General features: G+C 64.8%; 39 protein-coding genes and 3 pseudogenes. 24 read left to right on the forward strand and 18 right to left on the reverse strand.

Annotated features, from left to right (window positions below; genetic code table 11):
* Positions 1-734: 734 nt before the first annotated feature.
* Entirely contained in the window at positions 735-1,964 is a 1,230-nt protein-coding gene (locus WS68_RS00245) for a dicarboxylate/amino acid:cation symporter (RefSeq protein WP_082709721.1), read from the reverse strand.
* Positions 1,954-2,616, reverse strand: a complete 663-nt coding sequence (locus WS68_RS00250; RefSeq protein ID WP_059568940.1) for a GntR family transcriptional regulator — start codon at positions 2,614-2,616, stop codon at positions 1,954-1,956. The genes WS68_RS00245 and WS68_RS00250 overlap by 11 nt, the downstream gene beginning before the upstream one ends.
* Positions 2,617-2,776: 160 nt before the next feature.
* Between WS68_RS00250 and WS68_RS00255 the strand changes: the two genes are divergently transcribed.
* The 6 genes from WS68_RS00255 (at position 2,777) to WS68_RS00280 (ending at position 9,046) form a co-directional block, all read left to right on the forward strand.
* A complete protein-coding gene (locus tag WS68_RS00255; RefSeq protein WP_059568942.1) occupies positions 2,777-3,265 on the forward strand; it encodes a GNAT family N-acetyltransferase in 489 nt (162 codons plus the stop codon).
* A 237-nt stretch (positions 3,266-3,502) separates the two neighbouring features.
* Positions 3,503-4,273, forward strand: a complete 771-nt coding sequence (locus tag WS68_RS00260; protein ID WP_231752916.1) for a MetQ/NlpA family ABC transporter substrate-binding protein — start codon at positions 3,503-3,505, stop codon at positions 4,271-4,273.
* Positions 4,274-4,287: 14 nt separating this feature from the next.
* Positions 4,288-5,682 (forward strand): LLM class flavin-dependent oxidoreductase, encoded by a 1,395-nt coding sequence (locus tag WS68_RS00265; RefSeq protein WP_059568907.1) that lies wholly within the window; start codon positions 4,288-4,290, stop codon positions 5,680-5,682.
* Positions 5,683-5,702: 20 nt separating this feature from the next.
* On the forward strand, positions 5,703-6,893 hold the full coding sequence (locus tag WS68_RS00270; RefSeq protein WP_059568908.1) for a methionine ABC transporter ATP-binding protein: 1,191 nt from the start codon (positions 5,703-5,705) through the stop codon (positions 6,891-6,893).
* Positions 6,886-7,542: a methionine ABC transporter permease gene (locus WS68_RS00275; RefSeq protein WP_059568909.1), complete on the forward strand. Its 657-nt coding sequence runs from the start codon at positions 6,886-6,888 to the stop codon at positions 7,540-7,542. Before WS68_RS00270 ends, WS68_RS00275 begins: the two co-directional genes overlap by 8 nt.
* 301 nt (positions 7,543-7,843) lie before the next feature.
* Positions 7,844-9,046 (forward strand): acyl-CoA dehydrogenase family protein, encoded by a 1,203-nt coding sequence (locus WS68_RS00280; protein ID WP_059568910.1) that lies wholly within the window; start codon positions 7,844-7,846, stop codon positions 9,044-9,046.
* 149 nt (positions 9,047-9,195) lie between these two features.
* Here the strand turns inward: WS68_RS00280 and WS68_RS00285 are convergent, their stop codons facing one another.
* Positions 9,196-9,939 (reverse strand): hypothetical protein, encoded by a 744-nt coding sequence (locus WS68_RS00285; RefSeq protein ID WP_059568911.1) that lies wholly within the window; start codon positions 9,937-9,939, stop codon positions 9,196-9,198.
* Positions 9,940-10,175: 236 nt separating this feature from the next.
* Positions 10,176-10,745: a hypothetical protein gene (locus WS68_RS00290; RefSeq protein ID WP_059568912.1), complete on the reverse strand. Its 570-nt coding sequence runs from the start codon at positions 10,743-10,745 to the stop codon at positions 10,176-10,178.
* Between the two features lie 335 nt (positions 10,746-11,080).
* On the opposite strand from WS68_RS00290, the gene WS68_RS00295 reads away from it, so the two are divergent.
* The 3 genes from WS68_RS00295 (at position 11,081) to WS68_RS00305 (ending at position 12,726) form a co-directional block, all read left to right on the forward strand.
* The gene (locus WS68_RS00295) at positions 11,081-11,680 is read left to right on the forward strand and encodes a TetR/AcrR family transcriptional regulator (protein WP_082709723.1); all 600 of its coding nucleotides are present in this window, start codon (positions 11,081-11,083) and stop codon (positions 11,678-11,680) included.
* 181 nt (positions 11,681-11,861) lie between these two features.
* Positions 11,862-12,050 (forward strand): hypothetical protein, encoded by a 189-nt coding sequence (locus WS68_RS00300; RefSeq protein WP_059568914.1) that lies wholly within the window; start codon positions 11,862-11,864, stop codon positions 12,048-12,050.
* Between the two features lie 238 nt (positions 12,051-12,288).
* Entirely contained in the window at positions 12,289-12,726 is a 438-nt protein-coding gene (locus WS68_RS00305; RefSeq protein ID WP_059568915.1) for a DoxX family protein, read from the forward strand.
* Between the two features lie 40 nt (positions 12,727-12,766).
* Here WS68_RS00305 and WS68_RS29490 read toward each other — a convergent pair.
* Together WS68_RS29490 and WS68_RS00310 are read right to left on the reverse strand one after the other, a co-directional pair.
* Positions 12,767-12,940, reverse strand: a pseudogene (locus WS68_RS29490) (iron ABC transporter permease); the annotation flags it as partial.
* Between the two features lie 56 nt (positions 12,941-12,996).
* Positions 12,997-14,463 (reverse strand): carbohydrate porin, encoded by a 1,467-nt coding sequence (locus WS68_RS00310; RefSeq protein ID WP_059568916.1) that lies wholly within the window; start codon positions 14,461-14,463, stop codon positions 12,997-12,999.
* 616 nt (positions 14,464-15,079) lie between these two features.
* Between WS68_RS00310 and WS68_RS00315 the strand changes: the two genes are divergently transcribed.
* The gene (locus WS68_RS00315) at positions 15,080-16,468 is read left to right on the forward strand and encodes a protein kinase (RefSeq protein ID WP_082709724.1); all 1,389 of its coding nucleotides are present in this window, start codon (positions 15,080-15,082) and stop codon (positions 16,466-16,468) included.
* A 49-nt stretch (positions 16,469-16,517) separates the two neighbouring features.
* On the opposite strand, the gene WS68_RS00320 is transcribed toward WS68_RS00315, so the two are convergent.
* The gene (locus WS68_RS00320; protein ID WP_059568918.1) at positions 16,518-16,916 is read right to left on the reverse strand and encodes a hypothetical protein; all 399 of its coding nucleotides are present in this window, start codon (positions 16,914-16,916) and stop codon (positions 16,518-16,520) included.
* A 310-nt stretch (positions 16,917-17,226) separates the two neighbouring features.
* Between WS68_RS00320 and WS68_RS00325 the strand changes: the two genes are divergently transcribed.
* Entirely contained in the window at positions 17,227-18,258 is a 1,032-nt protein-coding gene (locus WS68_RS00325; RefSeq protein WP_197419504.1) for a DUF4917 family protein, read from the forward strand.
* A gap of 177 nt (positions 18,259-18,435) precedes the next feature.
* Here the strand turns inward: WS68_RS00325 and WS68_RS00330 are convergent, their stop codons facing one another.
* Both WS68_RS00330 and WS68_RS00335 read right to left on the reverse strand, forming a co-directional pair.
* Entirely contained in the window at positions 18,436-19,728 is a 1,293-nt protein-coding gene (locus WS68_RS00330; RefSeq protein WP_059568920.1) for an MFS transporter, read from the reverse strand.
* Positions 19,729-20,166: 438 nt separating this feature from the next.
* Entirely contained in the window at positions 20,167-21,195 is a 1,029-nt protein-coding gene (locus tag WS68_RS00335; RefSeq protein WP_059568921.1) for a zinc-dependent alcohol dehydrogenase family protein, read from the reverse strand.
* A 126-nt stretch (positions 21,196-21,321) separates the two neighbouring features.
* Here WS68_RS00335 and WS68_RS29495 point away from each other — a divergent pair, with 126 nt between their 5' ends.
* Complete coding sequence (locus WS68_RS29495; RefSeq protein ID WP_156429291.1) at positions 21,322-21,438, forward strand: helix-turn-helix domain-containing protein; 117 nt, start codon at positions 21,322-21,324, stop codon at positions 21,436-21,438.
* A gap of 163 nt (positions 21,439-21,601) precedes the next feature.
* Here the strand turns inward: WS68_RS29495 and WS68_RS00340 are convergent, their stop codons facing one another.
* The 4 genes from WS68_RS00340 to WS68_RS00355 form a co-directional block, all read right to left on the reverse strand.
* Positions 21,602-22,192, reverse strand: a complete 591-nt coding sequence (locus WS68_RS00340; RefSeq protein WP_059568922.1) for a class I SAM-dependent methyltransferase — start codon at positions 22,190-22,192, stop codon at positions 21,602-21,604.
* A 483-nt stretch (positions 22,193-22,675) separates the two neighbouring features.
* Positions 22,676-24,280, reverse strand: coding sequence for an aldehyde dehydrogenase (NADP(+)) (locus WS68_RS00345; RefSeq protein WP_059568923.1), 1,605 nt, complete (start codon positions 24,278-24,280; stop codon positions 22,676-22,678).
* An 84-nt stretch (positions 24,281-24,364) separates the two neighbouring features.
* Positions 24,365-25,990: an APC family permease gene (locus WS68_RS00350; protein WP_059568943.1), complete on the reverse strand. Its 1,626-nt coding sequence runs from the start codon at positions 25,988-25,990 to the stop codon at positions 24,365-24,367.
* Between the two features lie 288 nt (positions 25,991-26,278).
* A complete protein-coding gene (locus WS68_RS00355; protein ID WP_059568924.1) occupies positions 26,279-27,199 on the reverse strand; it encodes a dihydrodipicolinate synthase family protein in 921 nt (306 codons plus the stop codon).
* A gap of 228 nt (positions 27,200-27,427) precedes the next feature.
* On the opposite strand from WS68_RS00355, the gene WS68_RS00360 reads away from it, so the two are divergent.
* The 5 genes from WS68_RS00360 to WS68_RS00380 all read left to right on the forward strand — a co-directional run bounded on the left by WS68_RS00360 (position 27,428) and on the right by WS68_RS00380 (position 31,969).
* On the forward strand, positions 27,428-28,360 hold the full coding sequence (locus WS68_RS00360) for a 4-hydroxyproline epimerase (protein WP_059568944.1): 933 nt from the start codon (positions 27,428-27,430) through the stop codon (positions 28,358-28,360).
* The gene (locus WS68_RS00365) at positions 28,357-29,499 is read left to right on the forward strand and encodes an NAD(P)/FAD-dependent oxidoreductase (protein WP_059568925.1); all 1,143 of its coding nucleotides are present in this window, start codon (positions 28,357-28,359) and stop codon (positions 29,497-29,499) included. Before WS68_RS00360 ends, WS68_RS00365 begins: the two co-directional genes overlap by 4 nt.
* Entirely contained in the window at positions 29,496-29,729 is a 234-nt protein-coding gene (locus tag WS68_RS00370; RefSeq protein ID WP_059568926.1) for a 2Fe-2S iron-sulfur cluster-binding protein, read from the forward strand. The genes WS68_RS00365 and WS68_RS00370 overlap by 4 nt, the downstream gene beginning before the upstream one ends.
* Positions 29,726-31,018: an NAD(P)/FAD-dependent oxidoreductase gene (locus WS68_RS00375; RefSeq protein WP_059568927.1), complete on the forward strand. Its 1,293-nt coding sequence runs from the start codon at positions 29,726-29,728 to the stop codon at positions 31,016-31,018. The genes WS68_RS00370 and WS68_RS00375 overlap by 4 nt, the downstream gene beginning before the upstream one ends.
* 162 nt (positions 31,019-31,180) lie before the next feature.
* The gene (locus WS68_RS00380; RefSeq protein WP_442857138.1) at positions 31,181-31,969 is read left to right on the forward strand and encodes a helix-turn-helix domain-containing protein; all 789 of its coding nucleotides are present in this window, start codon (positions 31,181-31,183) and stop codon (positions 31,967-31,969) included.
* A gap of 94 nt (positions 31,970-32,063) precedes the next feature.
* Here the strand turns inward: WS68_RS00380 and WS68_RS00385 are convergent, their stop codons facing one another.
* The 3 genes and pseudogenes from WS68_RS00385 to WS68_RS29505 form a co-directional block, all read right to left on the reverse strand.
* Positions 32,064-32,336, reverse strand: a complete 273-nt coding sequence (locus WS68_RS00385) for a hypothetical protein (RefSeq protein ID WP_059568929.1) — start codon at positions 32,334-32,336, stop codon at positions 32,064-32,066.
* A gap of 438 nt (positions 32,337-32,774) precedes the next feature.
* Positions 32,775-33,824: pseudogene (locus tag WS68_RS29500) on the reverse strand (4-hydroxyphenylpyruvate dioxygenase family protein); the annotation flags it as partial.
* Positions 33,825-33,976: 152 nt separating this feature from the next.
* Positions 33,977-34,793, reverse strand: a pseudogene (locus tag WS68_RS29505) (sugar phosphate isomerase/epimerase family protein); the annotation flags it as partial.
* Positions 34,794-35,006: 213 nt separating this feature from the next.
* Between WS68_RS29505 and aroQ the strand changes: the two are divergent.
* The 3 genes from aroQ (at position 35,007) to WS68_RS00405 (ending at position 37,808) form a co-directional block, all read left to right on the forward strand.
* Complete coding sequence (gene aroQ, locus WS68_RS00395) at positions 35,007-35,462, forward strand: type II 3-dehydroquinate dehydratase (RefSeq protein WP_059568931.1); 456 nt, start codon at positions 35,007-35,009, stop codon at positions 35,460-35,462.
* Positions 35,459-36,313, forward strand: a complete 855-nt coding sequence (locus tag WS68_RS00400; RefSeq protein ID WP_059568932.1) for a shikimate dehydrogenase — start codon at positions 35,459-35,461, stop codon at positions 36,311-36,313. The genes aroQ and WS68_RS00400 overlap by 4 nt, the downstream gene beginning before the upstream one ends.
* 157 nt (positions 36,314-36,470) lie before the next feature.
* A complete protein-coding gene (locus WS68_RS00405) occupies positions 36,471-37,808 on the forward strand; it encodes an MFS transporter (protein ID WP_059568933.1) in 1,338 nt (445 codons plus the stop codon).
* Positions 37,809-38,007: 199 nt separating this feature from the next.
* Here the strand turns inward: WS68_RS00405 and WS68_RS00410 are convergent, their stop codons facing one another.
* Positions 38,008-39,117: a 2-aminoethylphosphonate--pyruvate transaminase gene (locus tag WS68_RS00410; protein ID WP_059568934.1), complete on the reverse strand. Its 1,110-nt coding sequence runs from the start codon at positions 39,115-39,117 to the stop codon at positions 38,008-38,010.
* Between the two features lie 197 nt (positions 39,118-39,314).
* Between WS68_RS00410 and phnS the strand changes: the two genes are divergently transcribed.
* The 4 genes from phnS to phnV all read left to right on the forward strand — a co-directional run bounded on the left by phnS (position 39,315) and on the right by phnV (position 43,555).
* On the forward strand, positions 39,315-40,397 hold the full coding sequence (gene phnS / locus WS68_RS00415) for a 2-aminoethylphosphonate ABC transporter substrate-binding protein (RefSeq protein WP_059568935.1): 1,083 nt from the start codon (positions 39,315-39,317) through the stop codon (positions 40,395-40,397).
* Positions 40,398-40,426: 29 nt separating this feature from the next.
* Positions 40,427-41,524: a 2-aminoethylphosphonate ABC transport system ATP-binding subunit PhnT gene (phnT, locus tag WS68_RS00420; protein ID WP_059568936.1), complete on the forward strand. Its 1,098-nt coding sequence runs from the start codon at positions 40,427-40,429 to the stop codon at positions 41,522-41,524.
* Complete coding sequence (phnU, locus tag WS68_RS00425) at positions 41,502-42,455, forward strand: 2-aminoethylphosphonate ABC transporter permease subunit (RefSeq protein WP_059568937.1); 954 nt, start codon at positions 41,502-41,504, stop codon at positions 42,453-42,455. Before phnT ends, phnU begins: the two co-directional genes overlap by 23 nt.
* Before the next feature lie 245 nt (positions 42,456-42,700).
* Entirely contained in the window at positions 42,701-43,555 is an 855-nt protein-coding gene (gene phnV, locus WS68_RS00430; RefSeq protein WP_059568938.1) for a 2-aminoethylphosphonate ABC transport system, membrane component PhnV, read from the forward strand.
* A gap of 502 nt (positions 43,556-44,057) precedes the next feature.
* On the opposite strand, the gene WS68_RS00435 is transcribed toward phnV, so the two are convergent.
* Complete coding sequence (locus tag WS68_RS00435; RefSeq protein WP_059568939.1) at positions 44,058-45,275, reverse strand: DUF2863 family protein; 1,218 nt, start codon at positions 45,273-45,275, stop codon at positions 44,058-44,060.
* Between the last annotated feature and the right edge of the window lie 238 nt (positions 45,276-45,513).

Consider the following 45,513-nt stretch of genomic DNA (forward strand, 5'->3'; position numbering starts at 1 on the left):
AGTTGCAGGCCAATCAGTTGACGGGCGCGCAGGCCGTCTCGACGGTCAATTTGATTCGCGCGTTGGGCGGCGGGTGGAGTGAACCGGCTAAGATCGGCGCCGACGGCGTGAAGCAGCCGCAGGTAGCGGCACGCTGAACCCGTAACGACGGGGCGCGTTCAGCCGATATCGAATACGCCAGGCGCGGCGCGCGATGATGGGTTTTGCCATCGCGCGCCCGAAGCAAAGATAAAAGCGCGGCAAACGTAGCTGGAAACCGCGATCCTCGGATTGGCGAGCGGGGAAGTGCGGCAGAGGAAGGCGGCAGTTTCGTCGAAGACAAAACCGTCGAGCGGAGAGCCTGATCGCCGCTACCTGCAGAACCGGGGCCGATTCAGCCCGGCTCGGGTAGGGACGATCGAATAAAAAAAGCAGTCCCCGCGTGGGGCACGGAGACTGCTTAACCGTCTGCATCCGAGGGCCAAAAAACTTCGCAGACGGGATTGCAACCGCGCGAGCGATGCTTGAATGTACGATTGCCGCAGCCGTTGAACCTGCGCGACACATGCATCTATCAAGCAATGACGGCAACGCTCGCAAGAATTTCACCACCTGAGCCGTGCCCGGCAAACTTGCGCCGGGCACGGCTCATTTCAGGCATTTCACGCATCCTGTAACGCGCTGCATCTTGTCGAAGCGGTTTTGATCCGCATACGATATCTTGCTGCAGTATGCACCGTTTTGTACAGCTTAGTTCATGCGCGTGATGCGTGCGCCGTATCGGAAAGTACGGATGTTTCGCCGGCCACACGGCTCGCAAGCGTCGTGGCGGCCGTGCTTGCATAGACGTTCAGCGCCGTTCTGCCCATATCGAAGAACGCGTCGACGCCGAGAATCAGCAACACCGCGTCGGCCGGAAGCCCGATTGCCGCCAGGATCGCCGTGATCGCGACGATCGCGCCCGACGGGACGTTCGCCGCACCGTCGATCGTGATGATCGTCAGGACTGCGATCGTGATCATCAGCGGCCAGCTCCATGCGAGATGATACGCGTCGGCGAGGTAGCAGACCGCGAGCACGGTATAGAGCACCGCGCCGTCCCGGTTGAAGATATAGGACAGCGGCAATACGGTCGATGCGACCGCCGGGGGCACGCCCATTTCCGTCAGCTTTTTCAAATGCACCGGAAACGTGATTTCGGACGAGCGCGTCGTAAACGCCAGAATCAATGGTTCGCTGACCTGACGGATTACGGCGCGCGGCGACCGTCCGCCGAGCTTGATGACGGCCGTGAGCCCGATCGCGAGCAGCGCCATTCCCAAATACGCGATGCCGAGCAGCTTCGCGAGCGGCGCCATCGCTGAGAGCCCTTTCGATGCGAGCAGCCCGGCGATCGCGGCGAAGATAGCGATCGGCGATAACGACACGACCCATTCCGTCAGCTTGAAGAATGCGGCGAGCATCGATTCACAGACGGCGACGAACGGTCCCGCGCGATCTTCGACGGCTGCGAGCGCGGAGCCGAGCAGCACGCCGAACACGAGCACCGGCAGCGAGTTGCCGGCCGCGAGCGCGCCGACGATATTTTGCGGGATCAGATCGGTCAGGAACTTCATCCAGTCGATGCCGGAGGCGAGATTTGCCGGCATCGACGCCGTTTGCGCGAGGCTTGCGCCCAGGCCGGGCCTGAACGCCGCGTTGAGCGCGACGCCCAGCGCGGCGGCGAGTGCCGTCATCGCGATGAAGAACACGAGGCTGAGCGCGGTGGTTCGGCCGAGCCGGCCGCGCTGCGTACCCGCGCGAAACGCGCCGAGCGTCACCGACAGCAGGATCAACGGCAGCACGACCATCTTGATTGCATGGCCGAACAGCGTCGAGAGAAACGAGAGATCCTTGCTGGCGGCCGGTGCGAGCAGGCCGAAAACGGCGCCGAGCACAAGGCCCAGGATCATTTGCAGCGGCAGCGGAACGATTTTACTGGGCATTGTTGTCGTTTTGAGCGCGTATCAGTCGGATTCTATCTGGCGTGCCGTCGATCACGTGTTGCCACATCAGGCGCCGAGCGGCTTCGGCATCGCGTGCATGGATGGCGATGTAGATCTCCAGATGCTCGCGCGTGCCGCGCCGCACGGTTGTCGAATCGTCGCGCGGCAGTTCGTTGAGCGCATGGGTTTGTGCGCGCAGCAGGCGGTAAGTCCACCACAGCCGGTCGTTGCGTGCGGCCTTGAAGATCTCGTCGTGAAAGACCCAGCCGACCTTCTGCTCGGTCATGATATCGGTGTTGTTTTCGTCGATGAAGCGCCGCATCTGTTCGGATGCGCGCGTCATTCGCTCGGTCGGCCCGTTCTGTGCGGCGAGATACGTGGCCGTGCTTTCGAGCGCGAGACGGAATTCGTAAATTTCGCGAAGATCGTCGCGCGTCGGCTCGTTGATGTACGTGCCGCTCTTATCGATGATATTGACGAGCCCCTCCGACGCGAGCAATTGCAACGCACTGCGTACCGGCATTTGGCCGACGCCAAGTTCGTGCGCGAGACCGCGGTGGGAGATTTTCTGCCCCGGCGAGAGCCGGCCGTCGAATATTCTCGACCGGATTGCATCGTAGGCGCTGCCCGTATCAGAAGAAATTTTCTCCATCATCATTATCTGTGATCGCAGTTTATATGGTTGGATTCAAAACGCGAGCTACATGGAGTTAGATTAGCTGTATCCTCAGAAGTGAACAACAACTATTTTTTTGCGGACAAAACCTTTTGCCGAATTAAAATGAGCGCGTTCTATTTTTTAGATGTTGCTGATGTCCGCTGACCTATCTCGCCATTCTCTCGCCGCAGTATCCGCCGAATCGGTATGGCCGCTCAGGGCCAAGGTTCTTTTGGATGGGGACGAGAACGCGAGCCGCTTCGCCGCCGATAGCGACAAGGCGACGTTGCATCTTGCAATCAGCGTGTCCGATGAAATTGTCGCGGTTTCGACGATCTGCCGCGAAGCTTTCCACGACATTGGCGCAGACCGTGCATGGCGGCTGCGGGGCGTGGCAGTCGAGCCCGCCTGGCAAGGGCACGGTTTCGGCAAACGCTTGATGAACGCATGCATCGATCATGTTCGCCGGAATGACGGCAAGGTCGTCTGGTGTACCGCTCGTGAATCCGCACGCGGGTTTTATGAATCGCTCGGTTTTGTTGCGTCGGAACAATCGCTGATGATCGCGGCGCGGCCGGATATGGCGTTTTACGAAATGCGCTTGCTGTTGCCCGCGGCCGGGCACATCGACGCCGACCGATAGACTTTTTTCCGCCTTCTATATCGTCTGCCGCGATTTACTTTGCGAAATCGCTTCGTAGACCGTCCCCGCATGCGGTTCTATTATCGACCGCAGTTCATCTCCGCATGAAGCCGCCGCACCGGCGCGCGTTCCCCGGCACCGTTCGTTTGCGATTCCCGAAAGAGAGCACTCCATACCATGCTGTTTTGCCCTTCATTTGCGCGTGCTGCCCGGCGCGCTTCGCGTGTTTTCGCGGCTATGTTCGCGACCGTCGTGTTTGCCGCACCGCTTGCGCATGGCGAGGCCGCGGCGCTGAAAGTCGGCACCGCGACGAGCCCGCAGATCGAGGCGCTGAAGATCGCCGCGCGGGAAGCGAAAGCGCAGGGGCTCGACGTGAAAATCATCGAATTCACCGATTGGAATACACCGAACGCCGCGCTCGCGAACGGGGACATCGACGTCAATTACTTCCAGCACATCCCATTTCTCGAGAATGCGAAGAAGCAAGGCGGCTATGACTTCGTCGCGATCGCGCCGGGCACGATCATGAAAATCGGCCTCTATTCGAAGAAAGTCAAAAGCTTCGATCAGCTAAAGGATGGTGCGGCGGTTGCGATTGCGAACGATCCCGTCAACGGCGGGCGCGGCCTGTTGCTGCTGCAACGCGCGGGTCTTATCAAGCTGACGCCGGGCGTTGATTATCGTGCAACGACGCGCGATATCGTTTCTAATCCGAAACATCTGAAAATTGTTCAGCTCGAGGCGTCGCAGCTTGCGCGCTCGCTTGACGACGTCGATCTCGCGCAAGGCTATCCGAGCTTCATCAAACTCGCGGGCACCGCCGATCCGAACAGCGCACTATTGTTCGACGGCCTGGAGAACAAACTGTTTGCGCTCCAGTGGGTCGTGCGGGCGCAGAGTGTCAACGATCCGCGCATCCGCAAGTTCATCTCCATCTATCAACATTCGCAAGCAGTCCGCAAGGCACTCGACAATGCATTCGGCACGCTATACGCGATTGCGTGGTGACGCTGGAGCGTGCAATGACGAAGAAAATTCTGCTGAACGCGTTCAATATGAATTGCGTCGGCCATATCAATCACGGCTTGTGGACGCATCCCCGCGACCGCTCCGCGCACTATACCGATCTCGATTACTGGGCCGATCTCGCGCGCACGCTCGAGCGGGGTAAGTTCGACGGGATCTTTCTTGCGGATATCGTTGGTGTGTACGACGTGTACGGAGGCAGCCCCGATATTTCGTTGCGCGAATCGATCCAGGTGCCTGTCAATGATCCGATGCTGCTTGTGCCGGCGATGGCGCAGGTCACGCAACATCTCGGCTTCGGCGTGACCGCGAATCTCACTTATGAGCCGCCGTACCTGTTCGCGCGGCGCATGTCGACACTCGATCATCTGACGAAAGGGCGCGTCGGCTGGAACATTGTCACCGGCTATCTCGACAGCGCCGCGCGCGGGATGGGGCTCGCGAAGCAGATCGGGCACGACGATCGTTATGCACGCGCCGACGACTACATGGATGTCGTCTATAAGCTATGGGAGCAGAGCTGGGACGACGATGCGGTGATCCGCGATGCGCGCGCGCGCGTGTTCGCGCGGCCGGACAAGGTGCGGCGTGTGCGTCACGACGGACCGTACTATTCGATCGACGCGATCCATCTGAGCGAGCCGTCGTTGCAGCGCACGCCGGTGCTGTATCAGGCGGGCGCGTCGGCGCGCGGCGTCGAGTTTGCCGCAAAGCATGCCGAATGCGTATTCGTGAACGGGCAGAGCAAGGCCACCGCGCGCTCGGCCGTGGCAGACATTCGCGCGGCAGCCGAGCGAATCGGCCGGGACCCGGCATCGATCAAGATCTTCGCGGGGATTTCCGTCGTCACGGCCGAGAACGAGCGGCTCGCCCGCGAGAAATTGGATGATTATCGACGCTATGCGAATCCGGAAGCGGGGCTCGCGCATTTCGCCAGTTCGACCGGCATCGATTTTGCGCGCTACGGCCTCGATGAGCCGATCGCGCATATGAAGACCGATTCGATTCAATCGGCGCTCGACGCGATCTCGAAGAAGAGCGCCACAGGGGCGTGGACCGTGCGGCGCATGCTCGATCAAATGTCGATCGGCGGACGCTATCACCCGGTCGTCGGCTCGCCATCGCAGGTTGCGGACGAACTGGCTGCATGGATCGACGAAACGGGTATCGACGGCTTTAATCTGACGCGCACGGTGATGCCCGAATCGTTCGAGGATTTCGTCAATTGGGTTGTGCCGGAGCTGCAGAATCGCGGACTGTATAAAGAGGACTACGACGCTTCGGTGCCGACGCTGCGCGGCAAGCTGTTCGGCTCGGGTGCACGGCTGCCGGACTGGCATGCGGGTGCACGGCATCGACCCGGCCGCGCGTATGCGGCCGAAAGAGCGTAACGCACCCAGGAGGTGAGCCGATGCCACAACTGATCGATTCGCTAGGCTTCATCGAACGCTCGGCGGCTGGGCGATACGATGCGGCCGCCGATGTGGCGCCTGCCACAGTGGGGGCGGGCACGTTGCTGCCGGGTGCGGCCGTGTCGTTCGAACACGCGAGCAAAGTATTCCAGGGCGCGCGAGGGCCGGCGGCGGCGCTGCGCGACGTCACGCTCGAGGTCGCGCGAGGCAGCGTGTTCGGGGTGATTGGCCGAAGCGGGGCGGGTAAATCGACGCTGCTGCGTCTGGTCAACGGCCTCGAGCGGCCGTCGTCGGGTGCGGTGCGCGTGAACGGCATCGATGTCGGCGCGCTCAACGAGCGCGGGCTCGTCGCGTTGCGGCGCCGGATTGGCATGGTGTTTCAGCACTTCAACTTGTTGTCCGCGAAAACAGTTGCCGAGAACATCGGATTGCCGCTGAAGATCGCAGGCGTGCCGAAGGTGCAGCGGGCGCGCAAGGTCGATGCGCTGCTCGACCTGGTCGGCCTCGCGGCGAAGCGCGACGCTTATCCGGCGAGCCTGTCGGGCGGCCAGAAGCAGCGCGTGGGGATTGCGCGCGCGCTCGTGCATGATCCGGATCTGCTGTTGTGCGATGAGGCGACGTCCGCGCTCGATCCCGAGACCACGCAGTCGATTCTCGCGCTGCTGGCAAGCATCAATCGCCGGCTCGGGCTTACGATCGTGTTGATCACGCACGAGATGGAAGTGATTCGCGCGGTGTGCGACACGGTCGCGGTGATCGAGCACGGCGAACTGGTTGAGACGGGGCCGGTATGGCGCGTGTTCGGTGATCCTCAACATGGCGCGACGCACGCGCTGCTGCGCACGGTCGTACACGATCTGCCGGCCGATCTTGCCGCGCGCGTGCGTCCGCTCGCGCTTGGTGCGGCGCTGCCGCAGGGCGCGCAGCTTCTGTTCGACGTCCGTTACACGGGCGCGGACGGCGGCGAGCCGGATCTCGGCGCACTGACTAGCGCACTGGCCGCCGGCGCGCAACAGGCCGTGCGTTTCGTGCATGGCGGGCTCGATCGGATTCAGGGGCGCGCGCAAGGACGGCTCGTGATCGCCGCATCGCTGGCCGCGCATGGTGCGGTGGGGCCGGAGCGGATCGCGGCCGCGTTGGCCTGTGCACGGCGACATGCGAGCCGCGTGGAGGTGCTGGGCTATGTCTGAACTTTGGTTTCCTGAGCTTGGAGATGCGATTCGCGACACGCTCTGGATGGTCGGAGCCTCGGCATTTGTCGCCGTGCTGATTGGCGTGCCGCTCGCGCTCGTGCTGGTCACAAGCGCGCCGGGTGGTATCTACGAGCGGCGTGCGTTGAACGCAGCGCTCGGTTCGCTTGTCAACGCATTCCGTTCAACTCCGTTCATCATCCTGCTCGTTGCGCTGCTGCCTTTCACGCGTTGGGTGATCGGCACGACGATCGGTGTTTGGGCGGCGATCGTCCCCTTGTCGATCGCGGCAATTCCTTTTTTCGCGCGGATTGCCGAAGTGAGCCTGCGCGAAGTCGACAAAGGGCTGGTCGAGGCCGCGCAGGCGATGGGCGCCGAGCGGCGCCATATCGTTTGGCACGTATTGTTGCCGGAAGCGTTGCCGGGGATCGTCGGCGGCTTCACGATCACGGTCGTCGCGCTGATCGGCTCGACGGCGATGGCGGGCGCGGTTGGTGCGGGTGGGCTCGGCGATTTGGCGATCCGCTATGGCTATCAGCGTTTCGATACGACCGTGATGACAACGGTAATCGTCATCTTGATCGCGCTTGTCACCGTTGTGCAATTCACGGGCGACCGGATCGTGCGGCGGCTGACCACGCGCAGGTGAGTGCGAGGCCAAGTGGAGACGTTGCGTGCCGCCGGCGTTTGCGAGGATGCGTAGGGCCAAGTTGGGCGACACTGGAGAGATCCCGAAAAAGCTCACCATCGGGGAGGGTGGATTGCATCGAACCCGCGAGAATGGCCGCGGGTTCGCGCCAGCTCCAGCCTGCCGGATGTATCCGGATTCGGCCGTGTGCGCATCGTGCGTCGCATGGCGCAGCAGGTAGCAGGTTCGCGCCGCCGTGCCGTTCGTTGGCGCTGCGTTTCGTAACAGGCGACAGCCTGTTCCTTACCACGGAAACTTCCGTATGAATGACCCAAGAATTCTGCCCGCCCTTTCCACCGGAACGCAAACCGCGCCGCGCACGGTGGCCGAATTGGCCGGCATGCTGCGCGCAAGCGCGCCCGAACGCGATCGCGCAGGCGGCCATGCGGCGCGCGAAAAGCGCTGGATTGCCGATGCAGGTTTGCTCACGCTCGCGGTGCCGCGCGAATTCGGTGGTCAGGAGGCCGAATGGCCGCTGATCTATCAAACGATTCGTGCGCTCGCGCGCGCGGACAGCGCGCTTGCCCACCTGCTCGGCTTTCAATATCTGCAGACCGTCAGCGTCGATGTCTGGGGCAATGCCGCACAGCGCGAGCGCTATTTGCGCGGCACGGTCGAACAGAACTGGTGGTGGGGCAATGCGGTCAATCCTCTCGATACGCGGCTTGCCGCGCGCGCAGCGGGCGACGGCGGCTATTGGCTCGATGGCGTCAAAGGCTTTTGCTCCGGCACGCGCGGCTCGCAGCGGATGACGGTGTCCGCGCACGATCCGGCAACGGGCAAGCCGATTTTCGCGGTCGTGCCGACCGATCGGGACGGAATTGTGGTGCACGACGATTGGGATCCGATCGGCCAGCGGCAGACCGATAGCGGCAGTGTGTCGTTCGAGCGGGTGCGGGTCGAGCCGCAAGAAGTGTTGCATCGCTCCGAAATGCCGCCGACGCCGCGTGCGACGTTGCGCACGCTCATATCGCAACTCGTGTTGACGAATCTTTTCGTCGGCATCGCGCAGGGCGCGCTTGCCGAGGCGCGCGATTACGTGCAGCGGGCCGGCCGGCCGTGGGTGCAGTCCGGTGTGGAAAGAGCGGTCGATGATCCTTACACGCTGCAGCGTTTTGGCGATATGCGGGTGCAGGCGGTGAGCGCCGAAGTATTGGCTGATCGCGCTGCGCAGGCATTACAGGCCGCATGGGCGCTCAAGGATGCATTGACGGCCGAAGGCCGCGCGCAAACGGCGTTGGCGATATCGGAGGCGAAGATCGTCGCCCAGCGTGCCGCGCTCGAGGTCGGCGAGGCTTTGTTCGATGCGTGCGGCGCGCGCGCGAGCGCCGCGTCACTTGCGTTCGATCGTTTCTGGCGCAATGCGCGCACGCATACGTTGCATGATCCGCTCGACTACCGGCTGCGCGACGTCGGTCGTTATGCGTTGACGGGGGCGCTGCCGGAGGCCTCGCTTTATACGTGAGCGTAACCGTAATCAAGGCCGGTGAGCCACGTGCCGTGGTTCGAGGCAAGCGGGCTGGGGCAGCGTGCCGACGCGTCAGGTACGCGCCTGTGCGCTGTCCTGCCGGAGCGGGTGCCCGGCTCGACGCCAGCTGACGTATGGGCTCGGGGTCATTCGCTCGAGCGGCTCGTGACGAAGCGCGATGCGAACGCTTCGAACGCATCGATGTCCGCGCCCGGTATGGAGGCCGGTGTGTCGTTTGGGCTGGCGTTGCTCATCTGAACCGGTTGGCAGTCGATCAGATGCCGTGCACTCGGAAACTTAGACATCCTGGGCATGCGGTAGCGCAGCCTGAACAGCCTGGGCAGCACGCCGGGCGGTTTGCGCAGATCGTCGATCTTCTGTACCGTCGCATCGAACCAGAAACGTGACCACGCCGCTTGCTTGTCGCTGCGCGGCGCGGCGATGAACTCCGCCAGCACGAGCAGGATGTATGGAATGTCGCGCTGCGCGAGTGTCGGCCATGCCCACAGCTTCAATACGTCCGCATGCTCGATCGTGTGCGTGAAGCGCGCGATACCGAAAGCCGAGGCTGTTTGCCGGATCGTGTGCAGATGCCGTTGCCACGACTGGAGAAAGGTTTCGCGCTGGCGCCGGCCGCGCTCGTCGAGCGGCGGGCCGACCTGGGCGGCAAGCGGGTTCGGCAGCGTGACATTGACGAGCGGGCAGCGCGCATGGTTGCCGGTCAGGTGCGCGAAGCGGCGTGTGTGTGAACGGCCGCGCAATTGCACGATGTAGACTGCCTCCAGGCAGAGCGGACAGCGCGCCCACCCATACGGGACAGGATCCATCCGACAGAAATCGTCGATATGGATCAAGCGATCCTCGACCGGGTGCAGCGCATATTCGAGCATCGGCCGTGCTTTCATATCGGTGCCGGTTGGGTCGGTTGGGTCGGTTGGGCCGGTGCGCGGCGCGGCGCATCAACGCCCGCGCCGCCGATCGGCCGCGACGATCAACTCAACGAGTCAACGGGATCGACCAAGGTCGGTAGTATCCCTAATCAGACACGCGCTATATGACAGCTTGATGTGCATGTTCTGACGTTTCGTTTTCGCGGCATGGCGCACCGCCGGCGGATGCCGCCCATTCAGCGATCGGCGCCGAGCGACGCGCGCAGCGCATCCATGAGCCGCTGATAACGCGCTCGGATTTCGTCGCACGATGCGATGTTCGTGCTCGAGAATCGCTCGGACCATGCGGGCTGCCACGGATGTGCGCCGTGGCTGATCCGGTCGCCGTCGGCGCTCGTGATCGTCGATTTGATCCGCGCGTCGCGGCCCGCGCCGGAATGCGTGTCGAACAGCGCGTCGAGGTAGGCTTGATACGCGCGGTAGACGTCGTCGCCAAACAGATGACGGTAGACGTGGACCGTTTGATCCAGTTCGCGCTTCGTGCGGATCACTTCGTCGGGCGTGATGTCTTTCCACGGGCCGACCCACGTGTAGAAACATAGCAGGCGATTGAGGCGCGGCGCGATAGTATCGTAGATCGCGAGCCGTTTTTCGATCAGCTTTTGATTCGTCCACTGAACGAATTCGAGCTGTTTGAGCCGGCGGCTGATGAACCAGCCGAGCGCGGTGACGGACAACGGCGTCAGGATCTCGACGCCCAGCTTGAGGACTTCCAGCGAATTCCATGGATTGTCCGGTGGCGGCATGCGTGCTCCTGGTCGAAAGGCCCACTATAGTCGATTCGGATTGACCGTTGCGCTGCGGTTTTTAGGGCGGCTGAGTCTTGCGCATCTTCTGCGCCTTTAGCGATCAGCGGGCCGTGGCGCCCGCCATGTTTGAGGCCGCGGGCTCACGTGCGTCTGCTGTTCAAGGGTCCTTTGCGGCAAGTGGACGCGCCCGCCCATCGTAAGATCGACTGTTCAATCGATCGATATAGCTGTCTGGACGTTAAATCTGCTGGCCGAAAAGTTAACTGTCGGATTGTGTCGGCTGCGCGCGCGTATGGGAAAATCCCGAGCCGTGCCTTTTTTATGGTTCCACCATGCTGACCCGTGCCCGTACACCCGCTAGGAAGAGAGCCTCGCGCGGCACGCTCGGCAAGGAAGACTGGATTGCCGCCGCGACCGATCTGCTGATCGATGGGAGTGTGGAGGCGATACGGGTCGAATCCTTGGCCAAGCGGCTGCGCATTACCACCGGCAGCTTCTACTACCATTTCAAGGATCGTGACGACCTGCTGATACAAGTGCTCGAGAATTGGCGCGAATGGGCGACTGCCCAGACCATTCGTCAACTGCAAATGGGGCAAGCCGATCCTTGCCGGGTCATCGAGAACATGCTCGAATTGCCGTTTCATGGTTTGTCCGCGCGGCGTGCATCGATGATCGAACTTTCGGTGCGGGTTTGGGCGAGGCAGGACGAAAACGTTCAGCGCGTCGTCGACGATGTCGACAAACAGCGCTTGGCTTACGCGCAGCGGTGTTTCATGGCATTGGGATTGACGCCGTCGAAGGCGCGAGGCAAGGCATTCGCAACGTACAGTTATTTGATTTCACAGTCGATGCTGTGGCATATCGGCGACGCGGCATACAAGAAAAAGATGCGCGAGTATATGCGTGAGGTCCTGCTCGGTGACATTTGACGGCCGAACCCGAGAGGGCGGGCGCGACGCTGTCTGTTGCGAGACGATGAGAAACTTGTCGAGATGAGCAACGGCGGCATCTGCCGCACCTCGCGCGAGGGCGAGTATCAGTTGATCGAGGCCGGGCAGCTCACGTTCGCAAATCAAGTCGAACAATTCGCACCCGCTGAAGCAGGGCAACATGATCGTGATGGCGCGCAATCCGTTCGAGGCTGCGCCGAGCGCCCAGCCGCGTCACGGCTTTGATGCATGCAACCGGCACATTGACCTGAAGAATTTCGAATTCACCGGCGATCGCTGGCTGGCTGCGCTGTTCGTGAACATCGCGCGGCGCGAGTACGAGCAGCCGCTTCTTTTTGCCATGCGTTGACCCATCGGCGGCAGAGCTTGCCGAGCCACGTCCGCCAGCGTGCACGATACCCGGCGCATTTTAGCGTGAGCGCGAATGTAACGCGTTGATATGAAAGGGGTTTGGCTCCGGGTGCAAAGTTTTGCTACAACCTTTTGCTTGGAGTGGCCGCCAAGACCTCCTATTCTGGCGCATTTACGAGATAACGGGTCGCCACGCCAGTGCGCGGCTGCATCGATTGGCTACGAGGAGGTCACGCATGACGCGTTCCGTCGATTCCGGCGTCATTTTTGTCGCGCGGTTGTTGCTTGCGTTGCTGTTTCTATGGGGCGGCGCGACGAAACTCCTGGGCTATGGCGAGTTCGCTGGTTATCTGCGGGGGCTTGGCGTGCCGTATGGGCAGATCGTTGCGCCTGCGGTCGTCGTGCTCGAGGGGCTGTCCGGGCTGCTGCTCGTCGTGGGTTACAGGGTGAAGCCGCTGGCGCTGGTACTGGCGTTCTACACGATTGCGACCGCGTTGGTTGCGCACAATTTCTGGGATGCGACCGATCCTGCGCTGCAACACGACATGGTCATCCACTTCTGGAAGAACGTCGCGATTGCCGGCGGCTTCCTGCTGCTGTTCGTGACGGGCGCGGGCGTTGCGAGTATCGACGGCTTGCGGCGGCCGCCGTCGCCCTATGGCCATTTGAGGTAATGCGCCGGATCTGGGAGGCGGGCGGTTGAAGATGGGCGGCGAGCGTGCGCAAGCGTTCCTCGAGTGCGGGATCGAGGCCGCGCAGCGCTGCTGCAACCGGCAGGTAGACGAGCGGAAAATGCGATGACACGAGCACGATCAGCGCGCCGAGAAAATCCTGTAGATCGAGGCTGATCAATATCCGCGCGTAGCTGGTGACGAACGTCGGCCTCGCGCGCCGCCGCATCAAGCGTCAATCTTCAAATCGGAAAATAGCCGGCGCACTCGCGCTTAGAACGCGATGTTGGTGCGCAGCCCGACGACGAACGTGTTGCGCAGCGGCTGCGCGGGATCGGCCGGGTTCTGGCCCGCGCCCGCGTTGAATGTGTATTGCGCATCCGCCTGCAATTGCCACCACGGCGTGAGCTGATACTGATACGTCGCCTCGAGCGCCGTTTCGCTCGTGCGCCCGCCGTAAGGGCCGCCGGTGAAGCGCCGGAAATCCTGATCGAGCGCGTTCGCATGCGAGCCGACCTTGATATACGTGACCGCGAGCCCGACGCTGTCGTTATCGTGGCCTTCGAACGGCGCTTTCAGCACGATGCCCGCGTTCGCGGCCACGCTGACGAGGTTGCGCTCACCGGGCGCGGCCATCACGCGCGCGAATACGCCGAGGCTTTTCGCGCCGGTCGGATCGGGGCGCCATACCATCTGGTCGGCGACTACGTAGACGCTGTAATTGCCGTGATGCGAGCGCGCGACGCCTGTCGATGCCGGGTCCGCGAGCGACAGGCCAGTGTTGTCGGTTTGCTGGTCGGCGAAGCGGCCGTTGTGATACCAAACCCCGAGCTTGTACGTGCCCGGCAGCCCGCTCGGCTTGCCGGTATCCATTTCGCCGTCGGCCGGCTGGTTCAGCGCATATTGCAACTCGCCGATGAACAGCGTGCCGTTGCGCAGGTTGAAGTTCGTGCCGCTCAGGTTGTTCGGGTTGTTGCCGAGCGGATCGCCGTCGAACACGCCCGCGAGCGCGGTGAGCGACGGCGTGATCTTGCCGCGCAAGCGCACGCCGAGCGCCGACAGCGGATACGCGGGGCCGCCGTTGAGCATGTCGTATGACGGCAGCGCAGGCCAGCCGAACATCGTGTTGACGAACGTTTGCGCGTACTGGCTGACGATGAATTCCTGATCGAGACTTTGCTGGCCGATCCTCACGTCGACGCGCTGGTCGAGAAACGATTGCTGATACCACAGCTCCCAGAGGCGCGTCGTGTCCTGCGCCTCGATGCCGCTCGCGGTATTCAGTGTGCCGAGGTTGGACTGGCTGAGGTTGCGGCCGTGAATCTGCAGCGCGCTCGCGTTGAACGTGCCGCCGGGCAGGCCGAACGCCTTTTGCGTATCCACGGTGAAGGTCGCGGTCGTGAGGCCGTCGTAGGTCCCGCCGCGGTTCAGGCCGCCACGCAGGTTCACCAGATATTCGCTGGTTTCCTGCAGGCCCAGGGTGATCCCGTATTTGCCGAGCCACGGGCGCAGCCCGCCGATGTCGCCGAGCAGCGTCTGGCGCATCCATACGCCTGTCCATTGCGTCGCCGGCTTCGCGCTGATCGCCTGATCGGCCTCGGGCGCTTCGGGCTGCGCGTCCGGCGACGCGGCGGCAAACGCGGCCGAGCTGAACAGCCATGCGCACGCGACGGTCGCGCGGCGAGCGGTTGAGCGGGGGCGATGGTGCGTGAAGCGCCCGGCGGGCAACACGAATAGCATGACGTTTCTTCCTCTTTGTCCTCTTGATCGTGCGAGCGGAGCGCGGCCGCGCGATGCGCGGCGCAGGACTGGCAACACACGGAAAACGGCCGTGGTGCGCGCGCATCGTATGCATGGCCGATATTGATGTCAATACAAATGAGAATGATTCTCGTATAAGTTACGTTCGGCAATGTGATTTCTTACGAGTCAAATTCTTGCTGGTCGAAAACGAAAGGCAAATGCAATGCGCCGAGTAAGGAAGGGGGGATTCTGCGAGGCGGGATGACGCGCGCGACGAAGCAAGCGCGGCCGGTTCAGCGGTGACGCGAATCGTCTCGAATGCGGTGCTAGCTGTGCCGCCATGCGCCGCGCGCCACGGCGGCACCGGGGCACCGGGGCGGATGCCGGCCCGCGCCGATGCTCGCCGGCCGGGCGCGCATCCGGTCTGCGGATGGCGCTGCGATGTTGCCCGCCCGTCGCCGCGATTCGGCGGCGAGCGGGTGCTCTGAGGCCGCTTCAGGCGCCGGCCATGGCAGTACTTGAGAAAATGAGCGGTTGGTTGTCCGAAAGTGATCCCAGTAGAATCGGCGCGATGGGTTTAACCCGCGTTGGCAACCGAATACGGCTTTTCACTGTGATCACCACTCTCGAGCAACTGCAGGCTGGGCAACTGTCGGGCACGAGGCGGCTCAAGCTCGCTTGCGGCCTTACCGAATTTCCGCGCGAGATATTTGGTCTTGCCGACACGCTGGAGATCCTTGATCTATCCGGCAATGCCCTGTCGGCCCTGCCCGACGATCTGCCCCGGCTGCGCAAATTGCGCATCCTTTTTGCGTCCGACAATCAGTTCACGGCGTTGCCCGACGTACTCGGTGCGTGCACGCAGTTGAGCATGATCGGATTCAAGGCGAATCGCATCCGCGAAGTTTCTGGCCGAGCGCTTGCGCGCCAGCTTCGCTGGCTGATCCTCACGGACAACGAACTGGAAGCGCTGCCGGCGGAAATCGGCCACTGCGCGTTGCTGCAGAAATTGATGCTCGCAGGTAACCGGTTGCGCGAATTACCGGACGAAATGTCCGCGTGCGCGCGGCTCGAACTTGTGCGCCTGTCGGCTAACCGGCTAAACGCACTGCCTGAATGGCTGATGCGCTTGCCGCGTCTCGCGTGGCTCGCGTATGCGGGCAATCCGCTTGGCCAGACGCTGGAAACGGCGGTCTCGCGCGATGCGTCGATTGCCGATATCGATTGGAATGCGCTAGCGCTGGAGCAGAAGCTGGGTGAAGGCGCGTCGGGCGTCATTTACCGGGCGACGCTGCTACATGGCGGCGGCCCCGCGCCGCGGCCGGTCGCGGTCAAGCTCTTCAAGGGCGCGGTGACGAGTGACGGCCTGCCGGCTTGCGAAATGGCCGCTTGCATGCGCGCCGGCAGTCATCCGCATCTGATTCCGGTGATCGGCAAGGTAAAAGGCCACCCGGCCGATGCGCACGGCTTGGTGATGGAGCTGATCGATCCGGCGTTCGCCAATCTTGCCGCGCCGCCGAGCCTGGAATCCTGCACGCGCGATCTCTATGCGGCCGACATGCGATTCGATCCGGCCACGGTGTTCGAGATCGCGCATGGCATCGCTTCGGCCGCTTGCCATCTGCATCGGCGAGGCATCATGCATGGCGACTTGTATGCGCACAACATCCTGCATGGCGGCGCGGGGCGTGCGCTATTGGGCGACTTCGGCGCGGCGTCTTTTTATGACGCCGATGACCGGGAACTCGGGCTTGCGCTGCAACGGTTGGAGGTTCGGGCATTCGGCTGTCTGCTTGAGGAACTGATCGAGCGGTGCGATGCCGCCCATGCGTGCGACATGGGCGAACTCGGCGCACTCGCTGCAGCGTGCGTGAACGAAGACGCGCAGCGCCGGCCACCGTTCGATGCGATCGTGCGCGCGTTGCTGGGTGGGAAGAATGCGCGGTTGCCGGCGCGCGGCAACGGCCGCGCTGACGCAGCCGTGCGCGCGCAGCCGCGATGAAGTAACGGCGCGATGGCGTTTGCTTGGCCGCACTTACTTCGATTTCATCTCATTTCTCGCACTGCACGTCCTGTTTGCGCACAGCGATGATCGCCGGGTAGGTGCCATGGTCGAGATCGACACGCGCGACCACGGCGAGCGTGTCGTTGTCGATCACGTCGTACACGCTGACGCGTTCGCGCCGAAAGGTCGTGATGCCGGTGCAGGCCGACGCGCGGCCTTCGTCGGAAACCCGGCATTGGAGCGGATTGTCCGCCAGGTAGCGATATTGATCCCTGAAGCGGCTCGCGAAGTATTCGTGCACGCTTCGCGCGGCGCCGCCGACGCCAGTGACATAACCAATCGCGCACGGCAGCTCGGCGGTGTTGTCGCCGGAAGTATCGGCCAGCGCGGCTGCGCTGGTGGTTGCGATGGCGGTGGCGAATATCGAAACGAGGAAAGATTTCATGACGCAATTACGGTTGTCGTGGCGCAGTGCTGGATTGTAGGGGATCTGGCGGATCGACGAGAGCCGCATTGGGCGAGACCGGGCGCTTGCCGCGGTTCGTCGGTGGGCTTGCGGCACACCATATCGGCATTGCTTGCCGGCGTCGGATCAAGCATCAATACTGGCGCTGTATTCAAACAGACGGCTATTTTTGTCGAATGAACGATTCGACCGGATTGAATAAGCCGCACACATCAGCGTGAGTTATGATCCATTTTGCTTGAGCAATGAGCGGAGCCGGGCTCGGGATCTGCGGTGAAATGTTCTATGTTTGCGTCCAATCATTTTGCATGCGATGAAAAATAAAATATACGAATGGGCCGATATCCGTGACGATTTCAAGGAAATTTTGATCGTCGGGAATGGGGGAAGCATTGCCGTTCATGAGGGGTTTCGTTATTCGTCGCTATTCGAGGCGGCAAAAAAACATGGGTATATATCGGAAGGCGTGCGTGATGTATTTAATCATTTCGAAACGGACGATTTCGAATTTGTGCTCAGGCGTCTTTGGCATGCGAAGCTCGTCAGCGATGCGCTCAAATTGGAGAGTGAAAGAATATCGGAGGCTTATGAACTCGTTCGCGGCGCACTGATCAAGACGATCGCGCATGTGCATGTCGCTTACGAGGATGCCGAACCTCATCTCAGCGTCATAGCGCGCTTCCTGTCCGGCTTCCGGACTGTCGCGTCGTTGAATTACGATCTAATCGTATATTGGGCTGCGATGGTCGGAAATGACGAGATCGCCGGGCATCAATTCAAGGATGGCTTTGTAGAACTCGATGGCACTGCGTTCACGTCGAAGTGGCGGCGCTTGCAAGCGCCGCGCGGCGGGCGGAATCCAACGATGTTCTTTTATCCGCATGGAAATCTCGTTTTGAGCAGGCGATCGCGCGACGAGGAACGGAAGATTCGCGCCCGAGTCGGGAAAGATCTTCTCAGTTCGATATTGACCGCATGGGAGACGGGGCAGGGCACGCCTCTTTTCGTTTGCGAAGGCGTAAGCGAGCACAAGGAGCGCGCCATTTCCGCTTCGGTCTATCTCCAACAAGTATTCCGCGAAGTGCTACATCAGCCGGGGGCCGTGGTGGCCATTTACGGCTGGAGTATGAATAAGCAAGAGGAACACATCATCAGGCAACTGGACGCGTGCAAGCCGGCCAGGGTCGCGATTTCGGTGCGCAACGGCAATCAACGCTACATGCAACACGCGTATGGGATCTTCTCGAAAATGGGCGTGGCCGATATTCGATTTTTTGATTCAGCCAGCGCCGGCGCGTGGAATGTTCCCGAGAAATCCTAGGGTAACGATGGCCGGGCGTGCTCGGCGGGTGTGCTGTGCCGTTCCGGCGGGCGGCGCAACGGAATAAGCGGGCGCCGCGCGGCGCGGCTGGCCGGGGCCGAAACCGAAGATGGCGGCGTGAGCGGCGCGCGCGTGGCGCAGCGCCGGCGCGCAACCGCTTTCTGCCATTTCACGCGTCTATTGCGCGTCTTTCGCGAACAACACGGCCGCCGCGCCGAGCACGCAGATCGCCGCGACATACCACGCGGGCGCGATCGGATTCGACTTTATCAGCAGCGACACGATGACGGGCGTCAAGCCGCCGAACACCGCATACGAAACGTTGTACGAGAACGAGATGCCCGAGAACCGCACGACAGCCGGGAAACTCTTCACCATCACGAACGGCACCGCGCCGATCGTGCCGACGACAAAGCCCACGAGCGCATAGAACGGCACGAGCCGCGTTGCATCGGCCGCGAGCTGGCCGAACAGCGCGTAATAGCAGACGGCGAGCGCGAGACCGCCGATCGACAGCACCGCCTTCGCGCCGAACCGGTCGGCGAGCGAGCCCGCGATAACGCAGCCGGCCACCAGACACAGCGTCGCGACGCTGCTTGCGAACAGCGCATCCGCGGGCGCAATGTGAAACTGCTTTTGAATGAGCGTCGGCGTCATCAGAATCACGACGACGATCGCCGCGGACAGCATCCACGTCAGCAGCATCGACACGATCACCGCGCGGCCGTGATCGCGCAGCACCGCCTTCAGCGGAATCTCGGCCGCCAGCGATTTTCTGGCCTTCATCTCGGCGAACACCGGTGTTTCGTGCAGCCAGCGGCGCAGGTAGACGGAGAAGAGGCCGAACACGCCGCCGAGCAGGAACGGCACACGCCATGCGAACGCGCTGACTTCGGCGGGCGAGAAGTGGCGGTTGATGGCGGTGGCAACGAGCGAGCCGAGCAGGATGCCGGCGGTCAGGCCGGAAGTGAGCGTGCCGCACGCGTAGCCGATCCGCTGCGGCGGCACATGTTCGGAGACGAACACCCACGCGCCTGGCACTTCGCCGCCGACGGCCGCGCCTTGCAACAAGCGGAACAACAGCAGCGCGAGCGGCGCGGCCAGGCCGATGCTGTCGTAGGTCGGCAGCAGGCCCATCAGCAGTGTCGGCACCGACATTAGCAGCACGCTCAGCGTGAACATCCGCTTGCGGCCGACGAGATCGCCGAAGTGCGCCATCACGACGCCGCCGAGCGGCCGCGCGAGATAGCCTGCGGCGAAGATGCCGAACGTCTGCAACTGGCGCAGCCAATCGGGGATGTCGTGCGGAAAGAAGAGCTGGCCGATCGCGGGCGCGAAGAATACGAAGATGATGAAATCGTAGAATTCGAGTGCGCCGCCCAGTGCGGCGAGGCTGAGGGTTTTATAGTCGCTGCGCGTGAGGGCGCGCGGGGCGGCGCTCGAAACGGCACTCAGGTCGGATGCAGGCATGGTTGAGCGATCAGGTTCAAATGATTGTGTATCGTGCGGACCGGGGCCCGGCGGGTCTTGTCGTCAGACAGACAGTGCAACGCGCGGGATGGCGCACGGGACACGAACCGCGCGAGGCCAGATGGGCATCGCGCGGAGACGAACTGACGCAATGCCGGCGATTCTACAGGACGGCGGCGCGCGCGAATGCGGCGGTGCGGCAAACGCGGCGGGGCTGCGTACCTACCACTTCAATTCGTCATTGGACCCGGCGCTGGCGCAATAACAGCCGGCCAACATTGCGCCGGCGCACGAGCGCTAACGGAACGTCAACGCGCGGCGGGCAGCGCTGCGAACCCGCCGTCCGGATGCGCGGCGAACGCGGCCTGGACGCCGGTATTCTTGTCGTGCGGCGCAGGACGACACGGAGTCATATCACGGTGAGCAGGTCATCGCGGCTCACGCAATCGAAATAACAACTTTTCCGAATGGTCCGCGCTCAAGATGCCTGAACGCAGCACGCACCTCGTCGAACGAATAGACGTGCTCGATGACAGGTTTGATGCGTTGTCTGTCAAACGCTTCGCACATGGTTTCGAACGCACGCCGATGCCCGACAGAGATGCCTTGAACCGTTGCGCGCCGTAGCATCAACGCAAGGGCGGGAAGCGTGATGTTCGGACTTTCCAGGAACCCGATCTGCGCAATGCGCGCTGCCGGTGCGAGCGCCGCTACGGACTGTTCCAGGTTGGCTCCGCCAACGAGTTCCAGCACATGATGGACGCCATTTCCGTCAGTGAGCTTTTGCACTGCATCCGCCCAGTCCGGTGTTGCCTGCGTGTCGATCGTGGCGAAGGCGCCCAACGCTTTGACTCGCTCTAGTTTTTCCGCATGGCGCGATGTAACGATCGCTTTTGCGCCTAACGTCTGGGCAATTTGAAGTCCGAATAGCGCAACGCCTCCCGTGCCTTGCACGAGCACCGTTTGGTCAGGTTGTAGCCGACCCGTCTCGATCAGCGCGAACCAGGCGGTCAGCGCCGCGATCGGTAATGTAGATGCCTCGTTAGCATCCAGCGAAGCAGGGGCTTGCACGGCGGCCTGCTCATCGAGCGTTACATATTCGGCAAGCATTCCCGGAAGCAGACCGCCTAATGACAGGCCGTGCCGCATCATCGCGGGCGGCGGATCTCCATCAATCCATTGCGTCCAGAAATTCCCTAGAATCCGATCGCCTGTTTTGAATCGTGTAACCAGCGCCCCAGTGGCCACGACTTCGCCTGCCATATCGGACGTGGGAACGAATGGCATGGCTGGCCGATCAGGCAGCAAGTCACCGTCAACCACGAGCCTGTCGCGATAGTTGAGTGAAACGGCGCGAACCTTGATCAGCAACTCGTGTGGCCCCGGCTCCGGGATCGGCGCGTCGGCTTGTTCGAGGTGTGGCAGCCCGAAGGCTGGCAGTTGCCATTGCTTCATCGTCGTGTTCATGGACCGGCTCCACCGTTGAATGAGCGATCGATTTTATTGATGACAAAGACGATGATGTCGCGATATGTTTTCCACACATTTCCGACAATATTTCTCTAATAGAGTGGTTGCCAATCTGCATTTGCATTGCAAGGAATCTCTGCCTTTGTACCCGCCGTGGAAATGGGCAGCTTTACGGCGGCCGCGGAACGTATCCGGCTGTCAAAGCCGACGGCAGCGAAAGCGTTGCGCGGCTCGAATTAGCCCGACAGGCGCCTGAGTCGCGCAAACGGCAGCTGTTGGCCGACATCACCCGCATATTCCCCCGCGTGCCAACCCGCAAGCCACCTCCACCCTCAATCGCCCGCGATGGCCGCTTTCCCAGATTCGACCCAGCCCTCCCGGCATCAAGCCAAGGCAACATCCATTACCGCCGCCGTGCGACGAGCCGATGCACCCGCTTGCCGGAAGACCGGTTGACTGCTTCGGCATCGAACAGGAATTCGGCATCGCCAAGCCCCTCCCTGACCCGCGCCGCGTCGAACTTCGCGTAGAGGCGGCCAGCAGCATCTCGGGTGGAAACCGCTTCCGCGACTCGCCAGCTCAGATACAGCGTCCCCGCTGGCCTGAGCAGTTCGAACAGACGCGCGCAGGCCCCGGTAACCTCCTCCGGCGGCAAATGCATGAGCACGGTTTCGCACAGCACGTTGTCATACTTGTCTTCGCCGATGGCCTCCAGCGCGGGCAGCGCGGCGCGCTTGAAAACCAGCGACGGGAAAGCGTTCGCGGCTTGCGCCAGCAGCCCTTCGGCAGCGTCGTAGCCTACCGCGGGAAAGCCATGATCGTTTAGCCACGCGACGTCGCGGCCCGTGCCGCAACCGATGTCCGCCGTTTTGCCGCCTGGGGTGAAGTAGCGTTGCAGGAGTGCGTACATATCAGCCGGCGGGGGCTGGTCGCGCCACTCGGCCGCAAATCGGCTCGCGCCGCTCGAATAGGCTTCGATGGTCTGTTCGTCCATGGTCAATGCCTCCGATCAACAGGTGACGATGCCGGCACGGTACGCAATTGGATGCGGGATGGCGCGCTTGGCCGCGCGGCCGTGGTCATGGTGGTCGCCGCGTTGGGATACAGCAGTAATTTAGGCGCATGCCGCCTGGCGGGGAAGGCAAGTCGCTATCCCGGTATGGCTTATGACAGGTTTTGATTCGACCGTCGCGGCAGCCGTCGCAACTCAGGCCGTCGGCCGTGAGGAAACGCGTGCCGGTACCGGACCGGTTGGGCATTGACAGGCTCCGCCTGCCTGTTTGCCGCGATCGCGTGCATACGGGCAGCCGGCAGCCGCGGTGCGAATCGCAGGCGTTGTGCTGCTCCGGCGTGATGGCATGGGCGATGACGCGTGCATGCGCGCCGGACGGCCCGTGATGTTCGAGCGTGCGCCGCCCGAGCGCGCATGCCGCCGGGCGTGGCGATAATCTTTGACGGCTCAGCCGGTATCACGCACCTAACTAGCCTCGTTCGCTTCCCGCATCGGCCGCGGCTCGACAGCGCCGTCGAGCCGGCGCGGCACGTTCAGCGGATTGCCGTCGCGCAGCGCGTCGGGCAGCAGCGCATCCGGCACGTTCTGATACGAAACGGGGCGCAGGAAGCGCTCGATCGCACGTGCGCCGACCGACGTCGTGCGCACGTCCGATGTCGCCGGGAACGGGCCGCCGTGCACCATCGCATGGCCGACCTCGACGCCCGTGCCGAAGCCGTCGACGAGGATGCGCCCCGCCTTGCGTTCGAGCGTTGGCCGCAATGCGCGGAACAGCGGCGCGTCGCCGTCGCCGAGATGCGCGGCGATCGTCAGTTGGCCTTCGAGTGACCGCAGCGTGCGATGCAGCGTGTCGAGATCTGCGCAGCGGACGATCAACGACGCCGGGCCGAATACTTCGTCGCGCAGTTCGGCGTGCGACGCGAACGCCTGCGCCGACGTCGCGAACAGCGCCGCGCGCGCCTGATGCCGGCCCCCCGCGATGCCTTCGCCAAGCTGTTCGAGCGCATCGTGCGATGCCAGCCGCGCGACGCCTTCGGCGTAGTTCGCGTGAATGTGCGGCGTCAGCATCGTCGCGGGCGCGATGGCGGCAACCGCACGGGCCGCCGTGCGCTCGAACGCGCGCAGCGCCGGGCCGTCGATGCCGAGCACGAGGCCGGGATTCGTGCAGAACTGGCCCGCGCCGAGCGTCAGCGATGCAACGAACTGTTGCGCGATCGCGTCGTGCCGCGCGGCGAGCGCGCCCGGCAGCAGCAGCACCGGATTGATCGCGCTCATTTCCGCATAGACGGGGATCGGCTCGCCGCGCGCCGCCGCGATGTGCATCAGCGCGAGGCCGCCGCGCCGCGAGCCGGTGAAGCCGACCGCCTTGATGCGCGGATCGGCGACGAGCGCCTGGCCGATCTCGTAGGATGCGTTGAACAGCAGCGAGAACACGCCGTCGGGCATCCCGGATTCGCGCGCGGCCGCCTGGATCGCACGGCCGACCAGCTCCGACGTGCCCGGATGCGCGCCATGCGCTTTGACGATCACCGGGCAGCCGGCCGCGAGCGCGGATGCGGTGTCGCCGCCCGCGACCGAGAACGCGAGCGGAAAATTCGATGCGCCGAACACCGCAACCGGCCCGATAGCGATATTGCGCAGGCGCAAATCGGCGCGCGGCTGAGGCTGGCGTTCGGGGCGTGCGGGATCGATCCTCACGTCGAGAAAGCCGCCGTTGCGCACGAGCTGCGCGAATAGCGCGAGTTGACCGACCGTGCGCGCGCGTTCGCCTTCGAGACGCGCGCGCGCCAGCCCCGTTTCGGCGGCGCAGCGCTCGATCAGGGCGTCGCCGAGCGCGACGATCTGGCGGCCGATCGCATCGAGGAACGCCGCGCGGGATTCGAGCGGCGTTTCGCGATAGACGTCGAATGCATCGTCGGCAAGCGCGCAAGCGTGGTCCAGATCGCGCAGGCTCGCGCCGCCGAATGCGGGCTCGATCGGTTCGCCAGTGGCGGCATCGATGGCGCGAAACGAGCCGTTGCGTCCGGGCGCCGCGGATTGACCGATCAAAAGCTGGCCTGTGAGTCGCATGGTTTTCCTCGAAAAAGGGCGGGCCGGGTATCGTCTGCCCGGCCATCAAACAGAAAACGTTGAATCGGCAGGGCGCGCCGCGTATCAGTGCTCGTCGTCGTCGAGCTGCAACTTCGCGCGCGGCACGCCGGTATGCGCCCCCCAGTAATAGATGACGAGCGCGATCGCCGCGACGGCGCCCGTGTCGTAAGGATGCGCGAGACGGCCGGTGCCGCCGAAGCCGCCGAAATACGACACCGCGATCATCAGTGCGTAGAACGCGATCAGCCACAGCGACGAGCGCACCTGCCCGGCCAGGCTCAAGTGCTGGGTGGGCACCCAGCGGCGGCACGCAAGGTAGATCGCATACATCGCGATCTGCAGGCCGAGCAGCCACGACACCGTGCTCCAGCCCGACCAGTAGACGATCAGCGCGGCAATCACGAACGACGCCGGGCCGGTGAGCGCGAACGCGCTCGCGCGGAACGGCCGTGGTAGATCCGGCGCGGTGCGGCGCAGCGCGGCGACCGATACCGGCGCGACCGCATAGCTCAGCACGAGCGCGGCCGATACGGTGTTGATCAGCGCTTCCCATGACGGGAACGGCAGCGTCCAGAAGATCGCGAGGCCGAACGTGAGCCACAGCCCGGCGCGCGGAATGCCGGAGGCTTCGTCGACGCGCGTGAAGACCTGGAAGAACGTGCCCGTCTTCGCCCAGCCGTAGACCACGCGCGGCGTCGCGTTCATATAGATGTTGCCGCAGCCGGACGGCGAGATCATCGCATCGGCGACGACCATGTACGCGAGCCAGCCGACGCCGAGCGCAAGCGCGATATCGCGGTACGGCAGCGAGAACGCGTGGCTCACGCCGCGCCAACCGAGCGCGAGTGCCGCGGCCGGGATGCTGCCGAGAAACGCGAGCTGCAGCAGCACGTAGATCAGCGTCGACAGCACGATCGACAGAATTAGCGCGACCGGAATCGTGCGCTGCGGGTTGCGCACCTCGCTCGCGACCGACACGATCGGCGTGAGCCCGAGATACGCGAAGATAATGCCGCCCGCCGACACCGCCATCTCGACGCCTTGCAGGCCGAACGGCGCGAAGCCGTGCGCGGTCAGATTCGCGGGCCGGAAGAACGTGAACAGCACCGCGATCACCGATAGCGGCACGATGAACTTGAAGATGCTGATCACGTTGTTCGCTTTCGCGAACGTCTTCACGCTCGAATAGTTCAGATAGAAGAAGAAACAGAGCAGCGCGGCCTGCACGAGCCAGCCGAGTGTCGTCGGGTTGCTCGATCCTTCGGCGGTGAGCCCCGCAAACCACGCGGCCGCATACTGGCGCGCCGCGACGACTTCGATCGCGATCAGGCTGGAAAACGCGATCAGCGTGATCGCGCCCATCAGGTAGCCAAGCAGCGGGCCGTGCGAGAACACCGGATAGCGAACCACGCCGCCCGCGCGCGGCAACGCGGCGCCCAGCTCGCAGTAGACAATGCCGAGCAGCAGCACCGCGAAGCCGCCGATCAGCCATGACAGGATGCCCGCCGGCCCCGCGATCGTCGATACGTGGCTCGCGGCGAACAGCCATCCCGATCCGAAGATCGCGCCCAGCCCGATGAACGTGAGATCGGTCAGCGAAAGCTGCTTCTTGAACTGGCCTCGGCTCGCGCCGGACGGCGCGGCATGGGAAAGTGGTACGGACGGGCGTGCGTTGCCTTGGCTTGGCATGGGCTTGTCTCCTGATCTCTTCGTTTTGATGCCGTTTTGATGCGCGCGGTGGCTGCCGTGGGCGCGCGCCGGCTGGCGGACGAATCGGCGAGCGGGCGCGTGCTGACGGGATGCCGGCGCGGGCGGAAAACGCGCGGTTGCGCTCGTGCGGCGGCCGCGCGCGGCGGTTCGCGCCGGCTCGCCGTCGAGCGGTTCACCGCCTCGGGCAAACCCGGCCGCGGCGCGCCATCGCATGCGGATGACTTCGCGCGGCAATGGACAGGCGGCCTCGCAACCGGCGCCCGCCGCTCAAAGACCGACGTCCGGCAGCGCCGGGCGATTCGCGAGCGCCTGCGCGACGACCGCCTTTACCTCGTCGAGCGTTTGGCCTTGCAGCGCGAGGCGCGGCGGGCGTGTGAGCGCGCTGCCGCGGCCCACCAGCTCTTCACACAGTTTGATGCACTGAACGAGATCCGGCCGCGCATCGAGGTGCAGCAGCGGCATGAACCACCGGTACAGCGCGAGCGCCTCCTCGAAGCGTTTCTGCTTGGCGAGGCGAAACAGCGTCTCGCCTTCTTTCGGAAACGCGTTCGACATCCCCGATACCCAGCCTTGCGCGCCGAGCGCAATGCTTTCGAGCACCACGTCGTCGAGCCCCGCGAACAGCACGAAGCGATCGCCGAGCGCGTTGCGCAGATCGATGAAGCGGCGCGTGTCGCCCGACGAATCCTTGAAGCAGACGATGTTGTCGCAATCCTGAAGCGCGATCAGCACGTCGGGCGTCACGTCGTTCTTGTAGACGGGCGGGTTGTTGTAGACCATCACCGGCAAATCGGTGCTTGCCGCGACCGCGCGAAAGTGCGCGGCCGTCTCGCGCGGGGTGGCCGAGTAGACGAGCGCGGGCATCACCATCACGCCGTCGACGCCGGCGCGCGCCGCCTCGCGCACCGTGTCGCATGCGAACTGCGTCGTGAATTCGGCGATGCCGGCGATCACCGGCACCTTGCCGCCCGCGGCATCGCGCGCCGCTTCGATCACCGCGCGTTTTTCCGACGTATTGAGCGACGTGTTCTCGCCGACCGTGCCGCAGACGACGAGGCCCGACACGCCGTCGTTCACCAGGTTTTGCACGACGTGGTGCGTCGCGTCGACGTCCAGGGAAAAGTCCGGCTTGAACTGAGTGCTGACGGCGGGGAACACCCCGCTCCATTGAATGGCGTGACCGCTCACTGAAAATCTCCTGCGTTCGAATGGAATGGCCGACGCAAACCGTCGGTGCGGCACCCAGTATTGCCGTCGAAAAGCCGTGGCGCTTGAGGCTTTTCCAACCGTGAAAGGATGAAATCGGCACAGCCGCCCGATTGTGCCGATTTCGTCGCGCGCATCATCGAAAACCCACAAGCGGCCGGACGTCCGACGCGGGAAGCTATGCACCTTTCCACCTCGAATCGACGCAATATGAAGCGCATCCACATCATCGATTCGCATACGGGCGGCGAGCCCACACGCGTTGTCGTAGACGGTTTTCCGGCGCTGGGCGACGCTTCGATGGCCGAGCGTCTCGCGACGCTTGCGCGCGAGCACGACCGCTACCGCACCGCGTGCATCGTCGAGCCGCGCGGCAGCGACGTGCTGGTCGGCGCGCTGTTGTGCGAGCCGGTTTCGGCCAGCGCCGCAGCGGGCGTGATTTTCTTCAATAACGCCGGCTATCTCGGCATGTGCGGGCACGGGACGATCGGCGTCGTGCGCACGCTGCATCATCTGGGCCGTATCGCGCCGGGCGTGCACCGGATCGAGACGCCCGTGGGCGACGTCGACGCGACGCTGCACGACGATCTGTCGGTCAGCGTGCGCAACGTGCGCGCGTATCGGTACCGGCAGGGCGTCGTGGTCGACGTGCCGGGGCACGGCGCGGTGACGGGCGATATCGCATGGGGCGGCAACTGGTTTTTCCTCGTCAGCGATCACGGCCAGCGCGTCGCGGCAGACAACGTCGCGGCGCTGAGCGCCTACGCGTCGGCGCTGCGCGCGAGCCTGGAGCGCGCGGGCGTGAGCGGTGAGGGTGGCGCGCAAATCGATCACATCGAGCTGTTTGCCGACGATCCCGAGTACGACAGCCGCAGCTTCGTGCTATGCCCGGGTCTCGCTTACGACCGCTCGCCGTGCGGCACCGGCACGAGCGCGAAGCTCGCGTGCCTGGCTGCGGACGGCCAGCTTGCGCCGGGCGCGACATGGCGGCAGGCGAGCGTGATCGGCAGCGTGTTCTCGGCGAGCTACGCGCCCGCCGAAGGCGGCGTCGTGCCGACGATCCGCGGCCGCGCGCACCTGAGCGCCGAGGCGACGCTCGTGATCGAGGATGACGATCCATTCGGCTGGGGCATCGTTTCGTGAGCGTCGCGCGTGATTCGGAGGCCGACGTCGTGGTGATCGGCGCGGGCATCGTCGGCGCCGCGTGCGCGCACGAATTTGCGCTGCGCGGGCTGCGCACGCTGGTCGTCGATGACGGCCGGGGCGGCGCGACCGGCGCGGGGATGGGCCACCTCGTCGCGATGGACGGCAGCGCCGCCGAACTGGCGCTCGCGCATTACTCGATCGGGCTGTGGAACGCGCTGCGCGATGCGATGCCCGACGCATGCGCATACCGCAATTGCGGCACGCTGTGGCTCGCGGCCGATGCGCACGAGATGGACCTCGCGCGCGCGAAGCAAGCCACGCTCGCCGAGCACGGCGTGGCGGGCGAGCTGATCGGACGCGCCGCGCTCGGCGCGCTCGAGCCGATGCTGCGCGCGGATCTCGGCGGCGCGCTGAGGATTGCCGGCGACGGCATCCTGTACGCGCCCGCCGCCGCGCAATGGCTGCTGTCCCGGTTGCCGGGCGTGACGGTGCGTCGCGCGAAGGCGGTGGCCGTCGATGGTCCGAGCGTGACGCTCGACGGCGGCCGCACGCTGCGCGCGGCGCACGTCGTCGTCGCGAATGGCGTTGCGGCGCGCGAACTGTTGCCCGAGCTGCCGCTAATGCCGAAGAAGGGGCATCTGGTGATCACCGACCGCTACCCGGCGCGGGTGTCGCATCAACTCGTCGAGCTGGGCTATGCGGCGAGCGCGCACGCGAGCGGCGGCACGTCGGTCGCATTCAATGTGCAGCCCAGGCCCACCGGCCAGTTGTTGATCGGCTCGTCGCGGCAGTTCGGCACCGACGAGCCGGGCGTCGAGATGCCCGTGCTCAGGCGGATGCTGCGCCGCGCGATCCATTATTTGCCCGCGCTCGCCGATTTCAATGGCATCCGCGCATGGACCGGCTTTCGCTCGGCCAGCCCCGATGGCCTGCCGCTGCTCGGCGAGCATCCGTCACAGCCCGGCCTGTGGCTCGCGCTCGGCCACGAGGGGCTCGGCGTGACCACCGCGCCTGGCAGCGCGCGCGTGCTGGCCGCGAGGATGTTCGGCGAGCGCGCGGCGATCGACGCCGAGCCGTTTTTGCCGGGGCGTTTCTTGCCGGCGCCAGGCGTCGCGGCAAGTGGAGCGTTGCAATGATCATTTATCTGGACCGCCGCGCGCTGGCCGTGACCGACGGCATGACCGTCGCGGCCGCGATTGCGCTGAGCGGCGACGATACGGCCCGCACATCCTGCGGCGGCACCGCGCGCGCGCCTTTTTGCGGGATGGGGATTTGCCACGAATGCCGGGTGACGGTCGATGGGCGGCGCATGCTCGCATGCCAGACACTTTGCCGCGAAGGCATGCAGGTGGAGCGAACGAGATGATGAACGAACATCGCAGCGTCGACGTCGCGATTATCGGCGCGGGGCCAGCGGGGCTGGCTGCGGCGCGGGCTGCCGTGCGCGGCGGCCGGACGGTCGCGGTCATCGACGACAATCCGCGCGCGGGCGGGCAGATCTGGCGGCAAGGGCCGGCGGTCGTGCCACCGGCGCCGGCCGCCGCTGCGTTCGGCGTGCTGAGTGAGCCGGGCGTGCGCTATTTCGCGCTCACGCGCGTCGTCGCCGCGCCTCGGCCCGGCGCGCTGTTGCTGGAGGACGCGCAGCGCGCGCTGCTGCTCGACTATCGAGCGCTGATTCTGTGCTGCGGCGCGCGCGAACTGCTGCTGCCGTTTCCCGGCTGGACGCTGCCAGGCGTGACGGGCGCGGGCGGCTTGCAGGCACTGATCAAGGGCGGCTTGCCAGTGCGGGGCGAGCGCGTCGTGATCGCGGGCAGCGGGCCGTTGCTGATCGCATCGCTCGCAACGGCGCGGGCGGCGGGCGCGCAGGTCGTCGCGCTCGTCGAACAGGCGCCGCGCGCCGCGCTTGCGCGCTTTGTGCTGTCGCTCGCGGCGGCGCCGGCGAAGCTGGTGCAGGCCGTGCATTTGTCACGCGGTTTCGTCGGCACGCGCTACCTGACGGGCAGCGTCGTAGGCGCCGCACATGGCGGCGCTCGCGTGCGCGCGGTCACGATCGAGCGCGGCGGTGCGCGCGAAACGCTCGATTGCGACCGGCTCGCATGCGGCTTCGGCCTGGTGCCGAATGTCGCGCTCGCGCGCGCGCTCGGCTGCGAGGTGCGCGATGGCGCGATCGCGACGCACGGCGCGCAGCGCACGTCGGTCGAGCGTATTTATGCGGCGGGCGAATGTACGGGAGTGGGCGGCGTCGAGCTTGCGCGGATCGAAGGGGAACTGGCCGGGCTTGCCGCGAGCGGCGCGGATGCGACGCCCGCTGGCCGCCGGCGGGCCGCCGCGCTGCTGCGCCGCCGCGATGCGTGGCGGCGCTTCGCGGCCCGTGTCGCCGATACGTTTGCGCTTGGCGCTGCCGCCCGCGCGCTGCCGCCCGACGACACGCTGCTGTGCCGCTGCGAGGACGTGACGATCGGCGCGGTGCGCGCGCATGCATCGGCGCGTGACGCGAAGCTGATTACGCGCTGCGCGATGGGCGCGTGCCAGGGGCGGGTGTGCGGCGCGGCAGCGCACGCGTATTTCGGCTGGGACGAGGCGGCGCCGCGCGAGCCGTTCTCGCCGGCGCGGATCGGCAGCCTGGCTTGCGATGACGCCCGCGCCGAAGCTTGACGCCGAGCGGCTGCATTGCGTGGGACTGCCGTGCGCGGCCCGAAGCGGGCCGCGCCCTGAAGCGGCAGCTTCGGTCGCCGCTTCATCGCTGCTGTGACGGCTCCTATAATCGACGCCATCCGTGTTCCGATACACGAGTCTTCCATGATGACCTTGCTTGCCATGCCGCCTGCAACCTCGTCCGCCCTCCGGCCGGACGACACATCGGACCATACGAGCGACGGCGGCTTCGCTGCGCTGCTTGCGCACTTCACTCAGCTCGAACCGGTGTTCGATGCGCTTCCCGACGTCGCGTTCTTCGTCAAGGACGCGCATGCGCGCTATGCGCTGGTGAACCGCACGCTCGCGCAACGCTGCGGCTACAAGGACAAACGCGCGTTATACGGCAAGACCGCCGCCGAAGTCTTTCCGATCCGCTTCGGGCGCAGCTATGCGGAGCAGGACCGCGTGATCATCGGCGGCGGCCGGCCGCTTGCCGACCAGCTCGAATTGCATCTGTACGCGGGCCGCGAACCTGGCTGGTGCCTGACCTGCAAGGAGCCGCTGCGCGATGCGTGCGGGCGCATCGTCGGCATCGCCGGGCTGTCGCGCGACCTGCGCGCGCACGAGAGTTCGCACCCGGCCTACAGCCGCATCGCCGACGTGGTGCGCCATATCCACGAGCATTACGCGCAGCCGCCAAACCTCAAGCATCTCGCGCAAATGGCGGGGATGTCGGTCGCGCAGCTCGAACGCTATTTCCACAAGGTATTTCATCTGACGCCGCGGCAGATGCTGCTGAAAGCGCGCCTCGATGCCGCGACAGCGTTTCTCGTCACGCACGACAAGGTCACGGACGTCGCGGCGCTATGCGGCTATACCGATCACAGCGCGTTCACGCGGCAATTCAAGGCAACGGTAGGCGTCACGCCGACCGAGTATCGACTCGCGTTGCGGGAGGGTGGCACGTAGGCGGGCACACTTGCACCGCGCGCTGGGCTTCGGGCCGGCGTGCGCGACGAGGTGGGGATTCGGGTTCGAGGGGCGGAACCGCAGGCCGGAAAAATCAACGGTAGCCGAGGCCTTTGAGCACGGCCGTGCCGTTTTCCGTCAGACGAAAGGCCGGCGACGAATCGGCATCGGAGCTGATTCGTTCGACGAGACCAGCTTCCTGCAGCGCAGGCAGCTCAGGTTTGGCGTTTGCGCCGATGGGCGCATGCAGCATGATCAGCAGCGTCGCGATTTCGTGATGGCTCAGCAGGCGGCGCAGCATCGTTTTCGATTTGGCGGGGGGCGCGGCGGTTTGGCCCGCGGCAGACGTATCGTCGACAGGGGTCATTCCATTCTCCTATGCGGACATTGGGACGGATGGTGCCGTGGCTTTCTTAAGCGATGCTTAAAGCGTTCGTGAAAGGGCGGGGCGGACGGCTTGCGCCTGCGTCAAACTGCATGGCCTGATCAAAGCGAGTCCGGGCTGCGCCGAGGCCGGCGCGTGTTGTGCCGCAGGTGCTGTCTCGGGCCTGTGGCACGCGCCATCGACGCAAGCGGGGCCGAGGTGTGCGGTGCAGCACGGTTTCAGCCTGAATGGCCGCGCCGAAATCGTCGGACGAAAGTGCGGCGCAGCCGGATGTCTTGCTTAGCGCCCAGCACCCAACTGGGCCAGTGCGCTAGTGCGCCTTACGCGCACCGGCAGCACCCCCGTCCGTAGCAGGCACGGCTCGACAGCGATGCGCCGCCAGACGCGGCACTCATCGCCCGCGCCACGCCCGCGATCCGCTCACTTCCTGCGCTGGGCCTGCGCGGCGAGCCGCACCGCCGCGTTTGCCGCGCCGTAGCCGTCGTAGCCGCCGCGCCGCTCGACAAGCTCGAACGAGAAGCGGTTATCGATCAACTCGGTATAAGCATGCAGAAATTCGCCCCCCGTCTCGTCGCGGTCGTACAGCAAATTGTGCCGGCTCAAGCGTTCGATGGTGGCGTCGGGCAGCGCGTAGCGCGCGGCGAGATCGTTGTAGTAATTGCGCGGAATGCGGAGGAACGGCACGCCGTCGGCCGCGAATTCGGCGATGGCCGCGGCGATGTCGTCGGTACGGAACGCGACGTGATTGAGCCCCGAGCCTCGATAGCGATGCAGTGATTCGACGAGCGCCGTGTGCCGGTCCACCGACGCATTGAGCGCGATGCGCACCGAGCCGTCCGCGTTGCGCACCGCGCGGCTCCTGACGAGCCCGTAAGGGTCCGGTACCAGCCAGTTGCGCTCGGCCTCGAAGCCGAACACGGTCTTGAAGAACAGCACCCAGGCGTCGAGCGCGTCGGCGGGCAGCGCGAGGCAGACATGATCGATGCCGATGATCGGGCCGACTTCGCTGGGGCCGTCGATGTCGGTCAGCACGAAATCCGATTCGTAAAGCGTTGGCGCGCCGGGCGTTTCGTCGACGAAATATTCAAGGCTGCCATCCGGCGCGCGCACGCCCGGCACGACGCGCTCGTTTGGGCCGACGCGGCCCGAGAATGGCGCATAGCCGTAGCCCGCTGCGCGCTCGAGCGCGCGCCGCGCATCGTCGACGCGAAACGCCGCCGCGCATAGCGACAGCCCGTGCGCCTGGAAGAACGCGTCGGCGAACGAATCGCGCTCGGCATTCAGCACGATCGACGCCGCGCCGTGCCGATACAGCATCACGTCCTTCGACCGATGGCGCCCCGCGAGACGAAAGCGCAGCTTGTCGAGCCAGCCGGCCACGTTGCTGGCGGCGGCCGCGTCGACCGCGAATTCGATGAACTGCAAGCCGATATGCGCGGGCGCGGGCGGCGGTGCGAACAGCGGCGGCAAGCCTGTTTGCTTGGACGTTCGTTCTGATGTTCGCGAATGCGCGGGCGGCGAGATTTGCGCCGCCGCTGTCGGCGTTGCCGCCGCCCCCGCGGCCGATGCACTCAAGGACGCGCCGAGCGCTGTCCCACCCGCTTCGGCATTCGACTCTTGAATCAACCGAGCGCGCGTCATCTCCTCGAGATACAGCAGCGACCGGTAGCCGTCGGATGCCGTCGCGGCGGTCGGCGCCGCGCGAAATCCGTCGTTGAAGATTTCGAGCGACAGCGGCCCGCCGTAACCCGATTCGATCACGCGAGCGGTGAAGCCAGCGACGTCGAAATCGCCCTGACCCGGAAACGACCGGTAGTGACGGCTCCATTCGAGCACGTCCATCGCGAGCCGAGGCGCATCGGCAATCTGGACGAACGCGATCCGTTCGCCCGGAATCTGCGCGATGCCGTCGGGCGAATCGTCGAGCGCGAGCGTGTGGAAGCTGTCGAGCGCGAGGCCGAGGTGCGGATGATCGACCGCGTCGACAAGCTGCCATGCGTCTGCGTAGGTCTTCACGGCGCGCGCCCAAGCGAGCGCTTCATAAGCAACGACGACGCCCGCCTGCTGCGCGGCGACGGCGAGCGCGCCCAACTGGTCGACGAGCAGTGCGTGGCCGCCGAGTGTGTCCGGCGACACGTTGCTGCACAACAGAATGCGATCCGTTCCCAATTCATGCATCAGATCGAATTTGCGCTTCGCGCGCTCGAGATTGCGCACGAGCCGCTCGGGCGTCACGCCTTCGAAATCGCGCAGCGGCTGAAACAGCACGATCGACAGGCCGAGATCGGCGGCGATGCGGCGCACGTCGGCAGGCGAGCCGTCGAAGTACAGCAAGTCGTTCTCGAAGATTTCGACGCCGTCGAAGCCCGCCGCGCGAATTGCGCTGAGTTTCTCGACGAGTGTGCCGGACAAAGAGACGGTGGCGATCGAACGTTGCATGGTTGGATTTCCTGCTGGCAAATGACGAAGCGTGCCCGCGCCGGGGCCAGTTACGATTATAGAAACTAACTAGATGGTACAAATTGTAGAAAACCCGGACAGACGCTGTACGCGTATGCGTGCACACTGACGTCCAATTCCCAAGCCGTGGCACTTGCCGCCGCCGCGGCTGATATACATACCTACGTTGCTGTTTTTGCCGGAGTGCCATACATGAGCAAGCCGAAGGTGCTGGTCCTAAACGGGCCAAACCTGAATCTGCTGGGAACGCGCGAGCCGCATATATACGGCGCGCAAACATTGCAGGATGTCGAGCGGCTCTGCGCGGACGTCGCGCATACGCTGGGCCTCGCGCTGGAATTCCGGCAGTCGAACGCCGAGCATCAGTTGATCGACTGGTTGCACGAAGCGCGCGAGCGCGTGCAGGGTATCGTGATCAACCCGGCCGCGTACATGCATACGTCGGTCGCGCTCGCCGACGCGCTCGCGGCGCTCGGCAAGCCGGTCATCGAAGTGCATATCTCGAACGTCCACCAGCGCGAAACGTTCCGGCACCATTCGTTCGTGTCGGCAGTCGCGCGCGGGGTGATCTGCGGCTGCGGCACGCAAGGCTACGCGTTCGCGCTGCAGCGGCTCGCGACGCTGTTCGCCCAGGAGGCCGCGCAATGACCGCACGCTCGTTTTTGATCGGACTGATCGGCTCGGGGATCGGCGCGTCATTGTCGCCCGCGATGCATGAGGAGGAAGGGCGCCGCCAGGGCTTCAATTATGTCTACCGCCGCATCGATCTCGACTCGCTGCGCCTGTCGGCCGACGCGTTGCCCGATCTGCTGACGGCCGCCGAGCAAATGGGCTTCGACGGCCTGAACATCACGCATCCGTGCAAGCAGCGCGTGATCGGCTATCTCGACGAGCTGTCGGCCGATGCGGCCGCACTCGGCGCGGTCAACACGGTGCGCTTTGCCGACGGGCGGCGCATAGGCTACAACACCGACTGGTCGGGCTTTGCGAAGGCATTCGCGCGCGGGCTGCCGGGCGCGTCGCTCGAGCGCGTCGTGCAGCTCGGCGCGGGCGGCGCGGGCGCGGCGGTGGCGCACGCGGCGTTGACGATGGGCGCGGCGGCGCTCACGCTGTTCGATATCGACGCCACGCGTGCGCAGCAACTCGCCGGGCAGTTGCAGGCGCGTTTTCCGCACGCGCAGGTCAGCGCGGGCGATTCACTCGACCACGCGCTTGCCGCCGCGAGCGGCTTGATCCACGCGACGCCGACCGGCATGCTCAAGCATCCGGGGCTGCCGCTGCCTGCCAGGCTGCTGCGCGGCGAACTGTGGATTGCCGATATCGTCTATTTTCCGCTCGAAACCGAATTGATCCGCACCGCGCGGGCGCTCGGCTGCCGCACGCTGCCGGGTGGCGGGATGGCGGTGTACCAGGCGGTCGATGCATTCGAGATTTTCACGGGCCGTGTGCCGGATGCGGCGCGGATGCTCGAGCATTTTCAGGCACTCGTGCGCCGCTGAAAATCCGCTGCCGGACAGCGGGGCTTAGAGATCAAGCCGCTTGCAGGCTTGCTGAAGACTCAAGCCGCGCCGAGACAGCCGGGCGATCCGGTGTGCGCCCGGCAGCCGCACGGCGGCAACCGACGTTGCATTCAATCAAAGATATAAGGAGACACTGATGCCGCAGCCGATCCAACCCGACGCCACTTCTGCCTCATCCGCCCGCGCCGCCGCCAGCGTGGTGCAGCCGCGCTCGAACGCGCGCTATCGGATTCTCGCGCTGCTTGCGATCGGCACGATGATCAATTATCTCGACCGCACAGTGCTGGGCGTGGCGGCGCCGGGGCTGACGAAGGAACTCGGGATCGGCGCGGCGGCGATGGGCGTGATGTTTTCCGCCTTCTCGTGGACCTATGTGCTGTCGCAGGTGCCGGGGGGGCTGCTGCTCGACCGCTTCGGCAGCAAGCTCACCTATTACTGGTCGATGACGCTATGGTCCGCGTGCACGCTCGCGCAAGGTTTCGTGCACGGCGTCGCGCCGCTCCTCGGGTGCCGGCTTGGCCTCGGCGTGACCGAGGCGCCGTGTTTTCCGACCAACAGCCGGGTCGTCGCGACCTGGTTTCCGCAGCAGGAGCGCGCGATGGCCACCGGCACTTATACGGTTGGTGAGTACGTCGGCCTGGCGTTCCTGAGCCCCGTGCTGTTCGCGTTGATGGGCGCGTTCGGCTGGCGCTCGCTGTTTTGGGTGGTCGGCGGGGTTGGCATCGCGTTCGGCCTCGTCTGGTGGAAGTGCTACCACGAGCCGCGCGATCATCCGCGCGCGAACGCAGCCGAGCTTGCTTATATCGATGCGGGCGGCGGCCTTGCGCAGCAGCCGGCATCGCGCACGCAACAGCCGTTCAGTTGGCGCACGGTCCGGCAACTGCTCGGCAAGCGGCAGCTCGCGGGCATCTGCGTCGGTCAGTTCGCCGGCAACTCGACGCTCGTGTTCTTTCTCACGTGGTTTCCAACCTATTTGGCCACCGAGCGCCACCTGGGCTGGCTGAAAATCGGCTTTTTCGCGGTGCTGCCGTTCATCGCGGCCTCGGTCGGCGTGATGTTCGGCGGCATGCTGTCGGATTGGCTGTTGCGCAGGGGAAAATCGGCGAATGTCGCGCGCAAGCTGCCGATCATCGCGGGGCTGCTGCTCGCGTCGACGATCGTGCTGGCGAACTACGTGAAGAGCAACGAAGCGGTGATCGTGATCATGTCGGTCGCGTTTTTCGCGCAGGGAATGGCGGCGCTCGGCTGGACGCTCGTATCCGATATCGCGCCGCAAGGGCTGCTTGGCGTCACCGGCGGCGTGTTCAATCTCGCGGCCAATCTCGCGGGAATCGTCACGCCGCTCGTGGTCGGCTTTATCGTCGCGGCGACCGGGTCGTTTGTGGGGGCGCTTGCGTTTATCGGCGTGGTGGCGCTGATTGGCGCGCTGTCATACATCTTCGTCGTCGGCGAGATCAAGCGGATCGTGCTGTAATCCGCGCTGCCGACTGCCGACTGCCGACTGCCGACTGCCGACTGCCGACTGCCGACTGCCGACTGCCGACTGCCGACTGCCAACTGCCAACTGCCAACTGCCAACTGCCAACTGCCAAGCGCCAAGCGCCAAGCGCCAAGCGCCAAGCGCTTGGCATGACACCCCCGCGGGCGTGCAACCCAGACAATCCGGCCCTGCGTCACCGCAGCCTGATCCCAAGCGTATCCAGCGCCCGCCCGATCGCCGCCACCGCGTCACGAACCTCCTGCGCGCCGATTGCGCCAATGCAGGCGACGCGAAACGTATCGGCCGCCGTCAGCCGGCCCGGATAGAGCAAGTAACCGGCATCACGCACCGCCTTGTACAACTCATGGAACGAGTAGGCGTGATCGCGCGGCGCATGGAACGTCGCGATCACCGGGCCTTGCGCGCGCGCGTCGAGAAACGGCTCGAAGCCGAGCGCGCGCATCCCGTCGATCAACATGCGGCAGTTCTGCGCATAGCGCGCGCCGCGCGCCGGTTGCCCGCCTTCGGCGAAGAACTGGTCAAGCGCCGCGCGCAATGCGGCCAGCACGTGCGTCGGCGGTGTAAAGCGCCACTGCGACGTGACGCGCATATACGTGTACTGATCGTGCAAATCCAACGCGAGCGACGGCGAGCGTCCCTCGCAGGTTCTCAACAGCGCGCGCCTCACGATCGCGAAACCGATGCCGGGCACGCCTTCGACACACTTGCCGCTCGCCGAGATCACCGCGTCGATCGGGCTGCCGGCGAGCGCGATCGGCAGCGCGCCGAACGAGCTCATCGCGTCGACAATCAAATGCTTGCGATGCCGCTCGCATACGGCGGCGATTTCGTCGAGCGGATTGACGATACCCGCACTCGTCTCCAGATGCACGAGCGCCACGTGCGTGATCGACGGATCGCGCGCGAGCGCCTCGTCGAGCGCTTGCGCGCACACCGGCTCGCGCTCCGCGAACGCCAGCTCGACGTGCGCAATGCCAAGCCGGGTCAGGATGCGTGCGATCCGGGCGCAATACGCGCCGTTGTTCGGCACCAGCACGCGGCCGTCGCGTGGCACGAGCGTGCCCAGCGTTGCCTCGACCGCGAACGTGCCGCTGCCTTGCAGCGGCACGCAGACGAATTCGTCCTGTCCCTGCGCGATCCGCACGAGATCCGCGCAGACGCTGCGGGTCATCTGGGTGAAATCGACGCCCCATGCATCCCAATCTCGCAACATCGCCTCGCGCGTTGCGTGCGACGTCGTCAGCGGGCCGGGAGTCAGCAAAATGGGATCGGATGCATGCATTGCCGGGTGATTCCTTGTTCGAAAAAAGGTAAGGAGCAAAATCGGTCGGGGCGTGTGCGATATCGCGGTAAAACGGGCGGCCGTTCGGAATTTGCAGTCGCCTTCACGGGGCTGTCATCGAACGTTGTGATGCTTGCGTTTTTCGCGAAAAACCGCAGCCTTCGGCTGTTCGCGAATCACCCTACAGAGAGGCGGAGATGACGCATTCGAATTCCCCGTGCGGCGGCGCTTGGCGCCGCCTCGTGCTGGCAGCCGGCGCGGCGATGGTGTTGCAGGGTGTCGCGGTAAAGGCGCAGGCGGCCGCAGTCGTGTTGTATACGGCCGACGGTCTCGAGAACCTGTATCGCGACGTGCTGCCCGCGTTCGAAAAGCAGGCGGGCGTGAAAGTCAACATCGTCACGGCGGGCAGCGGCGAGGTGGTGAACCGCGCGAACGTCGAGAAAGGCTCGCCGAAGGCCGACGTGATTGTCACGCTGCCGCCTTTCATTCAGCAGGCGGGCCAGCTGGGCCTGTTGCAACCGTACCAGAGCGTGAATTACAAGAATGTGCCCCAGATCGCAAAAGCGGAAGACGGCACCTGGGCAACGTTCGTCAACAATTATTTTTCGTTCGCGATCAATCCGGCCGTCGTGAAAAGCCAGCCGAAGACGTTCGCCGATCTGCTGCATCCCGATTACAGCGGCAAGCTCGCGTATTCGAATCCGGCAACGGCGGGCGACGGAATGGCCGTGATCATCCTGACTAGCGCGCTGATGGGCGAGGACAAGGCATTCGACTATCTCGCGAAGCTTGAGCGCGGCGTGAAGTTCCACACCAAGGGAACGGGTTATCTGAACGTGCTGCTGTCGCGTAACGAGATCGCAGTCGCCAATGGCGATCTGCAGATGGATCTCGACGATGCCGAACACGGCGGCCTGTCGATCAAGCCGATCTTCATTGCCGCGAAGGAAGGCGAGCCGCCGACGACGTTCCAGCTTCCTTACGCGATTGGCCTGATCAAGAGCGGCCCGAACCAGGACGCCGGCAAGAAACTGATCGACTACCTGATGTCGGCCGACGTGCAGGCAAGGGTGCCGGATATGTTCGGCATCCCCGGCCGTACCGACGTGCCGCTCGCCGGCAAGAACGGCGAGGCGGTCAAGCGCGCGATCGCCGGCGTGAAGCTGATGCCGGTCGACTGGAACGCCGTGATGGTGAAAAAGCCGGTTTGGACCGAGCGTTGGAAGAAGGAAGTGATCGGCGATTCGGGCAAGCAGACCGAAGTCGTCAAGCCGAAATAAGCGGCGGCCAAGCCGAAGGACGAATACCGGTGGATACTGCGAGCCTTTCGCCTCCCGGCGCGTTCGGCGCGACGCAGCCCCAGGCGGCGCCGCGCACGAGCGCGCCGGGAGGCGTGCATATCAAGCACCTGAGCGTGCGCTACGGCGCGCGCACGGTGCTCGACGATCTATCGCTCGATATCGGTGCGGGCGAACTGCTCGCGGTGCTCGGTCAAAGCGGTTGTGGCAAAACCACCTTGTTGCGTTTCATCGCGGGCTTCGTAAAGGCCGACGGCCTGAGCGGCACGCTGAGCGTCGCCGGCCGAGACCTGACGCACGCGCCGCCGCACAAGCGCAATCTCGGCCTGCTGTTCCAGAACTATGCGCTGTTTCCGCATCTGTCGGTGTTCGAGAACGTCGCGTTCGGGCTGCGCGCGCGACGCATGGCGTCCGGCGAGATCGCGCGGCGCGTGACGGATGCGTTGAAGCTCGTGCAATTGGGCGATGCCGGACATCATTTGCCCGCGCAGTTGTCGGGCGGCATGCAGCAGCGGGTGGCGCTTGCGCGCGCGCTCGTCATCGAGCCCGATGTGTTGCTGCTCGACGAGCCGTTGTCGGCGCTCGATGCGAACCTGCGCGCATCGGTGCGCAGCGAATTGAAGGTGCTGCACGAGCGGTTGCCGAACTTGACCGTCGTGTGCGTGACGCACGATCGCGACGATGCGCTCGTGCTTGCCGATCGCGTGTTGCTGATGCGCGAAGGGCGGATCGCGCAACTCGGCACGCCGCAACAGCTCTACGACACGCCGGCCGACGGTTTTGTCGCCCGTTATCTCGGCGCGGCGAATCTGTTGCCGCCGAGCGTCGTATTCGCGCTCGGCGATGCTCGCCACGACATGCGCGACAAGGTCGCATGCGTGCGGCCCGAGCGGCTGACCGTGCGCCCGCTGGGCGAAGGGCGGCTGCACGGGACGATCGCATCGGTCGAATGGCATGGCGCGGCGTTGTCGCTGAGCGTCGTGCTCGATGCCGCATGCGACGAGCCCGTGCTGGTCATGCAACAGCGCGGCCGCGGCCGTCCGCCCGAGCGTGGCGCGCGCGTGTCGCTCGATTGCGAGGCGGACGATGTCGTCCTTATCACACCCTGAATCGCACGCGGCGCGCGCCGCCGCAGGCGAGCGCGCCGATGCCGCCCGCCTGCGTGCGTCGGCCGCCGAACACGATACGGCGGCGCGGCGCCGCAAGCGGCGCGCGAGCCTGCGCCTCGTCGCGCTCGCGGCGCTCGTGCTCGGACCGCTCGTGCTGTATCCGCTCGTGCGTCTCGTGCTGCTGAGCATGAGCGACGCACACGGGCCGACGCTCGCTGCCTATCGCGCGTTCTTCTCAAACCATGACGTCCGAGACGTGCTTGGCACGACGCTGTGGGTGCTGTTCCTGAGCGCGGGCACGGCGTCGGTGATGGGCGTGCTGCTCGCGACACTGCTGTTTTTTCGGCCGTTTCCCGGCGCATCGATCGTGACGCGCTTTCTCGAACTGTATGTCGCGTTTCCGTCGTTTCTCGTCGCGTTCACGCTGATTTTTCTGTACGGCTCGCAGGGCTCCGTCAGCATTGCGCTACAGCGTCTGTTCGGCCTCGATGCGCCCGCGCTCGATTTTTTGTTCGGCACGGGCGGCGTGATGCTCGCGCAGACGGTGTTCTACACGCCGTTCGTCGTGCGTCCGACGCTCGCGTCGTTCGCCACGCTCGATCCACGGCTCGTTGAAGCGGCGGCGAGCCTGGGCGCGAACGGATGGATGCAGGCCCGGCGCGTCGTGTTGCCGCTTGCGTGGCCCGGAATCGCAGCGGGGGTGATCCTGTGTTTTTTGCTGACGTTGAACGAATTCGGCATCCTGCTCGTGCTCGGCAGCGCGAAACTCGTGACGCTGCCGGTGGCGATTTACAGCAGCGCGACGGTCGATCTCGATCTGCCTGCAGCGGCGGCCGGCTCGGTCGTGATGCTGGCGATCTCGCTGATGCTTTACGCGTTGTACCGGCAGATGAGCCGGCGCGTGAATGAAGGCGGGCGCCATGCGGGGTGACGAACGCGCCCGAGCGGCGGTATTGCGCGACGGCAGCGTGACGGCTGAAAACCGTGCGGCCAGCGCCGTGGTTTCGCGCGGCAATTGCGCGATGCCGTCGGCAGTCCGCGCGAATATCCCCGCGACATCACCAAGATGGCGGCAAGCGCCGATGTTTGTCCCGCCGCCGCCATATCGCGGCGGGCATCCGCTATCCGCTGAAGCACGCGCCCGAGGCGGCGTGGCCGTGCTGAGAGGGGAACGAGATGCCGGCTGAGTTTTCGTCGCGCCGTATCGCGGTGCCGCGTCGCGAGCCGCGCTGGACCGATGCGGCGTCGCGTCTTGCGTCGCGTGCGCTCGTCACATTCGCCGCCGCTGCCTGCTGCTGGCTGTTCGTGTTGCCCGTTGTCGTCGTTGCGCTGTCGAGCGTGGCCGCGCAATGGTCAGGCACGATCCTGCCCGCCGGCTATAGCTTGCGCTGGTACGAGCGCCTCGGTCCGCCCGAATTCGACGCGCTGGTCGCGAGCCTGGAAATCGGACTTGGCGTGGCCGTGCTCGGCACGGCGCTCGGAATCGCGCTTGCGCTCGCGCTCGAAGCGCGCAGCCGGCGCGGAATCGGCGCGTTCATCGACGCGCTCGTGATGTTGCCGAACGGCGTGCCGAGCGTCGTGCTCGGGCTCGCGGTGCTGATCGCGTATCACACGAAACCTGTCGATTTGTCGAGTTCGCCCGCGATCGTCGTGCTCGTGCAGCTCGCGCTGGTACTGCCGTTTTGTTACCGATGCGCGGCGGCGGCGCTGCGTCCGGAATTGACGGTGTTGCGCGAGGCGGCGGCGAGCCTGGGCGCACCGCCCGCGATGGTGCTGTGGCGCGTGCTGTTGCCGCAACTCGTGCCTGCGATCCGCGCGAGCCTCGCGCTGGGTTTCGCGCTGTCGCTCGGTGAGCTTGGCGCGACGCTCACTGTCTACCCGCCTGGATTCGCGACCGTGCCGATCGTCGTGATCGGCGAGGTCGAGCGTGGTTACTACCTGCCCGCATCGGCGTTGTCGTTGCTGCTGCTCGGCGCGTCGCTCGTCGCTCTTATCGCGATCGCGGCGCGCGCGCCGCGGCCGTGGCGTTGAGACGCGAAGGATGTATCGAAAGAAGAGGCCCGTTCGAAAGGCCCGGGAAGCACAAGAGGCGATCCGGCGCCCGGGCCTGCCTGCTGTCAAGCCCGAGCCAATGGCATGCCCACCGGCGATCACGCCGATGTTCGGTCACATGCCTTCATGCCGGGCCGGTGGCAGCGAGCCGACGACGGGGTTCACGCGCGTGTCGTCAACGAGTTGCGCACAGAAAGAGAAAGGGCCGCTACGACAGCGAATGAGGGCAGCGAGCCAAACTTGCTGAGCGACGTGCGAAGCGAGCCGGGGCGGGATTTACACGCTCGCCCGCGCGAACAGCGATAGCTACACGCGAAGCGCCGCTGCCATTGATAGCTCATGCCGAAGCGGCGCGGCGGGACCGGCGGGGCGAACCCTCGCCTGATCCAATGCGTCGACGCTGCCCGCCATCGTCAATTTGATGAACCGCATCCCCCCGTCTGCTCCGCCATTCGGGTGGAGCAGACGGGCGGAAGTTTCCTTAATGGAAGTGCGGCTGCGACGGAGACGCATCTTCCGGCATCTCCGCATGGACGATCTCACCGAGCGGGTCGGCATACAGCGGCACGCCGCAATCGTCGCAGTATTCGGGCTCGAACCGGCCTGGGTGGCGGCGGATATCGGTGATGCCCGCTTCCTTCAGCAGCGTCACGATTTCCTCGAGCGGCCCGTCGACAGGCGCTTCCGCCTCGAGCGTCGCGTCGTCGGCGGCCGCGTCGCCGTTCTCCCTGCCATACAACGGCCAGACGACACCATAGATCACATCGTTACTGCCGCGCCGGGTGAAGGCAACCCGATATTCGTCGATCCGGCGCTCGCCAAAACCGGCGATCACGGCGCGCAAGTCCTGCGGCGCGGCGCCTGTCGTATCAAATAGATAGCGGATCGCCGTGCGCACGGTGTGCGGGCGGATTCGCTCGTCGGCATCGCGGCAGGCGGAATAATAGGCATCGGGCAGCAGGCACTCGAATTCACAGCCGGGCAGCGCCGCCGTTAGATTCGCGCCGCCTTGCGCCGACCATTGCTCGAGGCACTGGCCGCGCTCGATGCGCGTGCCGTGTTCTTCTTCCTGCCAGCGAAAGAGCGGCGCGCCGGCGGGCGCGGCCGCCACGGCAAGCAGGAAGCGCGGATCGGCGAGAATTGGCGAGGTTTCGGGCAAGTCGCCGAAGTTGAGCTTCACCGGATGATTGCCGAGCGCCGCATGAGCGAGCTGCTGCGCGAGTCGATAGGTTTCGACGTGGTGACGGGGCAACTGGTCGATGCTGTAAAGAAACGGGGCCATTGCGACGAGCGTGCCCTGCGCGAGCACGTGGGCTTGCAGATGAGTGCGCAATAGGTCCGCGATCTCGGCCTTCAACGAGCCCGACGGAATCATGTAGCGAGTCCACGCGAGCACGGGAATGGCAACGAGAAGCGCCTCGTATGGCTTGCCGTCGACCTCGACGGCAAGCGATTCGCTATGCGTCTCTGCCATGTCGGCGAGCGCGCCATAGGCGTCCGGATGATTCTGCTGAAGGTGGTCGAGCGCGGCGTCGAGCGTGGTCTGGTTGCCGTTGCGCACGATCTTCGCGAGCAGGGCGTCGAGCTTGGCTTCCCAGAAGCGGTCTTCGACGCGGCTACCGGACGCGAACAGCGCGAGCGACAAGCCGACCAATTTGTCGGCATCGGGGGGGAGGCGTTTAGCGGTTCGCTGGCGCATAGATAGACATAATTTTGGATGCGAGGAACCTGTCATTTTAGTCTGTTCCGTGCGGGTGCTGCGGTTTGCGGCTTTCTGGCCGAAGCGCCGCATGGGGGAGCGGTGATTGGATTGCCTGGGAGAAAAAATTTTCGAGATACGCTTGCATGTAATGAATCTTATGACTAGAATCACGCCTCTTTCACGGAAACGGAAACGAGGCGTGAAGGAGGGAAGGAAGCTTGGCCGGCCGATCGAG

Source organism: Burkholderia sp. TSV86 (assembly GCF_001522865.1).
GTDB lineage: Bacteria > Pseudomonadota > Gammaproteobacteria > Burkholderiales > Burkholderiaceae > Burkholderia.

Excerpts from the sequence above, each read along its gene's own strand:
- WS68_RS00245 (WP_082709721.1), bottom strand. The coding sequence starts at position 1,964 with ATGCCCAGTAAAATCGTTCCGCTGCCGCTGCAAATGATCCTGGGCCTT.
- WS68_RS00250 (WP_059568940.1), bottom strand. The coding sequence starts at position 2,616 with ATGGAGAAAATTTCTTCTGATACGGGCAGCGCCTACGATGCAATCCGG.
- WS68_RS00255 (WP_059568942.1), top strand. The coding sequence starts at position 2,777 with ATGTCCGCTGACCTATCTCGCCATTCTCTCGCCGCAGTATCCGCCGAA.
- WS68_RS00260 (WP_231752916.1), top strand. The coding sequence starts at position 3,503 with ATGTTCGCGACCGTCGTGTTTGCCGCACCGCTTGCGCATGGCGAGGCC.
- WS68_RS00265 (WP_059568907.1), top strand. The coding sequence starts at position 4,288 with ATGACGAAGAAAATTCTGCTGAACGCGTTCAATATGAATTGCGTCGGC.
- WS68_RS00270 (WP_059568908.1), top strand. The coding sequence starts at position 5,703 with ATGCCACAACTGATCGATTCGCTAGGCTTCATCGAACGCTCGGCGGCT.
- WS68_RS00275 (WP_059568909.1), top strand. The coding sequence starts at position 6,886 with ATGTCTGAACTTTGGTTTCCTGAGCTTGGAGATGCGATTCGCGACACG.
- WS68_RS00280 (WP_059568910.1), top strand. The coding sequence starts at position 7,844 with ATGAATGACCCAAGAATTCTGCCCGCCCTTTCCACCGGAACGCAAACC.
- WS68_RS00285 (WP_059568911.1), bottom strand. The coding sequence starts at position 9,939 with ATGCTCGAATATGCGCTGCACCCGGTCGAGGATCGCTTGATCCATATC.
- WS68_RS00290 (WP_059568912.1), bottom strand. The coding sequence starts at position 10,745 with ATGCCGCCACCGGACAATCCATGGAATTCGCTGGAAGTCCTCAAGCTG.
- WS68_RS00295 (WP_082709723.1), top strand. The coding sequence starts at position 11,081 with ATGCTGACCCGTGCCCGTACACCCGCTAGGAAGAGAGCCTCGCGCGGC.
- WS68_RS00300 (WP_059568914.1), top strand. The coding sequence starts at position 11,862 with ATGATCGTGATGGCGCGCAATCCGTTCGAGGCTGCGCCGAGCGCCCAG.
- WS68_RS00305 (WP_059568915.1), top strand. The coding sequence starts at position 12,289 with ATGACGCGTTCCGTCGATTCCGGCGTCATTTTTGTCGCGCGGTTGTTG.
- WS68_RS00310 (WP_059568916.1), bottom strand. The coding sequence starts at position 14,463 with ATGCTATTCGTGTTGCCCGCCGGGCGCTTCACGCACCATCGCCCCCGC.
- WS68_RS00320 (WP_059568918.1), bottom strand. The coding sequence starts at position 16,916 with ATGAAATCTTTCCTCGTTTCGATATTCGCCACCGCCATCGCAACCACC.
- WS68_RS00330 (WP_059568920.1), bottom strand. The coding sequence starts at position 19,728 with ATGCCTGCATCCGACCTGAGTGCCGTTTCGAGCGCCGCCCCGCGCGCC.
- WS68_RS00335 (WP_059568921.1), bottom strand. The coding sequence starts at position 21,195 with ATGAACACGACGATGAAGCAATGGCAACTGCCAGCCTTCGGGCTGCCA.
- WS68_RS00340 (WP_059568922.1), bottom strand. The coding sequence starts at position 22,192 with ATGGACGAACAGACCATCGAAGCCTATTCGAGCGGCGCGAGCCGATTT.
- WS68_RS00345 (WP_059568923.1), bottom strand. The coding sequence starts at position 24,280 with ATGCGACTCACAGGCCAGCTTTTGATCGGTCAATCCGCGGCGCCCGGA.
- WS68_RS00350 (WP_059568943.1), bottom strand. The coding sequence starts at position 25,990 with ATGCCAAGCCAAGGCAACGCACGCCCGTCCGTACCACTTTCCCATGCC.
- WS68_RS00360 (WP_059568944.1), top strand. The coding sequence starts at position 27,428 with ATGAAGCGCATCCACATCATCGATTCGCATACGGGCGGCGAGCCCACA.
- WS68_RS00370 (WP_059568926.1), top strand. The coding sequence starts at position 29,496 with ATGATCATTTATCTGGACCGCCGCGCGCTGGCCGTGACCGACGGCATG.
- WS68_RS00375 (WP_059568927.1), top strand. The coding sequence starts at position 29,726 with ATGATGAACGAACATCGCAGCGTCGACGTCGCGATTATCGGCGCGGGG.
- WS68_RS00380 (WP_442857138.1), top strand. The coding sequence starts at position 31,181 with ATGCCGCCTGCAACCTCGTCCGCCCTCCGGCCGGACGACACATCGGAC.
- WS68_RS00385 (WP_059568929.1), bottom strand. The coding sequence starts at position 32,336 with ATGACCCCTGTCGACGATACGTCTGCCGCGGGCCAAACCGCCGCGCCC.
- aroQ (WP_059568931.1), top strand. The coding sequence starts at position 35,007 with ATGAGCAAGCCGAAGGTGCTGGTCCTAAACGGGCCAAACCTGAATCTG.
- WS68_RS00400 (WP_059568932.1), top strand. The coding sequence starts at position 35,459 with ATGACCGCACGCTCGTTTTTGATCGGACTGATCGGCTCGGGGATCGGC.
- WS68_RS00405 (WP_059568933.1), top strand. The coding sequence starts at position 36,471 with ATGCCGCAGCCGATCCAACCCGACGCCACTTCTGCCTCATCCGCCCGC.
- WS68_RS00410 (WP_059568934.1), bottom strand. The coding sequence starts at position 39,117 with ATGCATGCATCCGATCCCATTTTGCTGACTCCCGGCCCGCTGACGACG.
- phnS (WP_059568935.1), top strand. The coding sequence starts at position 39,315 with ATGACGCATTCGAATTCCCCGTGCGGCGGCGCTTGGCGCCGCCTCGTG.
- phnU (WP_059568937.1), top strand. The coding sequence starts at position 41,502 with ATGTCGTCCTTATCACACCCTGAATCGCACGCGGCGCGCGCCGCCGCA.
- phnV (WP_059568938.1), top strand. The coding sequence starts at position 42,701 with ATGCCGGCTGAGTTTTCGTCGCGCCGTATCGCGGTGCCGCGTCGCGAG.
- WS68_RS00435 (WP_059568939.1), bottom strand. The coding sequence starts at position 45,275 with ATGCGCCAGCGAACCGCTAAACGCCTCCCCCCCGATGCCGACAAATTG.